Origin of the sequence: Chlorogloeopsis sp. ULAP02, assembly GCF_038404745.2 — a bacterium.
GTDB lineage: Bacteria > Cyanobacteriota > Cyanobacteriia > Cyanobacteriales > Nostocaceae > Chlorogloeopsis.
In genome coordinates this window covers 1-57,671 of record NZ_JAYKTT020000059.1, presented here as the reverse complement: position 1 = coordinate 57,671, position 57,671 = coordinate 1, and the positions used below count along the sequence as shown (strand labels likewise).

37 protein-coding genes (1 of these 37 running past the window's edge) are annotated in these 57,671 nt (G+C 40.8%); 15 read left to right on the top strand and 22 right to left on the bottom strand.

The window, feature by feature from the left end; all coding sequences use genetic code 11:
- The 10 genes from U2718_RS20190 to U2718_RS20145 form a co-directional block, all read right to left on the bottom strand.
- Window positions 1-2,319: the 5' portion of a type I polyketide synthase gene (locus U2718_RS20190; protein ID WP_342002160.1), read on the bottom strand. It extends 2,265 nt beyond the left edge of the window; 2,319 of the gene's 4,584 nt are visible here — the first part of the coding sequence; its start codon is at window positions 2,317-2,319; its stop codon lies off the left edge, out of view.
- Between the two features lie 33 nt (window positions 2,320-2,352).
- Window positions 2,353-5,829: an amino acid adenylation domain-containing protein gene (locus tag U2718_RS20185; RefSeq protein ID WP_342002162.1), complete on the bottom strand. Its 3,477-nt coding sequence runs from the start codon at window positions 5,827-5,829 to the stop codon at window positions 2,353-2,355.
- Between the two features lie 65 nt (window positions 5,830-5,894).
- Window positions 5,895-7,394, bottom strand: a complete 1,500-nt coding sequence (locus tag U2718_RS20180; protein ID WP_342002165.1) for a 3-oxoacyl-[acyl-carrier-protein] synthase III C-terminal domain-containing protein — start codon at window positions 7,392-7,394, stop codon at window positions 5,895-5,897.
- 74 nt (window positions 7,395-7,468) lie between these two features.
- Window positions 7,469-9,958, bottom strand: a complete 2,490-nt coding sequence (locus U2718_RS20175) for a type I polyketide synthase (protein WP_342002167.1) — start codon at window positions 9,956-9,958, stop codon at window positions 7,469-7,471.
- A gap of 14 nt (window positions 9,959-9,972) precedes the next feature.
- The gene (locus U2718_RS20170) at window positions 9,973-11,559 is read right to left on the bottom strand and encodes a non-ribosomal peptide synthetase (protein WP_342002169.1); all 1,587 of its coding nucleotides are present in this window, start codon (window positions 11,557-11,559) and stop codon (window positions 9,973-9,975) included.
- Window positions 11,534-12,628, bottom strand: coding sequence for a condensation domain-containing protein (locus tag U2718_RS20165; protein ID WP_342002170.1), 1,095 nt, complete (start codon window positions 12,626-12,628; stop codon window positions 11,534-11,536). Before U2718_RS20165 ends, U2718_RS20170 begins: the two co-directional genes overlap by 26 nt.
- A gap of 93 nt (window positions 12,629-12,721) precedes the next feature.
- Window positions 12,722-14,329 (bottom strand): MBL fold metallo-hydrolase, encoded by a 1,608-nt coding sequence (locus U2718_RS20160; RefSeq protein WP_342002172.1) that lies wholly within the window; start codon window positions 14,327-14,329, stop codon window positions 12,722-12,724.
- 125 nt (window positions 14,330-14,454) lie between these two features.
- Window positions 14,455-15,327 (bottom strand): anthranilate synthase component I family protein, encoded by an 873-nt coding sequence (locus tag U2718_RS20155; protein ID WP_342002175.1) that lies wholly within the window; start codon window positions 15,325-15,327, stop codon window positions 14,455-14,457.
- A 23-nt stretch (window positions 15,328-15,350) separates the two neighbouring features.
- Entirely contained in the window at window positions 15,351-16,913 is a 1,563-nt protein-coding gene (locus U2718_RS20150; protein ID WP_342002178.1) for a benzoate-CoA ligase family protein, read from the bottom strand.
- A 108-nt stretch (window positions 16,914-17,021) separates the two neighbouring features.
- Entirely contained in the window at window positions 17,022-17,270 is a 249-nt protein-coding gene (locus U2718_RS20145) for an acyl carrier protein (RefSeq protein WP_342002180.1), read from the bottom strand.
- A gap of 685 nt (window positions 17,271-17,955) precedes the next feature.
- Between U2718_RS20145 and U2718_RS20140 the strand changes: the two genes are divergently transcribed.
- Window positions 17,956-20,643, top strand: coding sequence for a TonB-dependent receptor (locus U2718_RS20140; protein WP_342002182.1), 2,688 nt, complete (start codon window positions 17,956-17,958; stop codon window positions 20,641-20,643).
- A 27-nt stretch (window positions 20,644-20,670) separates the two neighbouring features.
- Here the strand turns inward: U2718_RS20140 and U2718_RS20135 are convergent, their stop codons facing one another.
- Together U2718_RS20135 and U2718_RS20130 are read right to left on the bottom strand one after the other, a co-directional pair.
- Window positions 20,671-21,702, bottom strand: a complete 1,032-nt coding sequence (locus U2718_RS20135) for a sucrase ferredoxin (protein WP_342002184.1) — start codon at window positions 21,700-21,702, stop codon at window positions 20,671-20,673.
- Window positions 21,703-21,806: 104 nt separating this feature from the next.
- On the bottom strand, window positions 21,807-23,117 hold the full coding sequence (locus U2718_RS20130) for an MFS transporter (protein ID WP_342002186.1): 1,311 nt from the start codon (window positions 23,115-23,117) through the stop codon (window positions 21,807-21,809).
- 789 nt (window positions 23,118-23,906) lie between these two features.
- On the opposite strand from U2718_RS20130, the gene U2718_RS20125 reads away from it, so the two are divergent.
- Both U2718_RS20125 and U2718_RS20120 read left to right on the top strand, forming a co-directional pair.
- The gene (locus U2718_RS20125; RefSeq protein WP_342002188.1) at window positions 23,907-25,700 is read left to right on the top strand and encodes an ABC transporter ATP-binding protein; all 1,794 of its coding nucleotides are present in this window, start codon (window positions 23,907-23,909) and stop codon (window positions 25,698-25,700) included.
- A 77-nt stretch (window positions 25,701-25,777) separates the two neighbouring features.
- Window positions 25,778-28,318, top strand: coding sequence for a penicillin acylase family protein (locus U2718_RS20120; RefSeq protein ID WP_342002190.1), 2,541 nt, complete (start codon window positions 25,778-25,780; stop codon window positions 28,316-28,318).
- A 240-nt stretch (window positions 28,319-28,558) separates the two neighbouring features.
- On the opposite strand, the gene U2718_RS20115 is transcribed toward U2718_RS20120, so the two are convergent.
- The 4 genes from U2718_RS20115 to U2718_RS20100 all read right to left on the bottom strand — a co-directional run bounded on the left by U2718_RS20115 (window position 28,559) and on the right by U2718_RS20100 (window position 36,671).
- Complete coding sequence (locus tag U2718_RS20115; RefSeq protein WP_342002192.1) at window positions 28,559-29,365, bottom strand: dual OB domain-containing protein; 807 nt, start codon at window positions 29,363-29,365, stop codon at window positions 28,559-28,561.
- A 6-nt stretch (window positions 29,366-29,371) separates the two neighbouring features.
- The gene (locus U2718_RS20110; RefSeq protein WP_016872934.1) at window positions 29,372-29,818 is read right to left on the bottom strand and encodes a DUF488 family protein; all 447 of its coding nucleotides are present in this window, start codon (window positions 29,816-29,818) and stop codon (window positions 29,372-29,374) included.
- Window positions 29,802-30,464: a DUF488 family protein gene (locus tag U2718_RS20105; protein ID WP_016872933.1), complete on the bottom strand. Its 663-nt coding sequence runs from the start codon at window positions 30,462-30,464 to the stop codon at window positions 29,802-29,804. Before U2718_RS20105 ends, U2718_RS20110 begins: the two co-directional genes overlap by 17 nt.
- Before the next feature lie 435 nt (window positions 30,465-30,899).
- Entirely contained in the window at window positions 30,900-36,671 is a 5,772-nt protein-coding gene (locus tag U2718_RS20100; RefSeq protein ID WP_342002196.1) for an alpha-2-macroglobulin, read from the bottom strand.
- A 306-nt stretch (window positions 36,672-36,977) separates the two neighbouring features.
- Here U2718_RS20100 and pbpC point away from each other — a divergent pair, with 306 nt between their 5' ends.
- Entirely contained in the window at window positions 36,978-39,356 is a 2,379-nt protein-coding gene (gene pbpC, locus U2718_RS20095; protein ID WP_342002198.1) for a penicillin-binding protein 1C, read from the top strand.
- Window positions 39,357-39,363: 7 nt separating this feature from the next.
- On the opposite strand, the gene U2718_RS20090 is transcribed toward pbpC, so the two are convergent.
- Window positions 39,364-39,756 carry a type II toxin-antitoxin system VapC family toxin gene (locus tag U2718_RS20090; protein WP_342002200.1) on the bottom strand — a complete coding sequence of 131 codons (393 nt, stop codon included), beginning with the start codon at window positions 39,754-39,756 and terminating at the stop codon, window positions 39,364-39,366.
- Window positions 39,753-39,983: a type II toxin-antitoxin system prevent-host-death family antitoxin gene (locus tag U2718_RS20085; RefSeq protein ID WP_342002202.1), complete on the bottom strand. Its 231-nt coding sequence runs from the start codon at window positions 39,981-39,983 to the stop codon at window positions 39,753-39,755. Before U2718_RS20085 ends, U2718_RS20090 begins: the two co-directional genes overlap by 4 nt.
- Window positions 39,984-40,223: 240 nt before the next feature.
- Between U2718_RS20085 and U2718_RS20080 the strand changes: the two genes are divergently transcribed.
- Complete coding sequence (locus tag U2718_RS20080; protein ID WP_342002203.1) at window positions 40,224-41,528, top strand: MFS transporter; 1,305 nt, start codon at window positions 40,224-40,226, stop codon at window positions 41,526-41,528.
- Window positions 41,529-41,658: 130 nt separating this feature from the next.
- Here U2718_RS20080 and U2718_RS20075 read toward each other — a convergent pair whose 3' ends face one another.
- Complete coding sequence (locus U2718_RS20075) at window positions 41,659-42,369, bottom strand: glycerophosphodiester phosphodiesterase (RefSeq protein WP_342002204.1); 711 nt, start codon at window positions 42,367-42,369, stop codon at window positions 41,659-41,661.
- A gap of 306 nt (window positions 42,370-42,675) precedes the next feature.
- Between U2718_RS20075 and U2718_RS20070 the strand changes: the two genes are divergently transcribed.
- From U2718_RS20070 to U2718_RS20030, 9 genes are all read left to right on the top strand, one after another.
- Window positions 42,676-43,464, top strand: a complete 789-nt coding sequence (locus U2718_RS20070; protein WP_342002205.1) for a phosphocholine cytidylyltransferase family protein — start codon at window positions 42,676-42,678, stop codon at window positions 43,462-43,464.
- Window positions 43,461-44,840, top strand: coding sequence for an aminoglycoside phosphotransferase family protein (locus U2718_RS20065; protein WP_342002206.1), 1,380 nt, complete (start codon window positions 43,461-43,463; stop codon window positions 44,838-44,840). The genes U2718_RS20070 and U2718_RS20065 overlap by 4 nt, the downstream gene beginning before the upstream one ends.
- Window positions 44,841-44,842: 2 nt before the next feature.
- Window positions 44,843-45,922: a CDP-glycerol glycerophosphotransferase family protein gene (locus U2718_RS20060; protein WP_342002207.1), complete on the top strand. Its 1,080-nt coding sequence runs from the start codon at window positions 44,843-44,845 to the stop codon at window positions 45,920-45,922.
- A gap of 11 nt (window positions 45,923-45,933) precedes the next feature.
- On the top strand, window positions 45,934-47,025 hold the full coding sequence (locus tag U2718_RS20055; RefSeq protein WP_342002208.1) for a CDP-glycerol glycerophosphotransferase family protein: 1,092 nt from the start codon (window positions 45,934-45,936) through the stop codon (window positions 47,023-47,025).
- Between the two features lie 64 nt (window positions 47,026-47,089).
- Entirely contained in the window at window positions 47,090-47,446 is a 357-nt protein-coding gene (locus U2718_RS20050) for a response regulator transcription factor (RefSeq protein ID WP_342002209.1), read from the top strand.
- A gap of 188 nt (window positions 47,447-47,634) precedes the next feature.
- On the top strand, window positions 47,635-48,468 hold the full coding sequence (pstB, locus tag U2718_RS20045) for a phosphate ABC transporter ATP-binding protein PstB (protein ID WP_342002210.1): 834 nt from the start codon (window positions 47,635-47,637) through the stop codon (window positions 48,466-48,468).
- Window positions 48,469-49,001: 533 nt separating this feature from the next.
- On the top strand, window positions 49,002-49,163 hold the full coding sequence (locus tag U2718_RS20040; protein WP_342002211.1) for a hypothetical protein: 162 nt from the start codon (window positions 49,002-49,004) through the stop codon (window positions 49,161-49,163).
- Between the two features lie 579 nt (window positions 49,164-49,742).
- Window positions 49,743-51,788 carry an elongation factor G gene (gene fusA, locus U2718_RS20035; protein ID WP_342002212.1) on the top strand — a complete coding sequence of 682 codons (2,046 nt, stop codon included), beginning with the start codon at window positions 49,743-49,745 and terminating at the stop codon, window positions 51,786-51,788.
- Between the two features lie 55 nt (window positions 51,789-51,843).
- Entirely contained in the window at window positions 51,844-52,548 is a 705-nt protein-coding gene (locus tag U2718_RS20030) for a Uma2 family endonuclease (protein ID WP_342002213.1), read from the top strand.
- 58 nt (window positions 52,549-52,606) lie between these two features.
- Here the strand turns inward: U2718_RS20030 and U2718_RS20025 are convergent, their stop codons facing one another.
- Together U2718_RS20025 and U2718_RS20020 are read right to left on the bottom strand one after the other, a co-directional pair.
- Complete coding sequence (locus U2718_RS20025) at window positions 52,607-52,888, bottom strand: hypothetical protein (RefSeq protein WP_342002214.1); 282 nt, start codon at window positions 52,886-52,888, stop codon at window positions 52,607-52,609.
- A gap of 181 nt (window positions 52,889-53,069) precedes the next feature.
- Entirely contained in the window at window positions 53,070-53,963 is an 894-nt protein-coding gene (locus U2718_RS20020; RefSeq protein WP_342002215.1) for an alpha/beta hydrolase, read from the bottom strand.
- Between the two features lie 161 nt (window positions 53,964-54,124).
- Between U2718_RS20020 and U2718_RS20015 the strand changes: the two genes are divergently transcribed.
- Window positions 54,125-54,607, top strand: coding sequence for a hypothetical protein (locus tag U2718_RS20015; RefSeq protein WP_342002216.1), 483 nt, complete (start codon window positions 54,125-54,127; stop codon window positions 54,605-54,607).
- A gap of 99 nt (window positions 54,608-54,706) precedes the next feature.
- Here U2718_RS20015 and U2718_RS20010 read toward each other — a convergent pair whose 3' ends face one another.
- Complete coding sequence (locus tag U2718_RS20010) at window positions 54,707-57,292, bottom strand: GAF domain-containing protein (RefSeq protein WP_342002217.1); 2,586 nt, start codon at window positions 57,290-57,292, stop codon at window positions 54,707-54,709.
- Between the last annotated feature and the right edge of the window lie 379 nt (window positions 57,293-57,671).

The following is a 57,671-nucleotide window of genomic DNA, read 5'->3' as shown; positions in this document are numbered from 1 at the left end:
TTGTCGTGCCCAGTAAGTTGGATCTGTGGCATCTTCTGCTGTCATCCACGTGCCAGTAACGTTAGAAATTAACTTAATTTGGGGCGGTTTCAGGTTGAGGCGTTGCAGTTGTGCGATGAATGGTTCAATTATCGCATCCATCATCTGGGAATGAAAAGCGTGGGATGTATGCAAACGCCGATAATCGACTTTTTGAACTGCCAATTGTTTTTCTAGTGCTTCTACAGCCTCTATCGACCCGGAAATGACACTTAGAGATGGGCTGTTACTGGCGGCTAAGGAGAGCTTTTCTCCTAAGAAGGATTGCACAGCATCCCTAGATAAACCAACAGCCAGCATGGTTCCGGGGGGTTGTTTCTGCATCAATTGTCCACGAGTGGCTACCAGTGCTAAAGCATCTTCTAGAGAGAAAACACCCGCAAGAGTTGCTGCTACATATTCTCCAATGCTATGACCGATCGCGGCATGGGGAACTATTCCCCATGACATCCACAGTTTTGCTAAAGCATACTCAATGACAAATAATGCTGGCTGAGTGATGGCTGTTTGTTGTAGCTGTTGGGTTGCTGTTTGCGTGTCTGCTGCTGTGGGATATAGCACCTGGCGCAAGTCGATATTTAAGTGAGGTTTGAGCAAGGCAAAACAGCGATCGCACTCTTGTTGGAAAATTATCTCATGCTGGTAAAGTTCTCGCGCCATGTTTACGTATTGCGCTCCTTGCCCAGGAAACATAAAAACAATTGGGCGTTCTGATGGTTCTTGGTAGTGAGTAAAAACTCGTTGAGATGCTCTGTTGTGCAAGGTATTGATTGCATCTTGAATATCCTGACACACCAAGATGCGACGATGATTAAACTCTCTACGCCCAACTTGCAAGGTATAAGCAACATCCGCCAGATTGAGGTTTGGATGCTGCACCAGATGTTGAGCTAGATTATCGGTAGCAGTTTCTAATGCAGATTCAGTTTTGGCAGAAATGACTAACAGATGATATTTTCTCCCCTGCTCCCCTGCTCCCCTGCTTCCCTGCTTCTCTACAGCCGGGGCTTCTTCCAGTATTACGTGAGCATTTGTGCCACCAAAACCAAAGGAACTAACCCCAGCACGCCGGGGGATACCATTGGTTTGCCATTCACGAAGTTGAGTGTTGACGTAAAACGGGCTATGCTCAAAATCTATTTGAGGATTGGGTATCTCAAAATTGAGACTGGGAGGAAGTACCTTGTGGTGAAGGGCGAGAACAGTTTTAATTAAACCTGCAATCCCTGCGGCTGCATCTAAATGTCCAATGTTGGTTTTGACTGAACCAATCGCACAATAGCCTTGTTTATTAGTTCTGGCGCGAAAAGCTTGTGTGAGTGCAGCTATCTCAATCGGATCTCCTAAAGAAGTTCCAGTTTCATGAGCTTCTATATAGGTAATTGTGTCAGGTTCCACTTCTGCCATCATTTGAGCAGCGCGAATAACTCTGGCTTGCCCTTCTTGAGAAGGTGCGGTGTAACCTATTTTGGTATCACCATCATTATTAATTGCTGACCCTTTAATGACGGCATAGATATAATCTCGATCAGCGATCGCATCTTCCAACCGCTTGAGAACCACAACTCCAATTCCGTTACCGCCAATTGTACCGTTTGCTTGGGCATCAAAAGCCCGACAGTGTCCGCTGGGTGAAACTAGTTCCATTGGAGATAAAGTTAATTCATTTTGGGGAACTTTCACTGCCACACCAGAAGCCAAAGCCATATCACATTCCCCATTGAGTAACCCCTGACAAGCTAGGTGAACCGCAACTAAGGAACTTGAACAAGCTGTTTGCACGCTTAAACTCGGCCCCTTGAGGTTTAATTTGTAGGAAACGCGGGTAGGAACATGATCTTTTTCTGTTCCCGTCATGGTTTGTAGTAATCCCCTTGATGCCATTAATTCTTGATCGGGATAAAGGTTATAGAGCAAGTAGGTACTCATTCCTATCCCTACATAAACTCCTATTGGTCTGTTTTCTCTTTGAGAATTATAACCAGCATGTTCCAAAGCTGACCACGCACACTCTAAAAAAAGACGGTGCTGGGGGTCTATCGTTTCCGCATCTCTGGGATTAATGTCAAAGAATGAAGCATCAAATAGTTCAACATCATCAAGTATGCCGCCTACTTTGATAGTTTGATGGTTTTGTTTAATATCTGTTTCTGGGAAAACTGAAGTTAACTCTAATCCTGCAATCAAATTCTGCCAAAAACTATCAACTGTATTGCTACCAGGAAACCGACAGGCAAGACCAATAATTGCTACTTCTAAACCGTTCTGTTTAATTTCCATAGTTTAAATTCTTCTCCAACGAGGAAGTCTCAATCAACCATTATTAGTTAACATTTGAGATTTTTTCAGACGCTGCTTAATCCGACTTTTTCCTAATTTCATTTCTTTTTCTTGTTGTCCAGTTTGGATTAAATTCGGTGTCTCTTGATGATTTTTTAAATATTTTGCTAAGGAATGAACTGTTGAATACTTGAATAATTCAACCAAGGAAATAGGCTTTTCGGTTTCATTTGGTAAAACTTGCTGAAGTTTTTGATAAACCTGGGTAATTAATAAAGAATTACCACCTATTTCAAAGAACTTGTGATGTATTCCTACTGATTCTAATTGCAAAACCTCTTGCCAAATAGTAGCAATAATTTGTTCAAGCTCAGTTTGGGGCGCTACATAAGGAACATCAGTATCCAAGTGCAATTCTGGATGAGGAAGGGTATTTCTATCCGCTTTGTTATTCGATAATAAAGGTAAAGCATCTAAAAATACAAAAGCTGATGGTAACATATACTCTGGCAATTTCTGCTGAAGGAACTGAGTGAGTTCTTGTATTGCTGGTGCAGATTTCTGTGCAGAAACTAGGTAGGCGACTAAAATTTGTTTATTTTGTTGATGCTCTATTGCTGTGACTAATGCTGAACGTACTGCTGGGTGCTGTTGTAAAGTTAATTCAATTTCTTCAGGTTGAATATTGTATTTACCGATGCGAATTTGGTGGTTCACCCGTCCTAATAATTCTAGATTACCATCAGGTAAATAACGGCCGATGTCTCTTGTGCGATATAAACGCTCACCTGTGCGAGGATGGATCGTAAAACTGGCGCGGGTTTGGCAATCGTTGCGCCAATAACCTTTAGCTAATCCAAGTCCAGAACAGTAAAGTTCTCCAGGAACCCAGGTAGGACAATCTACCAAGGCTTGATTAAAAACATAGTATTGCACATTAGCGATCGCCTGACCGTAAGGAATACTTTTCGCTGTTGGATCAATATCTTTAACTTCATACCAAATATTCCAAATAGTAGTTTCAGTTGCACCACCTACAGCTACCACCCGCACATTTTTGTCTATCAAAGCTTGCAGTCTTCTAAGTAAGCTTGGTGCAATCCAATCTCTGCCCAAAAATATTTTATCTAGCGATCGCCCAAACAATTCTGTCTGATTACCAACATAGTTCAACAACACTTCCATCTGAGCGGGTAGGGAGTTCCAAATGGTAATGTTTTCTTGGCGGATCAGATTAACCCAATGAGCGGGGTTATTTTTGTCAGCAGCATCAGGTATTACTATTGTGCCGCCAGCTGTCAAAGTGCCAAAAATGTCATAAACAGACAGATCGCGATCAAGTGCAGTTAAAGCTAGCAGACGATCGCTTGCTTTGATGTTAAAAGTTTGATTAGTTTGGGTGATGGCATTGACAACCCCGCGATGAGCAATCATTACCCCTTGAGGAGCATCAGTCCCGCCGCAAGTGTAGATTGTATAAGCTAAATCATCAGGTGTCTGTAGAGGCTGTAACGGTTTTGAACTCTCATTTGCTAAATCTTCGCTATCTATGCATAGACTCACCAGGTGCTTGGGCAAATTCAATTGTTCATGCAACCATGACTGAGTGAGAACAATTTCAGCTGCACTGTTTTCTAAAATATACTGGAGGCGTTCTGGAGAGCGATCGCAAGCAATGGGAACATAAGCAGCTCCAGAAGCCAAAATCCCTAGAACAGCTACAATCTCCTCCCATCCCTTCTCCATCACTACTGCGACTAATTGGTTAGTTCTCACCCCCAAACGACGCAATCGATGACCCAACTGATTTGATAAAGTGTATAGCTGTTGATATGTTAAAGTCCTGCGAGATGAAACAATTGCCTGTGCATCTCTTCTTGCGGGTGCTTGCGTTGCAAACAGAGTGTGTAGCAATTCATCAGCAACAGCTGCTACACTGGCGTTATTTGTAGGAGACACCAATTTTTGAGTCGTCGCTACCCATGGGCTTTCAGAAATAGCTAGTTGTTCAATGAAAGTGCAGTAAGCCCCAAACATTTCGTCTATCATGCCTTCGGGAAAGAGTTCTGCCAGCACATCCCAAGTAAAAGTTAATGCTCCCTTCTCTTCCCAGACTTGAATATCCATCCACACCTGAGATGCTTGACTGATACCATAGACTAACTCTCCAAAATGGCTAAATGTTGAGGTGTGTTGACCTAGTGAACTAAAGCGAGAACTGAAGCCTAAAGTGCTGGTAAAGACTACAGGCATGGCACTGGGCGCTGTTCCTTGTCTGCGAGCTAGTTCTCGCATCACAGCCACACCACTGACACAGCGATGTTCTAAATCTTGCCACAGTTGTTGTTGTATCCGAATTGCGCGATCGCCAAATGAGTCTGAGGTGGAGTTATCCACTGCCAGCAAAGTCACAGAAGACAAATCGCCCAAAATATAATTGACTTGAGGATGCAGGGGTAAACGATTAAACAAAGCTAAATTAATCGTAAATTGCGCTCTTTTGCTCCAAATAGTCAAAATTTCGGCAAAAGCGACAATCAATACGCCAGAAGGTGTAAGACCTGCTTGAGTAGCTCTGTGCTTTAATTGCTGCCAAACGGCTTTCTCTAATCTCCCATTGTAACGCTGACACTGTTGTTGTTTAATCTCGCTAGGATGTTTGGCTAGTGGTAAATCGGGAGATGGGGGAAGAGAGTCTAGGCGATTAAACCAATAATTCTGGGCCCGCTTGTATAAATCAGTGTTTTGCAAAGCTTTTTCTGCCAGCACATAATCCCGAAACGAAAGTTCCAATGGTGGCAATTCCACTCCAGGATTTTGATAAATTTGGTACCATTCTTCAAAAAGAATTAACAAACTCCAAGCATCAAATATTTGCAAGTCGTAGCTAATATGCAATCGGACTCGTTCCCCATTCAAATAAGTTGCTCTAATTTCAAATAAAGGCCATTGGTCAGTTGGTAGTACCTGATGAGACATGCGCTGACGAATCAACTCAATTTGTTCTATGACAGTATTTTGTGTTTGTTTCCTCAAATCCAAAACTGCAATTTTATAAGCAGGGACTTCTTCTAAGACTTGTTGCTGACCGTTTGGCAATACCACCGCCCGCAGCATATCGTGACGCACAATTAATTTTTGTAATGCCCAGTTCAACCCTTCTATATCTAAGCCATCACTCTCTATTTCGTAATAGCCATGATTGGCAACATTGCCTAATTCTATGACTCCACTGCGACCTACCCAGAAAGCGTGCTGCATATCGGTCAAAGGAAAAGGTTGGTAGCGTTGCTCTGGTGCAGGCACAATTGTTGGTAAAGTATTTTCTTGAGTATTAATACTGCTATTGTGGCGTAATAATGAGAGCAGATCTGTTTTATGTTTTGCTAGTGACTCACGCAGTTCTGGACTCAGTACTCCTTTAGGTGCATCAATGAGCAGTGAATCATTATTAATAGATAGTTTTACACCTCGATCGGCAAGAGTTGTGAGCAGCGAATGTAGGTTCATATTTACAGAAAAATCCTATTTTTGATTACTTTTGATGACAGAGAATATATTATTTTGAATTGTATTTATAGACTCAATTTTTCTCTTTCTTCGACTTCATTGGGCAATGATGCTGATGATGTTAAATTGACTAATGCCAAATGACTAAGTAACAATTCTGCTAGCTGCACTATATTGTTTTCACCAAAAAACTGATTGATGGGTACTCTAATTGCTAAATCAGTTTCAATTCGACTTTTGAAAGTCAAAGCCATGAGAGAGTCGAGGTATGAAGTGAGGCGTGCTTGAGGATTCAGATCTGTAAATGAAAGTTCCATCGCAGCAGCCAGCCATTGCAGCAAACTCTTTTCTAGTAGTTGCTGTCGTTCTTCTGGTGGAACTGCTAGCAGTTTTTCTGTTGAGAGGCTGCTAGTTTCTACACAGAAGCTAGTTGTATCGATGTGCTGACTCTTTTCATCGTGCGAAGTCACCTTGATTGGAGGTGTAGGGGCACAACCGAGTGTTACATCACCCCAACGCATAACTGTGGCGGCTGCTGTGGCGGCAGCACCGTTAGTGTAGACCAAAACTAAGTCATTTTCCCGAATTTTACCGACTTTGGCAGCATGGTAAAGGTTGGCGATCACAGATACAGGGCCAATGTTGGCATAATAGGGATAAAGATTAATTGTGCGTTCCCAATCAATACCCAATGCTCGTGTACAGACACGGTTATACCATGCTGTCGGGGTGTTAAAAGCAAAAAAGTCTATTTGTTCCAAACTTACTCCAGCAGCAGCTACAGCCCCCTCACAGCATGTACGCACAAAATCTACGGCAGTTTCGGCAAGTGAGCTAGCATTTTCACCTGTTCGGGTGAAGATTTGTGGTTTTCCTTGACTATTTATTATGAGTTCATAACAATATGCACCACATGTGGCCGTAGTAGGAACTATTTTAGTCCCTAAAATTCCTTGGTTTGGTTTAAGTGTATCCACAATAAAAGCGCCGGCACCATCGCCCATCGACCAAGAAAGTGTATCCTCTTCATCTACATTTTGTGAGCCAACATGTGAAACAACAACGAGTACATTTTGGTATGCTGTTGTTTGCAACAGAGCATGGGCATTTTGTAGTGCAATTAAGGCACTAGAGCAAGTTGATTCTAGATTCCATGCTGGACAGCACAATCCTAGTTGATGGGCAAGGTAACAAGCATTACCAGGCCCAATCTGCCCTGGATAAAAAGAGGTAACAATCATTAATTCCACATCTTTTGGAGTTAGCTCTGCTGTTTGGATAGCTTCTTGAGCTGCTCGATACTCCAGCGTCAGTGGTGACTCTTGTAAATTCAAAACTCGCCGTTCAATATTGCCTCGGAAAGGATCTGATAAATATGGTGCTACTTCTTGTGACCAGATGTTAATCTCTAGCTCTTCAGCGGTTGAGATAGACCTAGATAGTCTAGTTTTTCTAGAATTAATTTTATCCATCAAATCGGGAAAATTATGCTCTGAATCTTCTGGTTTCCGAATCATTTCCGGAAAGCAAACTGATAGTGAACGAATACCTATTGGACAATTCATTAACAGAGAATTCCTTTAATTTTATATCTGGGTATCTGGACGTGGAAAATTATCCGAAAAATATGCAATACCAATTATTTATCCAGACTATCAATTGAGTAATATTGGCGATCAAAAGGATAAGTTGGTAAAGAAAGCCGATGACGTTTTTCGTGATAATAATAGCTATTCCAATCTATTTGTACGTCTCTTAACCAGAGTTTTCCCAAGGTGTTGAGCAAGAAAGCAGTTTCTGATTGGGCTGTTTGAGCATCAGGTATTGAGGTTAATAATAATGATTGTATTTGTTCTTGTTGCTGCAACCAGCTATTTAATATTTTGCCAGTACCAATTTCTAAAAAAATCCGCTTTGGCTCTTGCATTAATTTTTGCATTTCTGGGGACAAGGATATTGATTTGTATTGCATTTGTTGAACCCAATAAGTCGGATTTGTAACTTCAGTTTCTGCAATCCAAGTACCTGTGCTAGCCGAAATCAAGGGAATCCGAGGCGGCTTGAGTTTGACTTGTTGAATGTATTTGGTGAACTGTTGATGGCTTTTTTTACTTTCTGCCCTAAATTGTTGCATGAGTCTTCCTCGTAAAGTTACTAATGCTAGAGCATCTTCTAGGGTAAATACTTCGGCTAAGTAAGCAGCTACATACTCTCCTATATCGCTACCAATCATGGCTTCAATGCTTACTCCCCAAGCTCTCCACAATTTAGCTAGAGCAGATAAAACTACAAATAGTGCTGGTTGTGTTATTTCTGTTTGTTGCTGTTGCTGTTGAGCTATCTCTAGATGTTCAGCATTTGGATATAGAATGTGACGTAAGTCTAACTTCAAGTGCGGCTGGAGTTGTTCGCAACAGCGATCGATATGCTCTTGAAATAGGGGTTCTGTAATGTACAGTTCCTTACCAATTTTCAGATACTGGTTGTCTTCACCAGGAAAAACCAACACTATAGAATGATTGCAAGGTTCTTGATAGGAAGTGACAACGGGGCTTGAATCTGGAGACTCTAAGGCTGATATTGCTGTCTCAATATCTTGACAGACTAGCATTCTGCGATGCTCAAAAGACCGCCGACCAATTTGCAGAGTATAGGCTACGTCAGCGAGATGTAAATCTGGATGTTGTTTGAGATGATTGACTAGATTTTTTGTCGCAGTTTGCAGTGCGGAATTGGTTTTAGCAGAGAGCAGCAATAGATACCAAGGATGCGATCGCTCAAAGGCGGGATCGTGTCTTCGATCGTCCGGGATCTCTTCTAGAATTACATGAGCATTAGTACCACCAATGCCAAAGGAACTCACTCCAGCACGGCGAGGGATAAAATTTGTCTGCCATTCTGACAACTGGGTGTTGACATAGAAGGGAGTTTGAGCAAAATCAATCTGGGGATTTGCTTGTTGAAAGTGCAGGCTGGGTGGAATTAACTTGTGTTTGAGAGCTAAGACAGTCTTGATGAAGGCTGCAATACCCCCTGCTATTTTGAGATGTCCTATATTTGTCTTGACAGAGCCAATCGCACAGAAGCCTGTTTTTTCCGTACTGCTACGAAAGGCTTGATGCATAGCACTGATTTCAATCATATCCCCTAGTAAAGTTCCCGTGCCATGGGCTTCTATATATGTAATAGAATCAGGAAGAATTTCAGCCAGAAAATGGGCATTTTTAATGACTTTTGCCTGAGTATCTACGCGGGGTGCGCTGTAGCTAGCTTTTGCCGCGCCATCGTTATTGATTGCTGAAGCTTTAATCGCAGCATAGATGTTGTCACCATCTGCAAGCGCATCTTCTAATCGCTTTAAAACCACAATACCCACACCACTGCCGTAAACTGTTCCTTGGGCATTGGCATCAAAAGCGCGGCAGTGTCCATCAGGAGATAAAATCGCCGATTTTCGGTAGAAATAGCCCGTTTTCTGCGGTAAATCTATGGAGACACCTCCAGCTAACGCCAAATCACAGTTACCACTGAGTAAGTCTAGGCAAGCTAAATGAACCGCCACTAAAGAGGTTGAGCAAGCAGCCTGGACTGTACAACTTGGCCCCTCCAGGTCTAATTTGTAAGATACCCATGTACTCAAGAAGTCTTTGTCATTGCTCATCAAAACTTGCGATTCATCAATCGAGCCTCTGAACTGGGGATTGGATAATAGCTTGACCAAGTAACTACTAAGATTAGCACCAGCATAAACTGCGATCGCACCTTGATATTGATGGGAATCGTAGCCAGCATCTTCTAGCGCTTGCCATGCACATTCTAGAATGACTCGTAATTGGGGATCGGTAATTGTTGCTTGTTGAGGACTAAAGCCGAAAAATGCTGCGTCAAATAATTCTGCGTCTTCTAGAACTGCTCCGGCTTTGACATAATCAGGATTTTTTAAGCTAGCGGGATCTATTCCTCTAGATAACAATTGATCATCAGTGAAAACCGAAATCGATTCGACACCATTCTTGAGGTTGTGCCAAAACTCGTCTATATTGCGAGCGCCAGGAAAACGACCAGACATTCCCACAATTGCTATCTCTAATCCATTTTGTGCCTCAAGTGCTGTAGAAGAGTTATTCATAATGCGATCGGATTTTACATCTCAGACTGAAGTGCATTTTTTTGCAAACGTTGTTTGAGCTTGGCTTTACCAGATGTCAGTTTTTCCGGACGACGATCAATTTTGCGCTCCATCGCTGCATCCTCTGACTGATGCAGATATTGTGCTAGGGAATTAATAGTTGTGTATTTTAACAAGTCCAGCATTGATAATTCTTTGGGAAATGTTTGACTCAATTGGCTATGAACTTTCAGCATAAGTAGGGAATCTCCACCGATGTCAAAGAAGTTATCGTGAATGCCTACTTTCTCAATGTTGAGTGTCTGTTGCCAAATGGTAGCGATGGTGCGTTCTAGCTCAGTTTGTGGCATTACATAACTATCTGCTAATTCTGGACACAAAATATCTGGTGGAGGTAGCACTTGGCGGTTAATTTTACCGTTTGGTGTCAATGGTAAGCTATCTAAAATGACGAAAGCAGAAGGCATCATGTAACCAGGGAATCTTTCTTTGAGAAAATTACGTAACTCGCTGGTTGTCGGTACTGAAGCAGGGATAGGAACAACATAAGCCACTATTTGCTTTTCATCAGGTGTGTCTTCACGGGCTATGACTGCAGTTTGCTGTAATTTAGGGTGCTGGCTAAGAACTGCCTCAATTTCCCCTAATTCAATCCGAAAACCCCGAATCTTGACTTGGAAGTCTATCCGCCCCACGTATTCAATCATGCCATCGCTACCATAGCGAGCCAAGTCTCCTGTTTTGTATAACCTTGCTTTCGGTTGCTGACTAAATGGGTTGGGAATGAATCTTTCTGCTGTCAAATCCGGGCGATTCAAGTAACCCCGCGCCAGTCCAATACCACCGATATACAATTCACCGATGACTCCGATGGGTAACGGTCGTAGATGACGGTCGAGAATGTAAGTTTGCGTGTTAGCGATCGCTCGACCTATCGGAGGTTGACCATTATTATTAAGCTGACATTCCACTACTGTGGCACAAACAGTTGATTCTGTCGGCCCGTAGGCATTGAAGAACTTTTTATCTATAGCCCATTTTGCTACCAAGTCTTGGGTACAAGCTTCTCCGGCGACGATTACTACTTGCAAGTCTGGTAATTCTTCGTTGGGTAAGGTGGCTAAGACTGAAGGTGGGAGCGTAATATGTGTAATTGCTTGCTCACGCAACAGTTTGATGAAATCTGGGCCTGGCAATAAGGAAATTGATGTTCCTAAACAAAGTTTGGCTCCAGAACCAAGAGCCATGACTATTTCCCAAATAGAGGCATCAAAGCTTGAAGAAGCAAATTGGAGAATGCAGCTATCGCCTTGGACATCGAAAATGTCAATTTGGGCTTGCACTAGGTTACACAACCCTTGGTGTTCGAGCAGCACGCCTTTGGGAGTACCTGTTGAGCCTGATGTATGGATAATATAAGCTAGATTATTGGCTGTAACTCTACTATCGGGGTTTTCTGTGCTTGAGTGGGCGATCGCTTCCCAATCGGAGTCTAGACAAACTACTTGCGCCCAGTGTGAGGGTAAATTCTCTAACAAATGCTCCTGAGTCAAAATTACTGGTGGCTGGACATCTTCATAGTACAAAAGACAGTCGTTCAAATGGATAAGTCGGATCTATTGGTACATAAACACCACCAGCTTTCAAAATACCTAGTAATCCCACAATCATCTCTAATGAGCGTTCTACGCAAACAACTACCGGTATTTCTGCCCCAACACCTAGTGCTTGTAGATAGTGCGCTAATTGGTTGGCTTTGGCGTTCAACTCTCGATAGGTGAGCAGTTTTTCTGCAAAAATTAATGCAGTGGCGTTGGGCGATCGCTCTACTTGGGCTGCAAATAGCTGATGAAAGCATTGATCCTGGGGATATTTTGCGTTTGTATTGTTCCACTCGACTAGTATCTGTTGCTGTTCTGAATCGGTTAACAATGGCAATGCGGATAGTTTCTGCTCTGGTTGTGTCACTACACCTATTAGTAAGGTTTGCAGATGTTCTAGCATTCGGATAATAGAAATGCGATCAAACTGGGAGCGATCGTAGTTAATTTGTAGTATTAATTCAGGATTTAACTTTGCTTTGACTGTAACTGGGAAGTTAATTGGCTCCCAAGTCTGAACGTTTTGCGCTGGTAAGAAATTTGCAAATAAAGTATCTTCTAAAACAACGCAGCTTTCAAACAGCAGTACTCCACTTGGTAAATTACTTAATTTTTGGAGTTGTGCTAGTGAGATGTAATTGTGTTGACGTAGATTAGCTAACTCGGTTTGCAGTTCTTGTAACCAAGATAAAACTGTTTCCTCAGGTTTTATTAATACTGCTATTGGTAAAATATTTGTCAAAAAATTCACTACAGATTCAGTGTTTGGAAGTTCTGAATTTCGACCAGAAAATGCAGTTCCAAACAGCACTTTTTCATCACCACTGTAGTAACTCAACAGCAAAGCCCAAACACCTTGCAAGATAGTATCCACATTTATCTGATACTGACTTACAAAAGATTGTAGTTCTGCTGTTATGGTTGCAGATATAGTCAATTGCTCATCAGCATACTGCTTTTTCCCTGCAAACGAACTACTAGAAATCTGCCCTACTCCTAATGAAGTTGGTGCAGTGAAATCCTTGAGCATCTGCTGCCAAAATACTTTTGTTGTATTGTTAATGTCCATAATAAATACAAACCACTACTGTTATTCAAGAGTTTTACCTTTAAATTAAATCGGTTCGCATTATATATAAAATTATCGTGACAATCTCCAGAGCTATTTCAAAAAAATCTCCTTGTGACCAAATAATAATTCTGCTGTAATTCCTCGCTGCTTACATTCCTCAATTAACTTCTGAGCTTCAACAATTGGGCGAGATTGTTGAGTATATTGAATAGAAGTAAGAAACGTTAACCAAGGTTCTTGTCCCATCGCATATACATAAACAGATTGAGGATTAAATATACTAACTAAATCGATAACTTTGTTAGCGTCTGAACCATCTAATCTTCTGGACTGATCTAACTTTCTATTTAAAGGCTGAGTTAATAATGGCCCATATAGCCAACTTAAGGGGCCACCATCACATTCCATACCTACAAATATGACTTTAATTTCGCCCAAATAATCATAAATATGCTTGTATAACTTTGTCTCAATATTGTTTGAGTCAGCAGCTAATAATATTGAATTAGATTGTAAGTTAACTAGATAAGCTATTTTAGATCTAATATTTAAATCGGCGTGTTCACCTAAAAAGGGTAATCCCATAATTATACCATCTTCAATAGAAATGGTTTCCATTTCATCAATTTCTTGCACTTGATGAAATCCTATATTTTGCAGCATTAATTTTAAAGAAGGATCGGCTAATCCTCCACCATTATTTTTAGGTACAATTAAGTTAATAATTTTGTGCCGCAATTGTAACAAAGTTTCGAGCATACAGTGGTCTTGGTGATTATGAGTAATTAATACATAATCAATACGTTCTGGTAAATCTTCGTATGTATAACGAGGAACTAAATTTTCACGAGCATTATCATATTTATAGTTAATAATAGGGTCACATAAAATACTATTGTTTTTATATTCAATTAAAATACAAGCATGACCAAAATAACGAATTCTTACAACATCTTGATGATATTGAACATAATGAGAAGGTGACTTTTCCGTAAAAAGTGATGTAAGTTTATCCTGTTCTTTTTTTGGAACTCCTAAAAGTTCTTGAATGTATTCTACAGGTTGAGGAATATTTTTTATTTTAAATAATTCATCTATGATTTTAGAGTTAAATGGTATGTTTAAATGCAAACATTTATCAGCTTTCAAAATGGGAGTACTAAAAGCAAAAGAACGACCACCATCTTGATTTATTAATGATAGTGCTATGCTTTGTGCTGAGGTGTTGTAGTATTTGCTTTTATAAAGCAATCCTTCTATAAAGCGAATAGAAGGTTGATTGTTTAAATCATAAACAAGCTCAACATAACCTTTTAAAATATCTGGTACTTTTTGATATATAGCTTCTAGAGAATATCCCTTTGCATCACTTCTTAGTATGAGTTCAAGTTCTTTTATGGCTGCGGCAAAATCTATAAGATGGGATTGAAATTTTGTGATTTTGTCCAGCAGGTTTTTAATGTCATCGACTCTACTAGCATCATAATTTATAAATGCGCCGCCAATCATTTTAGGATTTTTGAGCGCTGTTATATGGACATGGGGCGCTGATATAAACGAATGCATGATTTTTAAATGTGAATTCGTTGTATACATGGCAGCAGTTGCTGGTGATATTAAATATGACCAGGCATACCACTGATTAAATAAAGGTTCTGCAACTACATTTTGTTTCAGATAAAGTTTATTGCTCGACATAATTTGAACTTCTCTTATTCAAGAATCTGAATATTATTTGGAAAAGAGTGATAGATAAGTAGATGCATTCAATTTCAACTCTATCACTCTATTGCTGTTGCTAGTTTACCGCTGAAAAATCTTGGTTAAGATTGCAACACAATGTTAGTCAACATAGTATTCATTTTGTTGACAGATTCGATATACTCTTTTTCTGGAACTGATTCGGCGACGATGCCAGCCCCAGCATTTAAGTAGATTGAGCCACCATATTGGTAAACTGAACGAATAGCGATTGCTAAATCTGCTGCTCCATGACAATTTATCCAACCGATTCCACCAGCGTAAATTCCTCTTGGTTCGTCTTCTAAAAGATCAATCCAATTTAGGGCTTTTTCTTTATTAATTCCAGAGACAGTAATCCCTGGAAACAATACCTTGAGAGCATCCCACAAAGTATTGTCTGGCTTGAGTTGACCGCCGACACGAGATGATAAATGTTGCACACACCGATATTTTTTAACTTCCATAAAATCAAAAACTCTAATGGTTTCTGGTAAACACAGTGAAGTAATTTCATTTTGTGCTAACCAAATCGATAGAGAGTGTTCTTTTACTTCTTTCGCATCTGTAAATAGTTCACCGCTTAAGCGAATATCTTCTGCCAAACTTTCTCCACGAGGTCGAGTTGCTGCTAGGGGGTTTGTAATCACAAACCCATTTTCACTAACTTGCATAAGAATTTCAGGACTAAAGCCAACTGCACTAACATCTCCGACATTGAGACAGTAAGAACGTGCTGAATTATTAACTCTAGCTCCCACTACATAAGTTCCTAAAACATCCAAATTACCAACTAATTTAACTGAGCGAGAAATAATTGCTTTGTGCAACTCACCTCTTTGAATGCTCGTAAAAATACCAGCTTGAATAAGATTCTGCAAAACAGCGATCGCATCTTTTTTACCTGGTATAAATGTTTCATGATATTTGATTTCTGTCTTTAATTTTGTACTCATCAATTTGACCTTTGGATAATTTATTAGTGAATTGTTTGGACAGTGAAATTTTGTGCTTTAGCTAGTAACTGGCGATGGATTTTACCTGTAGAGGTACGAGGTAAGTTGGGGACAAAGCGAATTATTTTGGGAGCTTTAAAGTGGGGTAATTGTTGTTTGGCAAATTTACAAATACTATCTTTTAGTTCTGAAGATGGCTCTTGTCCTGGTTTGAGACTGACATAAGCAACAATCTGAGATAAATGTTGGCTATCAATAAACTCTTGTGTTATCGCTACCTCTAACACCTGTGGATGTTGATGTAAGACATCTTCAATTTCCATAGGCGATATCCACTGACCGTTGACTTTGAACAGGTCATCATTGCGTCCCATAAACCAGAAATAGCCTTCTTGATCTTGCAAATATTTATCTCCAGTGCGCATGGAATTGCCATAAATTACCTTCCTTGTCTCCGGAAGCCGATTCCAGTACCCCAGCATTAAACTTTCTCCCTGTACTTGCAGGTTGCCAATTTCTCCAGGCAGACAGGGAGAGCCATTTTCATCTACTACTTGGACATCATATCCAGCGATCGGACGACCAGAACTTCCAGGTTTGGAATCTTCTACACTATTGGAGAGAAAAATGTGTAAAAACTCTGTAGTTCCTATCCCTTCACAAATTTTGTGGTTGTAAATTTCAAACCATTGTTGCCAAATACTCTTAGGTAATTGTTCTGCTGCTGATACACACAAACGCAAAGAGGAAACGTCTAAAACGCAGATTTCTTTTACCACTAACACAGAAGCATAGACGCTGGGTATGCCAAATAGTACTGTGGGTCGATAATGGTGAATGTCACTAATGATATCAAAAGCATTGCTAGCATCCGACAGCACTGCACTTGCACCAACTGCCATTGGCATATAAAGGGTGTTCCCTAAGCCATAGGCAAAAGGCATCTTAGCGACTGAATAGATAATGTCGTCTGAATTTAAGCCAAGGGTTGCTTTGCCATAATATTCTGCACATACCACCATACTCTGATGGAGGTGAATTACACCCTTGGGACGACCTGTGCTACCGGAAGTGTAGAGCCAAAAAGCTGGTTCGTAAGGAGAGGTATCTGCACATGGCAGAAGTTCATCTTGTTCAGTCAGTAAGGACATGAATGAGTTTTCTCCATCCATCAGCAGTAGATGACGCAAAAACTGAGATGGAATTGGTGTTAGTTTCTGCTGCCATTGTTTAGTTGTGAGTAAAATCTTGGCACGAGAATCCTGTAGAACATATCGGATATCATCTATACTACTGGCTGTGTTAATCGGAACTGGCACAGCACCCAACCAGATGGCACCCCAGAAGGCAAACACAAACTCTGGACTGTCTGGTAGCAAGATAGCTATGCGATTTTCCCGCTCTAGATGAAGGCTAGAAAGTAACCTAGCAGTACGCTGCACAAAGCTACTAACTTGTGCATAAGTGCATATCAGATCTTGATAATAAAAGGCTATTTTTTCACTACGCCGTTGTTTGAGGTTGCTCTCTATAAAGTGAGCTGCGACATTAAAGACTTGAGGCAACTGTTCAGAAATGCTATTCATCTTATTAGATTTCCTTTATCTTATTCGTTGCTCAAACTAGAACTTAATTTAGCGATCGCAATACCATTTATTAAATGTCGCTAAGTAGTTGAAGACATAACTGCTCTTTTACCTGGTGTTAGCAGCCATCGAAGCTGCAACTAAATTACAGAGTTCACTCAGTGTGATGTCATGTCGAGATTGGAGCTTGAGATTGACTCCCAGTTTACGTTTTAATCCCAAGGCAATTTCTACTATTTCCATAGAATCAATCTGCAAATTGCTTTGCAGGTAAGTGCTTTCATGAAGTAACTCTTCCGCAACCCCCAAATCAATCAATATTGCCTTGAGAGTATTCATTATGTTGAGAGTATCCATGCAGTAAAATTCCTTAATGTCACTATTTTTTAAATGGGGCAAATACTTTATAGGTCTAGCAGTCAAGACTGCATTCAAATAGTTCCCTGTTTTCTACTCTTGTGAGGGTTTTAGCCCAAAATTTTATTACTTCTCAAAATCAACCTTGTCTAAACAATATTCCAGTAGAACGTGATTGGGAAAAGTCTGGGGTATAGTTCAATGCTGCTTTGTGAGAAATACTATGCGATCGCTAGCCACCAGGCTAAAATTTTTGTTGTTTACTTATTGCAACTAATTTCCAACACTTTGCTTAGTCTAGTGGAATTTTATTTTATTTGTAACTATATAGCTATAGACAATTCTTATCAAAAAAATTGTTTGCAGTGAGGGTAACTATCTCAGTTAAGAATATATCTTATGATAGATGCTAAATATTCTACGTTTCAACTTAAGGATTATATATAGTCTATTTCTTTGACCTTTGGGAAGTCGATTCTTATGACTATTAAAATCAGCTGGCGGCTGCTCCGTGAGAGTTAGGTTAGATTATTGCAAAGTCTATATATGATAATTATTTGCAGTTAACTATGACTTTAATGTAATATTATTCTCAAATAAGAGGTTAATTATATTAGCAAATTGTAGTAATTATCTGTATCAAATTTGTATTGTATATAACTACATTATCAAGAGTACTTAGGGTATGGGACAGCAAATGATATTAAAGCAGTTGTTGAAAGTTGGGTCAGTGACGGCTTGTTTCTGGCTGTGCATGACAAATCTAGCAATGTCTCAGGTAATACCCAATCAACAGCTACAAGGCAAATCTGCACTTACTAAGATGCTACGCAATTCTAGTTTAATTAGAGACCTTCCTCTCACTAGCACACAAGTACTTGTACAGTCACCAACTAACCCCCCTGCTTCCCCCCTTGGGGGGCTGAAGGGGAGTGTTGTGCAAGTGACGGGAGTCAAAGCCAACTCTACTGACAAAGGCATGGAGTTGATTTTACAGACATCCAAAGGGGAAGAGTTGCAAATCACAAATCGCAGTACTGGTAATAGCTTTATTGTTGATATTCTCAATACTCAACTGCGTTTGCCTAGTGGCGAGACATTCACATTCCGCTCTGAAAAACCAATTGCAGGCATTACCGAAATCACGGTTACTAACTTTGATGCTAGTACTATCCGAGTAACAGTGACGGGTGAAGCAGATGCACCAATTGTTGAGTTGTTTGACAGTCCAGATGAGGGTTTGATTTTTAGTGTTGCGAGTGCAGTCGCTTCTACGCCTTCACCACAATCTCAACCAAGCCAGCTGGAGAGTGAAACCCAACAGGAAGAAACATCAGCGCAGGATGATGAACCAATTGAATTGCTAGTCACGGGTGAGCAAGATGGTTATTTTGTACCTAATGCCACAAGTGCAACTAGAACTGATACACCACTACGTGATATTCCGGCATCAATTCAGGTAGTTCCTCGACAGATTATTGAAGAACAACAAACCACCCAACTAGATGAAGCACTTCGGAACGTGAGTGGTGTAACCTCAGATAATACTTTTGGAGTTTTTACTGAATTTACTGTTCGTGGCTTTGACAGTGCGCCGTTTTTGCGAGATGGTTTCAGACAATATGGCGCTTTCCAAGTGATTCCAGAAACAGCAAATATTGAAACCATCGAAGTCCTTAAAGGGCCAGCTTCTATTTTATATGGTGATATTGAACCGGGCGGATTGATTAATGTGGTGAATAAAAAGCCTCTACCTGACCCTTTTTATGCAGCAGAAGTTCAGGTAGGAAGCGATGGTTTCTTTGCACCTCGCATTGATATTTCTGAATCCTTAACCGATGATCGCAACCTACTTGCTCGGCTGAATGCATTGTATAGACGAGATGACGGGTTTCGGGGCTATACTCAGCCCAACGAACGATTATTTGTAGCGCCAACTTTAACCTGGAAAATTAGCGATCGCACCGATCTAACAGTCGGATTGGAGTATACCGAAGACCGAAGACCGTTTGATGCGGGTTTGGTAGCCATTGGCAATGGTGTTATCAATGTTCCTCGCGATCGCATCACTAACGAACCAGACGATAAAAGTGAACAGAGTCTTTTCAATGTTGGCTACACTCTAGAGCATCGTTTCAGCGACAATTGGAAAATCAACAACGCATTTCGATATTTCAATCAAGATTATCTGGCGGATTTTTATTTTCCAGGCCCATTTAATCAGTCTACTGGCATTCTTCAACGTTCCTTCAATACACGCGACATAAATATTCAAACTTATACTTTACAAACTAATATTGTAGGGGAGTTTGCTACAGGTTCAATCAAGCATAAACTTTTATTGGGAGTTGACATAAATCGCCAAAATCAAGATTTCTTTGGACAGTTTGCTCCTGGGTTTTCTTCGCCTCTAAATATTTTTAATCCTGTTTACAGAGCTACTCCTAGACCTAATCTAGCCAACTTACCAGTGCTAGTTAATTTTACACAAGAATCAGACAGACTGGGTATCTATCTACAAGATCAGATTTCACTTTTTGACAATTTAAAACTACTGGCAGGTTTGCGCTACGACAATGTAGAACAAAAAACAATAAACAATCCAACAACTGTTAACCCCCGTAGTTCTGAAACAACCCAAAGCGATAATGCTGTTACTCCACGTTTGGGAATTGTTTATCAACCGATTCAAGAACTTTCTCTCTACGCCAGCTACTCACAATCTTTCACTCCCAATTCCGGTACCGCAGTTACTGGTAGTACTCTTGAACCCGAAAGGGGAGAAGGATATGAAGTGGGTGCAAAAGCTGAACTATTTGAAGGTAAGCTCTCTGCTACTTTGGCGTATTTCGATATTACCAAACAGAATGTTGCCAAGCCCGATCCCAACTTTCCTAACTTTTCGATTGCTAGTGGTGAAGAACGCAGTCGGGGTATTGAAATTGATGTAGTAGGACAAATCTTACCTGGATGGAATATCATTGCGGCTTACGCTTATACTGATGCTAAAGTGACAGAAGATACGAATCGCAATCTGATTGGTAATAGACTGTTTAACGTTCCTCAACACAACGCCAGTTTATGGACAACCTATACTATCCAAAAAGGTAGTTTGGAGGGATTAGGCTTTGGGATTGGATTTAACTACGTTAGCGATCGCGAAGGCGATTTAGCAAACACTTTCAAATTAGGTAGTTACTTTCTGACTAATGCTGCTGTTTTTTATCAACAAGAAAACTACCGATTTGCTATCAACGTCAAGAACCTTTTCGATGTCGAATATTTTGGCGCTTCCAATTCTGGTAGTAGAACCAGTGGTATTGAACCTGGTGCGCCTTTGACTGTCCTTGGCTCAATTTCAGTGCAGTTTTAATTGCAAATTAGCAAACAGTTCAAACAATTACTGAATCTTGACTAGATGGCTAACATGATACTGTTTGACAGGCTTTAGTTGCATTGGCTTGCCTGAGTTTAATGCACTCATGACCTCACCTATAGCTTCTATTCTAGCTTCATAGATACCAGATGTACTACCATCGGTAGCTGCGAAATGAATGCGCACTTCAGCCCAATTAGCTTCATGCTTGTCATCAACTTGTTCTTGTGCAACTATTTCTCCAGCTTTTAAGTAATCAAACCAAGACCATCCCAACTGCATCCAGATTTCGCGTTCAGCTATTTGCTCAAATTTGGTCAAACCCGACCATCCTCGGTAGTACTGGCGCAAGTCAGAGTGAGAACCATTTTGCTGAATCAGTAAATCCAGCACTTGTGGTTCTAAATGTCCCCATAACCGTCCTTGAGGAAAGTCAGCTAGAGTTGGAGCAAACTGATGACCTCCAAAGTGACTGGTTTGCCATACTCTTAATTTTCCGTTGGCGACTGGAGCATATTCTTTGCGTAATCGTCGATACAAAGGTGTGCCAAAACGACCGCAAGCAAGGTCAATTTGTGCATGAGTACAAACCAAGATTTCACGAATATGGTTAGTTTGTTGCTGATATTGCTGAAACCTTGGTAAATCGTTGGGTTGGTTGACTGAGTGATTTAGGATTGCTGTAATTAAATCTATTGTTTCTCCCTCTGGAACAAGATATTCTTGTTTCTCAAATTTGGCAAACATTTTGGCAGGACGATAGTAATATAATACACGAGTAAAATTTGGGACAGAATACTCGCGGTCAGGGGCAATTAACATTGGTCTAAGATTGATTCCATGCTGTAAAACTACTTGTTGGAATCCAGTCATTAGTGCCTTAAGTATTGGGTTTTGTTGAAAAGATTCTAACGTCCAAGGTTGCCTAAATTCCATAATTACCCAGCGATCGCAAGTGACTGCTGTTCCAATTTGGTCTTCTGAGTTGGCTTTTGAAACTAGCGAGCAAAAACGACAATCTGTTAGAGAAATTTGTAGAGTATTTTGAGTTTGCATATTGATTATTATCTCAATATAATATTAAGAATTTGTGAGATGAATACAGCCAGTTATTTATGATTTATACTAAGAAAAAATTTGTGTGGTAATTGTTAAAGTGTTTACGCAGATATTTTCTTGAGACTTTGAAAATCAGTGGCAAGAGATAATTTTGTTGCTAAAATAACACTGACAAGTGCGATCGCCATACTAACTGTAAAAACTCCCTTGAATCCAATCACTGTAGCCAGTAGACCACCAATAGCAGCAGCTATAGTACCACCAAAGTAAGCTATTGAATTTTGAAAAGTATAATCAGAGCCAGCTGTTTCTTTCCGGCTTTTATCCATCATGATTGTGGATGTAGTAATTGCTATCATTCCACTAGTAATACTAGTAACCGTTATGACAAAATAAAGAATAGGTAAACTAGCTATATTAAACGCCGGAAGTAGAAAAGCAGCTCTGGCAACAACCCAGAATGAACCAAACAACAAAAGAGCACGTTTTCGACCTAACGAATTAATTAAAACACCTGCTAACAAACCGCCAATCATTGTAATACATACACTCACAATTCCCAGCAACCACCCGATTTCTTCTAACGACAAGCCAATATCTACTAACAGAGGACGAAACATGATCGGTGCCATAGCATTGCCTGCTATATACAGTAATAAAAACAGCAACCAATACCACATTCCAGGAAGATTACAGAAGTTGATAAATGTTTTGAAGTAAGAAATAGGAATTAAAAGAATATTTCCTAATTTGGCTGATAGTTTTTGATTGCGACTTGTAGCTTGTTCATCTGTGGTATTTACTGCTTTATCCTGTTTTACATACCTTGTTTGCTGTATTTTTTCTTGATGTAATAATATTGGAATTATTGCTATCATCACAGTTAGCGCTATTATCAGCAGAACATTTCTCCATCCCCACCTATTCAGCAGAATTAGCAATCCTCCGCCAGCAAGAATACCTCCCAAAGCATTACCTAAACCTTGTATAGCATTACCTAAACCTCGCTCTTGCGGTTCTAGTAGACTAATCGCCAGAGCATCTGTGGCAATGTCTTGACTAGCTCCAGCGAAAAATAATACACCCATACATATAAGCAAGATAGTTAAATTTTTTTGGAGATCTAAAAAAGCACAAATTACTGTAATTCCCACAATCAAAAATTGAAAGCAGATAATCCAGAATCGATAATGTCCCCAACGAGTAAAACTATAACGGTCAATCACAGGTGCCCAAAGAAATTTCAGCGCCATTGGAAGACTCAGAATAGGAAGCAAGCCAATAACCTCTAAAGAAAGACCCTGCTGACGTAGTAAAATAGGCAGAGATTGAGAGAGAAAAAATGCGGGCATATACTGTGATATGTATAAGCTGCCGATTAAAGTGAATTTCTTGAGGTTGTTGGTACTCATTACTAAAACAGAGCGCTAGGGTACTTGGATCAAATAATTTTGGTAGGCAGAAGTTACTCTAATCTTCATTTTTCCTTTTAACTCTGTTAGGCTGGGAATAATCACTACACCCTTAGGGGTGCCTGTGGAATCAGAGGTATATTGCAGACAAGCTAAGATATTTTGATATGTAGAAGTTTCTTGCTAGGTGTTTTCTATTACCTCTGCAAGATTATCAGTAGCTAGTTACGGTGATGATAAGTTAAACCAACTGCTGATAGCTCTGATGTTGTAAAACGCTAATGTTAGCGAGTTATTGGAGTTAGTTAGTGAAATTTATTGAGAGTTATTTTTATTTAACCCTAATTACTATAACAAAATTAGTGGCATTAGCAATAACCTAATTTATCAGGATTGTTATTAATATCTGGGGATCTATCAGTTAACCTGATACTAAATTATTTATTACTTTCGGTAGATGACAAAAAATTAGATGACACGGAGATGGCGCATACATGACTGAGCAACTGACTTCAAATCATCAGCGCTATAGTCAAAAATTCTGTCAAAAGTGATCGCGCTTTTTCATTATCTTAACTTTGAAGTGATTCTAAGCACTAGAGTAAATCAGCCAAACTGATACATTTTTTGTATATATACCGCTAATTCACTCATAATTACCTAATTAGGATAATATTTTGCCGTTTTTGGATAGACTTACATACCAAAAAATAGTAGAATTTACGTATTTTGGTAACTGCAATTTCAATGGCTAGGTAAAACAGAAGACTAAAATTTCTAGTTATTATAATGACATCAAAACCATATCAAACAACAAATAAACGTTCTCCCCTTCAACGCTTACTTAACTACGGACAAAATTATCGCTCACAAATTTATCAGGCCTCAACCTATTCTATTATTAATACAATCTTAGATTTAGCACCACCTTGGTTAATCGGTGTTGCTGTAGATATATTAGTACAGCAACAAAATTCCTTCATAGGTAAATTAGGAATTAGAGATGTATTATGGCAATTTGTTTTACTTTCACTAATCACTGTTATTGTTTGGATATTTGAATCGCTTTCTCAGTATGCCTATGACAGGCTTTGGCGGAATTTAGCCCAAAATATCCAACATAATTTACGCCTAGATGCCTACAATCATTTACAACATTTAGAGTCAGCTTATTTTGAAGACAGTAGTACAGGTGGCTTGATGTCTATTTTGAGTGATGATATCAACCAACTGGAAGATTTTTTAAATGGGGGAGCAAATGAAATTATTCAAGTTACTACTTCATTCATAATTTTAATTGGTGGTGCGCTCTTTATTTTACCTCCTAGCATCACCATAGCAGCAATGTTGCCAATGCCATTTATTCTCTGGGGTTCTCTGGTATATCAAAGACGTCTCGAACCTCGTTATGCTGATGTCAGAGAAAAAGTCAGTTTTCTGAACTCTCGTTTAGCAAATAATATCAGTGGAATTAGTACAATTAAAAGTTATACTGCTGAAAATTATGAGAGTGCAAGATTAGCAAATGAAAGTGAGGCTTATAAAAAAAGTAACGCCAAAGCAATTAAACTTTCTGCCGCTTTTATCCCCGTAATTAGAATGTTGGTTTTAGTCGGATTCACGGCTTTATTATTTTTGGGAGGGATGGCAGCATATGCAGGAAGAATATCTATAGGTAATTATAGTGTTTTATTGGTTTTAGTACAAAGGTTATTGTGGCCGTTGGTATTTTTAGGAGAAACTTTTGATAGATATCAACGAGCAATGGCTTCTACGAAGCGCGTTATGGATTTGTTAGATACTCCCATCCAAATTACGACAGGAGATATACCTTTATTTGTTGAAAAAGTACGGGGTGAAGTTGAATTTAAAAATGTTACTTTTGCCTATCAAAATCGTGAAACAATAATTAAGAATTTATCTTTGCATATTCCTGCCGGAAAAACTATTGCTATTGTTGGTTCAACTGGTTCGGGTAAAAGCACATTAGTTAAATTATTACTGCGTTTTTATGATACTTCTAATGGTGTAATTACTATTGATGGAATTGATATTCAAAAATTGAATTTATCTGATTTACGTCGTAGCATTGGTTTAGTGAGTCAAGATGTATTTTTATTTCATGGTACAGTGGCAGAAAATATTGCCTACGGTACTTTTGATGCTACAGATGAAGCGATCGCCAATGCTGCAAAAATAGCTGAAGCACATGATTTTATTATGCGGCTTCCTCAAGGTTATGAAACAATAGTCGGGGAACGAGGACAAAAGTTATCTGGGGGACAACGCCAACGTATTGCTATAGCCAGAGCAATTGTGAAAGATCCACCGATTTTGATTTTAGATGAGGCGACATCTGCGGTGGATAACGAGACAGAAGCAGCAATTCAGCGCTCTTTAGACAAGATTACTGTGAATAGAACTACGATTGCGATCGCTCACCGTCTTTCCACGATTCGCAACAGTCATTGCATATGTGTGATGGATCATGGTCAAATTGTTGAGCAAGGTACGCATGAGGAATTACTAGCGCTTGATGGCATCTATGCAGGATTCTGGCGCGTGCAAACCGGGGTTCATTAATGCTTACTTTTTTACTAAAACCCAAAATTGGTATGAGCAGTATAATAGCCGTAATTTTTATGCCACAGTAGGCTGACATGAAAAGCTTTGGTAAACTTTGGTTGCCTAAAAAACTAAAAATCATCGTGATTTTACTGTTAGTTTTGTGGCTTTCGCTCGCGGGATTTGCCACCTATACTATCCGTCAATCTTTTCCTAGAGAAAGTGGCACAATTCAACTACCTAGAATTAAAGCAGAAGTTACAGTTCGGCGCGATCGATGGGGAATACCCCACATTTTCGCTACCAATTCCTACGATCTATTCTTAGCACAGGGCTACATACACGCTCAAGACCGCTTTTGGCAAATGGACTTTTGGCGACACATCGGTTCTGGGCGGTTGGCAGAAATGTTTGGTTCTTCCCAGGTTGAGACTGATAGATATCTGCGGACTATGGGTTGGGCAAGGGTGGTACAACAAGAAATCCAGCAAATGGATGCAGAGATGAAAGCGAATCTGCAAGCTTATGCTGATGGTGTCAATGCCTATCTCAAACAGCGTCAAGGCAGCGCCTTAAGTTTAGAATACGCAGTCCTCAAGCTTCTCAATCCTGGGTATAAACCGGAACCTTGGCAACCGCTACACTCCCTAACTTGGGGTAAAGTAATGGCTTACGATTTGGGTAGAAATTTGGATCGCGAAATAGAACGCGCTATCTTGCTTAAAACCCTCACTCCTGCTCAGGTAGAAGAACTTTTTCCGCCTTACCCTGAAAATCTGCCAACGATTTTGCCTGGATTTAGACATGAAAGAGGAGCACAGAAACAAGCCCAACAAAAGTTGGAAATCACTAGCCACTATTCTGTAGATGTTGTGACAAAAGCTTTAGAGCCAATTAGCAAACCAATGTTGGCTTTAGAGAAACTAATCGGCTCAACAGGAGTAGGAATTGGCTCGAATAGTTGGGTTATATCTGGGAAGCGCACGACTACAGGCAAACCTATATTGGCAAACGATCCTCACCTAGCTGCGCAAATGCCCTCTATTTGGTATGAGGTTGGTTTGCACTGTACACCCAAAAGTAAAGAGTGTCCTTATGACGTGACTGGCTTCTCCTTCGCGGGAATGCTAGGGGTAATTATCGGTCATAATGATCGCATTGCTTGGGGTGTCACGAATGTTCAATCTGATGTCATGGATTTGTACATCGAAAAAGTCAACCCAAACAACCCCAATCAGTATGAGGTGAATGGTAAATGGGTGGATATGCAACTTGTGAAACAAACAATTCAAGTTGCAGGTAGTGAGCCGATTGTACAAACGGTGCGCTATACCAGGCATGGGCCGATTCTTTCGGATGTTGCACCTAATTTGAAACAATTTAATTCAACTCAGTACTCCAATCTACCACAAAACTATGTCGTTGCTTTGCGGTGGACAGCTCTAGAACCATCCAGACTTGCCTATGCAATTGCCCAACTGAATCGCGCTCAAAATTGGCAGGAGTTTCGCACTGCCGCTAGCAATTTTGATGTTCCTGCTCAAAATCTAGTTTATGCTGATGTAGAAGGCAATATTGGCTACCAGATGCCAGGTAAATACCCTATACGCGCTCAGGGAGATGGACGCTATCCTGTTCCTGGTTGGACAGATAAATATGATTGGCAAGGCTACATTGATTTTGAGAATTTACCGCAAAGTTTCAATCCGCCTCAAGGTTACATTGCTACCGCAAACAATTCAGTAGCTAGTGAATATCCTTACGTGATTACTAAAGACTGGGTTTATGGCTACCGGGCAAAACGCATTGTGGAGATGATTGAACAGCAAACTCAGCCTTTATCTGTCAACGACATACAGCAGATGCAAGGTGACAATCGCAATTTGAATGCTCAGACGTTAGTACCGTTGCTGCAAGCTATCTCTTTCAATACTCCCCAACTGCAAGCAGCTCAAAAATTGTTACAAGATTGGGATTTGCAGTTAGGAATGACATCGCCTGCTGCGGCTTTATTTGAGACTTTCTGGAAACATTTGCTAGCCGATACTTTCCACGATCAACTACCTCAAAAGTACTTTCCTGATGGAGGCGATCGCTGGTATGCTGTGGTGGAAAATTTAGTGAAGCAGCCTAATAGTAACTGGTGGGATAACAGCAAAACTCCTGCCATTGAAAATCGCGACTACATTCTGCGGCAAGCTTTCACAGAAGCAGTGGCAGAGCTAGAACAAATTCAAGGGAAAAACTTTAAAAACTGGAACTGGGGTAAGCTGCATACTATCACTTTTGTTAATGCTACTTTGGGCAAATCTGGGGTGGCACCGATTGAGGCTTTGTTTAATCGTGGTTCTTTTACCACGGCAGGCAATGGGGAAACTGTCAATGCTAACCGCTGGAGAGCAAATAAATCTTCTTTTCAGGTGACTGATATTCCTTCGATGCGGATGATAGTAGATATGGCAAATTTGGACAACTCATTAGCCATTCACGCTCCTGGGCAGTCAGGGCACGCTTTCCACAAGCACTACACTGATATGATTACTCCTTGGAGCAAAATTGAATATCATCCCATGTTGTGGGAGAACAAGAGTATTGCAGCAAAGACTACAGCTACACTCAAGCTAGTTCCGAAATAGTTGCTCAATGTTCGGCGTTGCTGATTTAAAGTATGAATGTGTCTCACGCAGAGGAGCCAGTGCGTTGCGCGGGTTCCCCGCGTTGTAGCAACTGGCGTCACGCAGAGTCGCAGAGAGTAAGAGTTTTAAATGCCTGGTTTTTAAATTTCATACCTCAATTCAGCAACGCTCAATGTTCACTTTACACCACCTGTAAAGACAACAATGCGATCGCTCGTTTAAAAAGGGAGACGATCGCAACTAGACTGTTATGTTTGAAGGAGTAGGAAGGGATTTGAGGTAATTCAAAAACTCAGTAATTTCAGTGCTAGTCAATTCCTGACGCGATCGCTTGTTGTAGGTTTCGTGTAAGTAGGAGCGCCCTTGTGCTAGACTCCAACCCAGTCGTTGCATTTCCATCCAAATCAAGTCTGATTTAGATAATTCAATCACGCCTGCAATCAGTTTCCAACAAGCAAATTCATCTAAGTCTGTTTTCCGCCAAGGCTGTCCTAAACTAATAGTAACTAAACATTCATTTCCTATTGTTGTACCTTGGTTGAGTTTATCAATCAAAGCTAAATCTGTGATTTTAGCTCTGATTGTTTGTGCGTTGGCTGTAAGTATAGAAGCTTCCCACTTTCTTGTGCCTTCACAGTAATCAACCTGAAATTTAGTTGTTCTCATCAGTTGCAATGTACGTCTTTGGTGCTCAAGCAGTGATTCTAAAAAGGAAATAGGAACAGAGGTTTGCCATTGGCTGTGAAGAATTTCTCCTTCGCAGTACTGAAGTATATCAGCAATGGAAGCTTGCCCCACACGCTGCCATTTACCATGCACAATTAGGCGATTTTCGTATTCATAGCCAGGACAGGTATCGAGAAGTGGAATTTCTAAAATGTCTAACAATCTTGGCTCTTCATTATCCACCAAACACATTTCTTTGGGAACTTGTCCGTGTTCTAGATTAGTGACGGGGCGAATCCATTTACCTGTAGAGTTTTCAATGCCAGCAATGCAGCGATCGCCATATTTTTTAGAATTAGCTAAACAGATGATTTGAACCATAAATTATTAAAGGTGACATATGGTTATATTTCCCCATTTGTCACGCAAATATTCAGCCACTAGGCGACGATGGCAATGGTGTGGTTTAGCTTCACTACAGAGCAAACAGCTACCATCTAAAAGCTCAGGTGAAACTTTATTTTCCAGTTGGCGTTCTTTCATTAATTGCAAAAACTTATTTTCATAGATTTCCCAATCGCCGTTATTTTTTTTATAGGCATCTAAAATATCCTTCGTTGGTGCCATGTCTAGAATATGAGTATATTCAATGTTGCCAATTTTGAGTAAGAAATATTCTAAATCTGCACGTTTGGTAAAACCGGCTAACTGAGAAACATTATTTAGTCGTGTATCAATAACTCGCTTAACTCCAGCATTAACTAGAGTATCAAAGAATTTTTGAGCGGTTTTTTGAGTAAAGCCAATTGTAAATAAACTAATTGATTGATGCATTTGTATTCTCCGTTTTTTCTGTATAAGCAATCTGCTCACCTTGGCGCTTGTAAGCTTCTTGCAAAGATTTTTCTCTGGAATAATGACTCTTTATTTCTTCAGAAATTAATACATCATCGAACAAAGATAATTGAACTTGTTTAGGAATTTCTGGTAGCTGAAGCCCATGTAATGCTAAAAGTCTTTCTTCAAGTAAAGAATGTGATTCTAAATCTCCATTTTTCAGAATGTGTTTAATGTCTAAGGGAAATTGGCGCAGGTGCTGACAGATTAGAATTGAGCGATGGCAAGTAATCGGATCTTGTTCAGCACACATGAGAGCAATTCTGTGATTTTCTGCTCCATTTAATATTCGCTGAATACCCTCTGCAAATTGTTGGGAAGATGCTATTTTTTCAAACACCGCTTTGCCATCAACATAGTAACTCAGATCGTTTGGTCTTGCTCCCAGTTCACGTCCTAAAAATACGTAGTGAATATCTGCATTGATTAAAGTTGGCTTGAGTTCTGCATAATTAAAGTGAGGTAAATAGCGGCTGTAGGGATGCGATCGCACATCAGCCAAGGCTGTTACTTTGTAATTTTGCAGTAGTGTTATGAATTCTTCAATACTGTGATTGGAATGTCCAATTGTAAAAAGTTCCATATGAAAAAGTGGTTTGGTTGCTGCAATTATGGCATTACTATCTATTTGATGCCATCATTATTTTTGGGTATATATTTTGAGTGATAACTGGTAAGCGATCGCTCTGTTTGTATCTAGCATCAAATTTTTGGCTTGCAATATACGGTTAATTTAAAGTGAGGCTGTTTTTAACTAATACATCGGCTTAAGCTTGAGTATGAAATCATTATTTGATTAGTTGAAATGGGTTCGTTTCAATGATTATCCAGCCTCAACATACTCACATAAGGTTGTGGCTTCAGGAATAGGCAAACCCTCTTCTCGTAACCCTTCCACATGAAATGCGATCGCTTCTATTCTACAGGTATGATATATTGCACCATTCGAGAGAGCCAGAGGCTCTAGTTCTTGTTACCAGGTTGAACCTGGTAACGAGGGTACGCCACACATTAAGAATTATCCACGCTCCTCTAGCACTAGTGTAGACTCGGCTGCTCGTCCAAATTCTTCCGGTGCATATTGCAGGTGTACTTCAGAGCCGGGATATGTAAAAGTACCAGGAGTAACAGAACGCACTAAATAATGTAAGTTATAGACTCCTGGTTCCAAATGATCTGCATAGGCGACAATGCGATCACGATGGATAGTCTTGTAACCCAGTTGCCAGCTGTCGGCTGGTGCTTGCAATGCAGATGTCGCTGTTTGGAAACTTTCATCTATCGCTTCCAAGCCTGCTGGCAGGGGATCTGTTATCACCATATGCTCTACGGGGCGATCGGCAATTATTTCTAAATTAATGTCAAAAACTTGACCTGTTTTTAAAGTTAAAGGTTTGTCAAAAGCGTAAAGCCCTGTCTTTTGAAGCACTTTTTCTTCGTTGATGTTGCGAATTTCCCGCGTTACTCGTAAACCGTTATACCTACCTGGCTGATTTCCCTGCAAGCGGTAACGATAGGCAACTAAATAATGTAATGTACCTTTTCCAGATTTTTGCAATTGTAAATCATGACGCCCACGGGGTAATTTATCCATAGGCACTTTTATTTCTAAACTAGGATTGCGATCGCCTGCAAATTTAGCTTCTCCCAGTTTTCTATTCGCTAATTGTGCTGTGGCAACAAAATTCGGTGGTGTGGGTTGCAGTTGACTGTATTCTACTAAAGCTGTTAGCGCTTGGGCATTATCATAGCTAGTTTGCCATGTTCCATCTCGTCGCAGTGCTAAAAGACTTTGCAACAACCTATCGACAACTTCTGGTTTACTTTGCTGAGTCACAAACAAGCGTAAAGCTTGCGCTTGTGCTGTGGTTGGTGAACTCATCCATCCCCAACTGCGGGGTAAACTTACAACAGCGCTGCGACCAGTTTCATATATATTTTGTTGTAGTTGGCTCAAAAGTTGTTGCGATTCATCCTGCCATTCTGGAAATTGAGATAAATATCGCGCTAATCTCATCTGCATGACTGGATCAAAAGCGTTGCGCTGTTGGTATATATCTGCCAGGAAAGTATTGCGTTTGTCTCCCAATTCTGCCAAAGCCATTAAGGCGTTGAGTTGCATCTGGCTTTTACACAGTTGCTGCTTGCAAAATTCGTATTGTCCGGGGTTTGCTAGAATTTTTTGCAAGTATCCTTTAAGTTGGGAGAGCATTCTAGTATTAACTAAGGCAGGAAACACCTGATTTGTTTTAGCTAAAGACTTGGCTGCGTAAGTAGAAACCCAAGGATCGGATTTTTCTTGCCCTGGGAAAGCGGCAAAACCACCATCGGCAAGTTGGAGTTTTTGCAATCTTTCAATACTTTGGCTGGCTTGTTTGGTAGGATTAAATTCAGCAAAGGTCTGACTATATTTTTCTGATAGAGTTTGCAGATTTGCAGCAATCAACAACTGGCTCGCCGCTGGTTCTGCAAAAGGCAAGTCATCATCCTGCCAAACTTGTTGTGCTGGTGCTTTAATCTCTGGTATGAGAGTACTCGCTAACTGAATATCTAAACCACCTGCTTCTGAGACAGTATTTTTCTCGACATTGAGAGGAATCTTCGTTTGATCCCCCCTCAATCCCCCCTTTTTAAGGGGGGTTGGGGGGATCGTACCAGTTTCCACAACTTGTTCTGTAATTTCCAGTGGCTTAATTTCCAGAGGTACTTCAAAAGCATCTGCCGCCACACCATTTAGCTGAGTAGTAAAGCGAATTTTGCCTTCTCCAAAACTACTCGCCGCCATTGGGAAGCGATAAGCACCAGTAGCTAATTCAGTTTTGGTTTGCAAAGCTTTCGTTTGAGGATTAATTCCAGCAAACTGCACTGCCCCGCTAACTTCACCATTAATATTGAGAGTTCCCGTTTTGCCAGTGTTGTTAGTTACAGATAAGCCAGCTTGGAAGTTATCACCAGGGCGGGCAAATTGTGGCAGTATGGCGTTAGTTAATAAGGGCTTTGTTGTGAGAAAAGTTCCTTCGCCGTTGCCAAAACGCAGATTTCCATCGGTGGCAACAGCCATGACTCGCCATGTGGTTAAGTCATCTGGTAGTTTGAATGTAATCTGTGCCTTACCATTATCATCTGTGAGGATTGAGCCGTTGTAGTAAGCAAGAGCTTGGAAGTCTTTGCGGATGCGGGTATTTGCTGCACCCGATGAAAAACCACCGCCATATCCCCAACCTTTGGGTTTAGCAACAGATTCTTGCTCTACTATTACCTGTGGACGATTATCGCTGAAGCGGGTAGCGATCGCTTGTTCTGCATAAACTGTATTTACCAAATCCGGTGGACGATAGCCAGAAAGTTGTAACACTGCTTCATTTACCACCATCACCGTAAATTGTCCTTTGCTGGGATTCCCCTGATTATCCTTGAGTTCTAGCTGTATTGTTTCCTCTGCACCCGGCTCAAGTGATGCTTGTAATGGGGTGACTTGCACTTTTAAATATTTATCTTCTAAGTTGACATTAAAAGGTGCAAAACCTATTTTCACCAACTTATCCAAACTTCCGGCTTCTACCTGGTTGAGAGGAACACCCTGTCTAACTAACACAGCTTGCACAGCTGCATTGGGCAACATTTCTGGTGTGACTTGAAATTGAATTTGTGGTGCGCCTCCCCTAACTTTAATTATTTGTTGATAGAGGGGTTTGTCTTTAATCACAGCAAAATATAACTCTGCTTCTGGGTAGGGAGATTGAATTAAAGCTGTAGCAGTTTCACCTGGCTTGAATTCATTTTTATCAAGTTTAACTTCTAAGTGATCGCGCTCTTGCGAACCCCAATATACGGGATTTTCACCTGTTGCCCAAATTTGTAAATCAGTAGCAGTGATGTCATTTCTGGCATCGCTAAAATTAGCTCTAATCCGGTATGAACCTGATTCGGTTGGTGTGAGTGTTACCGCTTGAGGATGATTTGCAGATGTAATTTCTGTTTGTCCTATCGTTTTATATTCAACTTGATTTTTTGGTGTCTGACTACCTTCTACTATCTGCGTTACACTGCTGTATTTCATCTGTTGCAGTTCCAAACGTACCCGTTGACCTGTGAGTACTTTGCCTGTAGGATCGGTGACGATAACTTCAATGGGGAAAGCCTTGCCAGCTTCAGCAACAAAATTACTTTTTAAACCAATCAGGCGATCGCTCGGCAGGGCTGTAAAAGTTTTAGAATTAGCTACAGATAAATTAGAAACATCTGCAACTTGTACATCTACACGATATGTCATTGGATAAGGTAAATCTTTCGCCACCGTTACCGTTTGATTACTTTTTCCATTAACATCTAATTGGGTATTAGTTTGCAACACATCGCTAGGTACAGAAGGTGCTTCCTCCGGCCAAAACCACTGTTTACCAAAAGCAAATTCCTCCCAATCTTTGGGAATAAAATTAGTCTGCTGGCGAGTTATAAAATATTGAGCTTTACCTCCTTCTACAGGAGAGCCAAATAAATAGTTACTTGTAGCTTTCGCTTCAATTTTGTCATTAATTAAAGCAAATTTTTTATCTAAAGAGAGTTCGACTTTAAAATTAGGTGGCTTAAACTCTGCCACGCGAAACTCTCCAGAAATTTCTTGCCCGTTTTTACCCTTCCCCTGAATTGTATAGTAGCCTAATGGCTGAGTCTTTTTGATGGGTAATTCTAGAGAAAACGTGCCAAATTCATTAGTTTTTTTTGTGCCTAAATTTGTCTTTCGTCCATCCGAACTTACCAGAGTTAATTGGTAATCAGCATCCTTATCCTGCTGAATTGTGCCATTTTGCAAATAATCAGCAAAACCAGTTAACCAAGCTTTCTCTCCTGGTTGATAAAGTTGGCGATCGGAAAATATTACCCCGCGTGATATCGGTTTACCATCATCCCAATCTGCATAAATTCCATAGCCATAGGCACCACTATATTCTTCAGTACGAGCAAATGCCCAATCTTGATTTTCACGAGCAATGACTAATAACTGTGGTGCTTTCTCAAAGCTTTTTTTACCAGTAAAACATTGTTCTAAATCTTCACGTTTTAGCCTGAGAGTACCATTTTCATCTGTTTTACCTGATGTGCAAGGTACAGGTTGAGGACGTGATTTTGCCTCTAATTTTGATTCATAAATTTCGATATTAGCTGCTTTGACTGGTGAACCATCCGCAAGATGATGTACTCTAATCAAACCCGAATTAGGAAACCACTGTGCAAATACACCTAAATTTGTCAACTGCACTATGCCATAGGTTATGGGTTCTCTCCATAACTCCTTACCGTTCTCTTGATATTTATTAGTACGTGCTTGCACTCCATAGGCTAACATTCCGATCGGAGAATTGAGTTTTTCTCGTAAAGGAACAGTTACCTCAACAGACTGATTTTTCTTAGCCGCTACTTTAAAGCTTTGCCATTCTGAGGATTTAGGTAGTAAATCATTTCCATTCCCTTTGGGATAAGCAGAATTGAAATAAACTAAATCTGTTGGTTGTACCACTCGATAAGCAGCTTTATACTTTCCTTCTGGAAGATTGACTGTAGAAATATTCAACTGCAAATCTTTTCCGGCAGGGAAAATATTTAAACCTTCAGGAACCCAAATATCACCCGCCAAATCTCCAGTGTTGTATCTAACTGTGACTGGTTTACCTAAAGTCTGTCCAAATTGGTCTTTCAGATTACCATCTATAGTAAATGTATAATTAGTAGTCGGCTCTAAAGCGTAAGGATTAATACTAATAATATTTTCTTTGTCGTTGACTTGGATAACTTTAGAAATAGATTTGGGTGCAGGATTAACTTTAATACTTGCAATTGCAGAATCTGCAACCAAGCCATTATTAAATTCTAACTGAGGGCTACCTTTCACAAATCTTCCATAAGCACCTCCCGCATTTGGTTGCCCATAAAACTTAATACCTTTAAATGCCAAAAGCGAATAAGTACTTATCTTACTAACAAAATTTTTATCACTAGCTAAATTACCATAAGCTGGACGTAAACCAGGAGAAAACTCTAAGCGATAATTAGTAGCTTTTTCTAAACTTTGCTGTGGAGTAAGATTATAAATCCAATCACGGGCAGAAGAGTCAAATTTTTCCAACGGATCTTGTGTTTCTGTCGGTTTTTCTGCTTTTGCTAATTCAACTTTAAAGCCTATACCCTTATTTTTACCTTCTGAAATTAATTTTAAATGCTCTCGAACTGATGTTATATCCAATTCAACGTTAGAAGTGACTTGAAATTTTGACTGCAAGTCTATTGGTTCAACTTCAGATTTTTCAATTGGGTTTTTACCAGGTAAATTAGTTAGCTTGATAGGTTCTGTATTAAAAGTCCAAGCTAAATCTTTGTCAAGTTGATGATTTTTTAAATCAGCTAAACCAGCCTTTAGCGTAACTTTCAACCGTGTTGCTTTTGGCAGTACTTTATCAGCTTGAAATCCTACCATGCGCGGTGTCAAAAATCGAAATTGACCGGGTAAAGGTGGATCAAGTGCAAATTTTTGTAATAAATTCTGCTGTTCTAGACTATCAAGACTTTCAACAGGAATTAAAGCTTCTTGAAACCGGATACGAATTTGATTGAGAGGTGCTGCTTCTCCAATCGGACTAATTTGTTCTATCCAATCAGGTAACTGGGGTAAAGATAACGCCAAAACCTCTGGCAATCTTTCTTTACCTGGGGCAATACCAACTAAATTACATCCTGCTATTCCTATCAAAAGTGCAATAACAAGCAGGAACTTGAGTAGAATTTTTATGAGCATATTTAATAATTACAATTTAAAAATTATAAATGACAAGCAAAAATAGAGTGGGCAATGCCCACCCTACCAAACTATCAAGGTTTATTGTATTGATACCAACTTTAGTCTAATTGTTCCGAAAATTCACTATATGTTTTAAACATTAAATACTATGTATTTTTATTAAAAAAAGACAAGAACTCTGGCTTCTTTTAAAAGTCGGGGATCTGTGTCCGAATTGTTGTTACAAGTTTGAAAACTTTCCCGATCAAGCTGTAATTACCGCGCAACAATTAAGGTAATTTTTCTTTGGCAAAGGATTCGCTGATGAAACAAGCGAAAAAATGGCTTCTCCCAATCAAGCAGAAAGTTTGGCATCAGCCCAATCGCAGAACTAGCAAAATAATTCTGGCTTTACTGCTCATCTGCCTTTTGGTGCGCTTACTACCGTATTTTGCTCCCATTCATGCCGCAGATATTGCCCAAGAACAACTCGCACTCGAATTTAGCGATCGCAATGGGATACCGTTAGGAACAATTCTTACTAGCGATCGAGAACACACATCTGTTATTCCCCTCAATCAAGTTTCTCCCCACTTCATCCATGCAATTTTAGCCGCCGAAGACGGAGACTTTTATCATCATGGCGCGTTAGATCTAAAAGCAGCTGCTCGCGCCCTCAAAGATTCAATTCAAGCTAAAAGAGTAGTTTCCGGTGCTTCCACAATTACCATGCAGCTAGCACGAATGTTAGATTCTGCACCCCGCAACCTGTCAGGTAAAGTACGTGAAGTTTGGCTATCTTGGCGATTAGCAGCGGGAATGAACAAAGATGAAATTCTATCTGCTTATATTAATCGTCTGCCGATGGGCGGAAACATATATGGTGTAGAAGCAGCTGCTCGCACCTATTTTTCCATACCTGCCAGCGATCTAAATCTAGCCCAAGCCAGCCTTCTTGCTGCTATTCCCAATAATCCCACTTACTTTGATCCGCTTCAGCATTGGGAACGCCTCAAACAACGGCAGAAATATGTCCTCAATCGTATGGCAAAAGATGGATATATCACTAACCCAATAGCAGAACGTGCATATGCTGAAAAAGTTTCGTTTCAGTCTCGCCAACGAGGAATTATTGCTGCACCACACTTTTTGTTTTGGTTAACGAGTACCCCTCCCCCAACCCCTCCCCGCTTGCGGGGAGGGGTGGCGAAGCCGGGGTGGGGTTCTCCCATCCGCACCACAATAGATCGTCCTTTGCAACAATTTGTAGAAGCACAGTTACAGCAAGTACTTTCCTCTCTCGCTGCCAACAATGTTCATCACGCGGCTGCTTTAGTAGTTGAAAACCACACAGGAGAAGTTTTGGCTTACGTCGGTTCGCCTGATTACTTTAATGAAGCAAAATTGGGGCGCAATGATGGAGTACAGGCGCTGCGTCAACCTGGATCTACCCTCAAGTCATTTTTGTATGAACTGGCTTTAGAAAAAGGTGTGATTCGCCCAAATACAATTCTGGCAGATGTGCCTGCAAACTATGCTATTCCTGGAGCAAAACTTTATAGTCCTACAGATTACAATAAAAGTTTTTTAGGGCCAGTACGAGTGCGGATAGCATTGGCGAATTCTTTGAATATACCAGCAGTAAGAGTATTAGAAAAATTAGGCGTACAAACTTTTTTAGCTCGTTTGCGTGAGTTGGGTTTTGAAGATCTCAATCAATCAGCAGAATACTATGGGTTGGGATTAACTCTAGGTAGTGGCGAAGTTAGTTTGTGGGAACTCGCCCGCGCTTACGTCACAATGGCACGACAAGGACAAGTCACGCCCTTAGTTACTGTATTAAGCGATCAAAAAGGACACGGAGAGTTCTTTCACCGCGTCACCGCGTCTCTCCCTCCCCGCGTCTCTTCTCCTAGCACATGGCAATTAATCACCGATATACTTAGTGACAATCATGCCCGTGCCACAGCCTTTGGTGTAGACTCTGTTCTCAACCTACCTTTTCCCGCAGCTGTTAAAACTGGCACCTCTTCTAATTTCCGCGATACTTGGACTGTTGGCTTTACTACCGATTACACAGTTGCTACTTGGGTAGGTAATTTTGATGGCAATCCGATGCGTCAAGTATCTGGAGTTACAGGAGCAGCACCGTTGTGGAATCGGATTATGCTACACCTGCACGAGCATAAGGAACCTGCTACTTTTTCGCTCCCAGAAGGAATGGTGCAATTACCTATATGTGCATTTTCTGGGTTAAAACCAACACAAGATTGTGCTTCTGTAGTACAAGAATATTTTTACCCAAAAGACATTAGCGCCTACGCAAATCAAAATAATTTTAATTTGTCCTCAGAGTATGATGAGTGGTTGGCAAGGCAGAATCAATCTAGTTTTACTTCTGACAGATTTAAAATATTATCTCCTCACAATGGCGATTTATTTGTGCTTTATCCCAGTGAAGAAGCACAGCAAAAATTAGAGTTTAAGTTAGCAGGAATAACCACACAACCTGTTGAGTGGTGGTTGAATGGCGAAAAGATAGCAACCCAGTCCACTAATTCTTTATTTTGGCAACTGCATCCCGGTAACTGGACATTAGAAGCCAGAAGCGGAGAAATGAGCGACAAGGTTACTTTTCAAGTTGAATTAGCTAGTAAAAAACCTACACGTCGGGGTTTTTCGACTGGTAGTTCCAAGGTTTGAACTTAATCTACCAAATCACATTTGAGTAAAAATCTCTGATTTCTTTATCTGCTGTGATAATTGAAGCTTGATTACTGGTGGCTAATGCTACAACAACTCGATCAACTGGATCTCGATGACTCCATTCTAGTTTGACACTTTCTAACCACACATCTTCATCAATAGGGACAATACGGACAACACTAGACTGTTTCAGAGAAGCAACGTACTCGTTTAGATCAACTCCTAAATCTAGTTTTTTATTTTTGATTTTGATAGCGATTTCCCAGATAGCGATCAATGGAACAATACCGTTTTTCTCCCTTTCCATCTGATTGCAGACTTTTTTTGCAGATTCAGAAAGTCTCTCTGGATCTAGACTCCACCAAATTAGAGCGCAAGTATCAAGGACTATCTTCACACTTGTGTCCATTCCTCAGTTGTAGGAGTTGTTAAATCCTCAAAATACTTTACTTTGCCGCGCATTTGTCCAAATAACTGCTCTGTTGATGGTGAATTACCGTATTTAGTAATTTTCACCACTGGTTTTCCCCGATCAGTTACTACAATTTCTTCTCCTTCTGACTCTACAAGCCGCAAGAATTCCAGCAGTTTGCTTTTAAGTTTACTTTTGGAAATAGTTTTCATAATGCCCCTAGTCATGACCAGGCTCATAATCAAAGGATATCACATTTCCTATTTAATTCTTGACGTCATCATCAGGTTATTTTGATAACTGCAATATTTACTTAAGTTAATTTACTGAAGCTAACTATCTACAATAAGATTAACTAAAGGTTAAGTTGAGATTAATAACACAACTATCTGCTCGCCACCGATGGTATTGAGCAAACTTTTTCCTAGTTACAGCCAACCATTAAACAACGGATGCAGTCAAAGCTTCGCCAAATTAACTTACCGCTGTTTGCGATCGTTGCAGAAGGTTTCCTCTCGCGCCTCAGTTTCGGTTTAATTAGCTTTGCGTTACCGCTCTATGCCACTCGCCTAGAGTTGAGTCTGACCGAAATTGGTTTTTTGATCGCGCTTAACGAAGCCGCGGCAATGGGTTTTAAACCAATTATGGGTTGGGTAGCCGATCGCTTTGGATTGAAGCGTAGTTTCACTGCTGCTATTGGTATACGTAGCCTTGTCGCCCTACTTTTAGCTTTTGCTACTTCTGGGTGGCAACTTTATTCGATCAGAGTTTTACACGGGATGTCTAAAGCTCTACGCGATCCCGCAGCTAGCGCTTTAATTGCCGAACAAGGCGGTAAAAAAGCTATTGCTTCAGCCTTCGCCTGGTATCACACAGCTAAGATGGTGGCTGGTTCGCTAGGAAAAGCACTTGCTGGCATTCTACTGACGCTAACAGCCTCTAATTTTTCCTTAGTCTTTGCCTTTTCCTTCCTCATCTCCGTGTTGCCACTTTATACAGTCGCTCGCTACGTTCGGGGAGAGGAATCGCCGCAGACAGAAACACACAAGACTAGTAAAGTAGCTGAAGCAGCACCTACCAACCAAGAAGAGCAACTTTCAACTCATGTTACTCCCAATAAACCAATCCTGCTTCCGTTCACCATCTTGAATTTTTTAATTAGCGGCACAGCAGAAATGCTCAAAGGTTTGTTTCCCATCATCGCTACGAAATACGCTGGTTTAAACGAGGCTCAAACAGGACTGATCTACACAGTCTCAACACTTGTGGTTATGTTCTCCGGGCCTTTATTTGGTTGGTTGTCCGATCGCGGCTATCGGAAGTTGGTACTCATGATCCGCAGTGTTGCCAATACAATCTCTTCGATTATTTACATTTTTGCCCCCAACTTAGCAGGCATCGCCATTGGCAAGTTAATCGATGACACTGGTAAAGCTGCTTTCCGCCCGGCTTGGGGATCGCTAATGGCTCACATTTCTAGCTTTGACAAGAAACGTCGAGCGCAAACAATGAGTTGGATGATTCTTGGGGAGGATGCTGGTACAGTTGCTGGCCCCATTTTTGCTGGCTTTTTATGGAGTACTTGGGGACTGCCAGTTATGCTTGGTGGGCGTGTTTTACTGGCTGTAGTGACTGAAATTTACGCGACGTTCTTAACAAAATCGTTAGAAAAGCCAAGTAGAGGAAGGCGAACTCGCAGGCGTCGTCGCAGTCTAATCCGTCGTGTTACCAGATGGTTCAGGCGAAAAAGGGTGTAGGGTGTTTTCCTCTTTCCCAGACTGGAGCCTGGGAAAGCATTGATTGAGGCGGAGCCTCAAAGTTTTCATCACTATGCAGAGCATGGTAATGAGAAAAACTAGACTTGTGTGTACATCGTAGCTGGCTTCATCATTTACCTTGTCTACCAAGCTCCGCCAATAACAGGTGAGGAAAATCCACTGTCATCCCATCTACGCCCGCTTTCAGTGCTGAGATCATTACTTCAGTGTCTTTTACTTTCCATGCCCTAACCTCTAATCCAAGCTGTTTACACCTGGAAACTAACTCTTGAGATACAGCATTAGCTGGCAAGCAGATTTGGTTCATACCTGCCTCAACAGCTTGCATAATATTCTCTTCGCTAATGTCAGAGGTTAAGAAGCCAACTTTAGCGGCGCTTAATTGTGTCTTGATGTTTTGAACAACTGGAAAATCGAAGGAAGTGAAAGTAACTGCACCTATCAGCCCGAATTCTTGCACCATTTCCAGAACGCGAAGTTCAATCCCTGGTTGCTTGATTTCTAAAACTAAGTGAGTGCTATTTCCGTAGCGGGCTAATGTATCGCGCAGCAATGGAATTTTGGCATCACGATACTCTTCGCTAAACCAAGAACCAGCATCTAACTCACCAATTATCGACCAAGGAGTTGACTGAACTAACCCTTCGCCGTTAGTGGTTCTATCCAAGTGTTTGTCGTGTATGAGGATTAACTCACCATCGCTAGTGGCACGAACGTCTGTTTCAATTGCATCTGCTCCCACTGATAATGCTATGTCAAATCCCTCCCAGGTGTTTTCAGGTGCAAGAGATGCAGCACCACGATGTCCAATAATCTGCATAATTTGTATCTGGCACTTCTGGTATAAATTCGTTTACTGCTCCTGTCAGGCAAGCTAATGCTAAACCCACTATGCCTCTAATTTTACCTTTGAAGGTATATGTAGAAGGTGTGAAATCTCATAGTAAAACCTGCAAAAGGATGAATTACTGAGCAATAAATATAAGAGTTTTCTCATCAAATTTTCATGATTCATTCATTTGGTTAAGCAATTATTGTATCTAAGTTAAGTAAAGGTTAAAAAAAGTTTAACTTCATAAGCTTTGTCCTATGCAGAGCAGTAAACGATTTGCAAAGGAGGAACAAGATGCAAGGGGTTATTCTTGCCGCTGGTTGTGGTTCGCGACTAGCATCAGTACTCCAAGGAAAGCCTAAGTGTTTAGCGCAGTTAGAAGGAGTGAGTCTTATAGAGTATCAACTGGCAGTACTGCGCAGCTTTGGTATTAATGATGTCTGCGTTGTGCTTGGTTATCGGGCTGATGAAATTCGGGAGGTAGTTGGCGATCGCTGCCACTGGATCATCAACAACCGATATGCAGAGACTAACAGCCTTTACTCTCTGTGGTTAGCTCGTAACTGGGTGCGTGATTCCTTTGTACTGATGAATAGCGACGTTCTGGCACATCCTCAAGTTTATGAGCGTCTTCTGGAAACTCCAGGTAACGTTCTAGCTTATGATTCTTGGTCGGGTAACGAAGCAGAACACATGAAGGTTGCCTTTAACAAGGGAAAGTTACAACAAATTAGTAAAACTCTGGATATAAAAAAAGCACAGGGCGAGAGTTTAGGTGTTTTGAAATTTACTAAACGAGCTATCAAGTCTCTATTTAAGGAAGCCGAGGCATCTCTGGCTGTTGGTGGAGCAAACCAGTGGGCTCCAGCAGCTATTCAACGCCTAGCTCGCAAGCGAACAATTGCTGGCATAGATGTTGCTGGTTTGCCGTGGGTTGAAATTGACTTTCCTCAAGATTTGCAATACGCCTGTAACAAAGTCTGGCCTGCAATCTGCAAGACTCTACCATCCTGGCAACGCAAACAGAAGGCGGCATCACCAGCTGCCAAGCAATTAGTTAAACTCGGCTCAAGGGTAGCATGATGAGTTATACCCAAGATCCAGTCTTCCAAACCATCCAACAGATTCGCACTCCTCAGATAGTTGAGGAAGTCCTCTCTCAAGTTTGGAGTCGTTGGTCTAGCCATCACCTTTATTCAGTCAAGGTTACTCCAAGTCTGACCAACTATAAACCTTATGAGCGGGCGCGAGTCATGGCTGAAGCGACTATAGTCTTCGCAGATGACAACAACTCATCTGTGACGCTTAACCTCTTCTTTCATGTCTTTGCCAAAGCAGAGATAGCTCGTCAAGAATTTGAGAACAGCTACACGCATAACTTCCTACCTTGCCAAGGGCCACCAGTATTTCTCATCCCCCATTGGCAGACTGTTGTGTGGACATTACCCAATGCTCCAAACTTGCGAGAATTAGAGCAGCTATTGCAGCCAAAAAAATTTTGCCATTTCCTAGTGCCACCAGATCAAATCCCATCTGGCATTGAGGATTACCCCACACCTAAACTCTTACGTTATGTGCCACTGAAGCGAGCTATCCTTGCTTGGGAAAATCCCAATACTCATCGTCGCTATTTTGCCAAGCTACTCAATGCCACTGATGCTCCCCATGTTGTCCGTAATTTTCAGCAAGTTGATGCAGCTTTTGCTAGTGGCGAGTTAGGTTTTAGTGTTCCCAAATTTGTTTCATACAATCCAGCAGTTCGCACGCTACTGATGACGGAAGTTTCCGGCACTCAGTTCACAGAACTCATGCATCGCGTCATACCTGAATCCTTTTCTCTGGTAGGACGAAACTTGGCACGACTCCATGACTGTAACCTTCATCCTGAAACGGTTTGGACTCCTAGTAAAGAACTTGCCGTACTCCACCGCCACATGAAGGGTTTAAAGCTAGTTCTCCCTCACCTCACAGCCCAGCTTGAGGGAGTAATAAGCAGACTCGAAGATTTATCTGAACAGTTGCCTTTCCTCGAAAATTATCCGATACATGGCAATCTCTTTGGCGACCAAATACTCTATAGTCCAAATGGGATTGGTATTGTTGACTGGGATGCTTTGTCCCTCGGCGATCCGCTTTATGATCTCGGTCGTCTGATTGCTCATCTAATTTATATTGCTGGACGACAAAAAATATCTCCACCAGATGTAAACGCTTGTGTTGAAGCTCTGCTAAAAGCTTACGAACAGGAAACTAATCGGCCAATCGATCGCTCATGCCTTGTCTGGCACATTGCTACACAGCTACTTCTACGCGGTAAAATTTCATCGCTGAGAAAGCTAGTAAAGGGATGGCAGACACACCTTGATTTTGTGGTTAATGAGTCCGAACGAGTGTTAGATGGTGGGAGTCTTTACCTTTGTCTACCAATACTTAATCATTCAGTTTTATCAGAAGTTTAGCAATGAACCTTACTAAGCCTGTCACCGTACTTTTCACTGGTTATGCTCACGTTCACTTCCTCTGTTTTCGACCAATTTACGAGCAGTTAGTGCAGCTGTCTGGAGTTGAGGTTTACTTATCTGGAGGAGTGCGGACAGAAACAGAGCAAGGATTCACCTATGATGGTGCAGCTATGTATGCTCCGTTTCACATTCAGCCAGAGCGGATCTTATCTGTTGAGGAAATTCAGAATCGTCACTTCGATGTGCTATTTTCTGCCAACAAGCGCATTCTTGCACCGTTAGAAAATTTCGAGACGCGCGTCCAGATATTTCACGGGGTTTCCTTCCGCAATCGCGGGGTGCGTCCTGAAAACTTGGCTTATAACGTTTTTTTCTTGATTGGCCCTTATATGCGACGGAAGTTTGTAGAAGCCGGACTGTTGGCGGAAGACGATCCGCGTGGAGTGCCAATTGGTTTTCCCAAAACCGATCCTTTGGTTACAGGTGAACTCGATCGCGGGGAGTTACTCCAAAGATACGGCTTTGATGGTAAGCGACCAATTCTACTCTATGCTCCAACAGGACAAGCTGATAACTCCCTGGAAACTATGGGCGAAGAAGTAATTTCTCGTCTAGCAGCAACTGGCAAGTACGATTTGCTAATTAAACCTCACGATCATCCAAAAAATGAGATTGACTGGTTCCAAAAACTCGCATACTTGGAAGATGAGCATACCCGGCTCGTGCGTGCTCTTGATATTGTTCCTTTGCTGTATCTCTCAGATCTACTAATTACTGATGCTTCGTCAGTTGCCAACGAGTACGCTCTGCTAAATCGACCGCTTGTTTTTCTTGACGTGCCACAGCTGATTGAGCAATCAAAAGCACAGGGGGCGATAGTCGATCTGGACACTTGGGGTAGGCGTGGTGGTTTAGTAGTTAAGCATCCCGAACAGGTAGAGAAAATTGTGGCAAGTAGCCTGAGTGAGTGCGATCGCTTTTCGGAAATTCGCACTGGTATCGCTTTTGACCTATTTTACAACCATGGTCATGCTACCGACGCTGCTGTATCGTGGTTTAAACAAAAATTTTTGAATTAAATTTAGGAGTAATGATGGTGGGAGTTTTATCGCAGAATACCTTAGCTCATAACATCAACGCAGAAAGCATTGCTGCTAAACGCATCGCCTACTATCTGAGATATTGTGGTAATCTGCACTACTTTGCAGCCATTAAGCCCTATCTAGATTACATGCTTGAGCAGGGTATTCACGAAAATTTCTTGGTTGTTCGCCAACTAAGTGCTGAATGCAACCAATTTCAGGAGTATGCAGACTACAGCCACTTGTTTAATGATAATTGCAACCTAGACTCCTACGATTTAGTATTGACTCCCACGTTTCTGCGAACCGAAGAGCGCACAAATAAGACTCGCGCAGTCCAAATTTTTCACGGGATGTCTGACAAACCTTTCACTTACGACCGAGATTTCAGCAATTACTTACTTTGTCTTTGCGTCGGGCAACGACAGGTAGATCGCCTACTCCAAAATGAGTGCAATCACAGTATGCGATGGTCGTTGATTGGTTATCCCAAGTTCGATCACCCGCCTACTCAACCACCACTGTTTGATAATGACAGAAAAACCATTATCTATTGTCCTACCTGGCGCAAGCAAAATATTAGCTCAATTGAGCAATTTCTGAATAACTTGGATGTAATTGCTGAAATTACTAGAGATTACAATTTGATAGTTAAACCGCACCCGAATATTTTTAACCCTAATCGAGAGTTTTACGACCAGGAAATTGTCGATCAATTGCATCGCATTCCTGGTATCAAGCTGATTCGTTCGGGAAACGTCATGCCTTGGTTTGCTCAGTCTGATTTATTCATTGGCGACATTTCAGCTTCGGGTTACGAATGGCTGTATTACAATAAACCAGCTGTTTTTCTCAATCCTCAACCTGGTGTTTTGCAACCTAGCACTGATGTCTCATCAATAACTTACCTTTGGCAGTGCGGGGATGTATGCAATGAGATCCGCCAACTCAAATGCCTAATCGACGAAAATTTACAGCGCGATCGCTATCAAAGTATCCGCGAATCTCTCCTTCACTACAGTGTATTCAACCCTAGAGATCGGGGTGCGACTAAGCGCGGCGTACATCAAATTGAGCTACTTTTACATTCTAGTCAGTAGGATTACTGTCTCTCGCTGGTTGTCTATAGTGATTTCACTACAACCTCTACAGGAGATTCTAGTTATGAGCAGAATTCTTATTGCCGAAGATGAACCTCGCATTGCTAGCTTTTTAGAAAAAGGTTTGCGAGCTAATGGATATAGCACTGCCGTTGCAAAAGATGGTTGCGAAGCTGTGCTGCTAATCCAACAAAATAATTTTGACTTACTAATTTTAGATTTAAATCTTCCTGGCAAGGATGGTTTGACTGTAGTGCAAGAGTTGCGAGAACGAGGCGAACAACTACCCATTATCATTCTCAGTGCCTGTAGTGACTTGAGTCACAAAATAACTGGCTTGCAGAGTAGGTTTAATGACTATCTCACAAAGCCTTTTCGATTTGAAGAACTGCTGGCGCGAATCAAAACTCAGTTGCAATAAGCATATGTTTGACTTATTAATCGCAATGTAAAAACAGCTTGTTGTCATCCTATAGATGTATTCATACTAAGTTGCAATTTGGAGGTAGTATTTCTCCCTCTGCTCCTGAAGCTCCCCTGCCTGCCAAAACTAATATGTTTGAACGCAACTCTTTTGTCTCAACAGAAGGTAAAACGTGAGAAACGCTCATGCAAACACAATATCCACAACCAAAATCTTCTTCTACAACTCATTCATCTCATCTGCCAAGAGAGATTATTTTGCAAGCACAAATCAAAGCTTTTCACTATGGCTCTGTTACTGTTTTGCAAGATGTGAATCTCCCCATCTATAAAAACTCCGTTACTGCTTTTATCGGTTCCTCCGGATGTGGCAAGAGTACTCTATTGCGCTGTTTTAATCGCCTTAACGATCTAGAGCCAAGAGCTCGTCTAGAAGGAGCTATCTTCTTTGGCGGTTGCAATATTTATCACCCTAAAGTAGACGCAGTCGCAGTCAGGCGGCACATTGGCATGGTGTTTCAAAAACCGAACCCTTTTCCCAAGTCTATCTATGAAAATATTGCTTTTGGCCCTCGGCTTAATGGCTTCAAGGGTAATATAGATGAAATAGTTGAGCAGTCATTACGTCAGGCAGATCTGTGGGATGAAGTCAAAGATCGAATGAAAAAAAGTGCCTTGGTTCTTTCAGGCGGACAACAGCAACGTTTATGTATCGCTAGGGCTTTGGCGGTGCAGCCAGAGGTGATTTTGATGGACGAACCTTGCTCGGCTCTAGATCCAATGTCTACCCAACGAATTGAAGAATTATTGCTGGAATTGAAGAAGAATTACACAGTGATCATTGTGACTCACAATCTGCAGCAGGCTACTCGGATTTCTGATTTTACTGCCTTTTTTAACGTTGAACTGCAAAATGGAGTCCCTATTGGCACACTTGTAGAGTATAAAAATACTACTACACTTTTCCAAAATCCAACGAAAGAAAGTACGCGAAGATACGTACTTGGCCACTTTGGTTAAGCTAAATTTACCACGCGAGCACGTAAGATTTATATATCATTACAGCTTCAAGTATCGAGAATAGGGCTAGGGAAGATGAGTTTTCAAATTCGTTGTGTGATAAATTACGTGGGTGCCTAGCTTGAAAATAGGTGACAGGGTATAGGGAAAGAGAATTTCATCGCCTTGTTGTGGGATTTTCCCGTGACTGACTTGAGTTGTTGATTATAAACAAAACATTAAATAAGCTATTGATGATTTTGCTACATGACGTGAAATCAACAAAGTAAAAATCTCTACAAATTAAAAGTTTTTTCATTGTTGTTCCGGAAATCAGTATTTTTTGCGTGATGGAATAAATAAAGGGCTAAGATGACTTACCGAGCTCATCTCTACTTTTATGCGTAATACTACGGTAATAATTCCCTGGTATCTTGCCCTTTCTACTATCCATAGTTAATATAGACGCGGTAATAACGACCTAGTTTTTACCAAGAGTAATTATACGGCATAGCTATAAAGTTTTTCTAAAGTATGAAATTGAGGTAAGTACAATGACTGCTACACAAATTGACCTAAACAAACAAGAACGCAAAACCACCAAGAAGAAGCAAGCTTATCGTCATGTGGATATTGGCACTCCTTTACGACCAGTACGTCAACGTCCGAAACAGCAAGAGCATGAGGTTCTTAACGACTGGTCACATGCCAGTTAATCTGCTTTTAACTTTAGTAAACAGGTGCTGCACTAAGTGCCATCCACATACATAGCACCAAAATTAACACGCAGATTTTAACAATTAAATAAATATTACCATCAAATATAGGAAGGTCATGCATATTGGACACCTCCAGTCAAAGTTCTTCAGGGTTTTTGAGGTGTTTTTGGATTTGAGGAAGAGAAGGTTAAATTCCGGCTTTGACCTTACTCCTTTCTATATCTATTTTCCTATAAAAATTATTCGTTAAAATTAAGGTAACATATTTTAGTATTTTCTCAATCTTGACTGTCATGAAAATAGGTTTGGGAAAACGGTAAACTTTAACAGAGAAATAATTTCATGACGAGCGTTGTGGGCAAACAGTTCGTGAAGTTCTAGTTAAAGATTAAAGTTTTACGTTTAATGTACGGTCAATGGGAAATAAAGCTAAAATTGGTGAAGCATCACACAAATAAAGATGATAATGCTGATAAAAAAGAACAAGTCATTGTCATAGTGACTGAAACAGAAATTTTGTTTCAATCCTGAGATTTTAAACTTTGATTGCTCTTTGATTTAATAGGAGCAAGTGCTATGATTTCCCGCAGCAATATTCGTAATATCGGAATTTCTGCTCACATTGATGCCGGAAAAACTACTCTTTCAGAGCGGATTTTGTTCTATACAGGTAAAATCCACAAAATGGAAGAAGTAGGTGGTGATGGTGATGGTGCCACGATGGATTATATGGAACTAGAGCGCGAAAAGGGTATCACCATTACCTCAGCTGCTATCACCTGTTTTTGGAACGATACGCAAATTAACTTAATTGATACTCCGGGGCATGTAGACTTTACGATCGAAGTTGAGCGATCGCTCTCGGTGTTGGATGGGGCAATCATGGTACTGGATGGGGTTGCAGGGGTTCAGTCTCAAACCTATACGGTAGATCGGCAGATGAAGCGTTATCGCGTGCCTCGTCTTGCTTTTATTAATAAATTGGATCGAGTTGGTGCCAATCCCTTCCGAGTGCTCGAAGCCCTGCAAGAAAAACTATTACTCAACACGGTAGTGCTTGAGTATCCCATCGGTTCGGAAGATAAATTTGCGGGAGTCATCGATTTAATCGATATGACTGCCAACTACTTTGAGGGAGAAAACGGAGAAAAACTAGTTAAAAAGCCAATTCCAGAAAATTTACAGAAAGAAGCACAACTAGCACGAGAAAAACTACTTGATCGCATATCTATCCATTCAGAAGAGATGATGACAAAGTTACTTGCAGGTGAAGAAGTACCAAAACAAATGATTTGGGATACTATTCGCCAAGGAACTTTGAGCTTAGAGTTCACACCAGTGTTGATGGGTTCGGCGTTTAAAAATAAGGGCGTACAAAATTTACTTGATGCGATCGCCTTATATTTACCCTCTCCCATTGAAAGACGAGTTGTGAGCGCTACAGATGTCTCAATAGAAAAAGAAGTTCAGGTTTATCCCGATCCTAACGCTCCGGTGGTAGCGTTTGCTTTCAAATTAATTGATAGCGAATTTGGGCAGTTAACTTACACTCGCCTTTACTCAGGAACTCTCAAGAGTGGCGATCGCCTTTACAATAGCCGCACTAAAAAACAGGTGCGCGTCAATCGACTGGTGAGAATTGAGGTTGATAAGCGTCAAGAATTAGAATCAGCAACGGCTGGGGAGATTGTCGGCTTCATTGGAGTTGACTGTGCTTCTGGCGATACCCTTTGTTCTTTAGGAACGAACCTTTCCTTGGAAGGGATATTTGTGCCAGAACCCGTAATGACTATTGCCATTACCCCGAAAAGCCAGGAAGATATTGAGCGTATTTCCAGAGCATTGCATCGTTTTGTTCGAGAAGATCCGACTTTGCATATCAGCACCGATCCAGAATCGCACAAAACCCTAATCTCAGGGATGGGTGAGTTGCATCTGGAAATTTACTTAGAACGGATGAAAAGAGAATACCACGCCGAAGTTTATGTTAGTGCGCCAGCCGTTGCCTATCGCGAAACGATCGCCAAACCTGCAACTTTCGACTATACTTTCAAAAAACAAACCGGGGGTGCGGGACAATACGCTCATGTTAGCGGTAGGATAGTACCCTGTGAAGAAGCATTTATATTTGAAAATCGAGTAGTTGGGGGTGTTATTCCCAACCAGTTTATTGCCGCTTGCGAACAAGGCTGCCGTGATGCATTGAAAACTGGATGGCTTAAAGGCTATCCGATTATTGGAGTGAAAGTAATTTTAGAAGGTGGTTCTCACCATCCGATCGATTCTTCGGAATTAGCGTTTCGAGTTGCAGCCAGATTTGAGTTTGAAGAAGCATTTGCTAAAGCCCAACCAACGCTTTTAGAACCGATGATGTTGTTGGAAGTGGAAACACCAAGTCAATTTTTGGGACGCATACAAGGAAAGTTGTTATCGCGTCGTGCTTTACTGCTAGGTTCGCAAACCAGAGATAATGACGTGGTGATTCGAGCCGAAGTACCTTTAGCAGAGATGTTTGGTTACTCTACAGAACTGCGATCGCTTTCTCAAGGAATGGCAACTTTCTCAATGGAGTTTGCCGAATATCGACCTGTACCGGAAAATCTTATTAATGCGGTGCAATAACCTCTAGGAGCCGAGCCGACATCTCATAATCTTAAAAGAGAGTGTAAACTTCACCATGTATCAAACTGATCCACCTCGTCCGCCTAAAGAAGTACTCCCCACGATGTATGATCTTCCTAGTGAAGATCCAAAGGAACCTGGTTTGCCCGACGACTTTCATTTGTTGCAACCCCAATTACTTCGAGAAACATTCCGCCCACCTGGCTATCCTACAGACAAAGTTTATGTTGCTAGCGACTTAAATCTTTACTACGATCCGCGCCATACACTATGGTACAAGCGCCCAGATTGGTTTGCAGTTTTGGGAGTTCCTCGTCTGTATGAACAGCGAGATTTGCGCTTAAGTTATGTCGTCTGGCAAGAGGGTGTGAATCCTTTTATTGTGGTTGAGTTGCTTTCTCCCGGTACTGAAAAAGAAGACTTAGGACAGACTTTACGAGATATTGAACAACCGCCAACAAAATGGGAAGTATACGAACGAATTCTGCGTATACCCTATTACGCTGTATTTGATCGCTACACCTCTCAATTCAGAATGTTTAAATTGGATGGTAGCCGTTATGCAGAGGTAGCCCTACAAGAGCCGCGCTTTTGGATGCCAGAGCTAGAATTGGGATTAGGTGTTTGGCAGGGAAAATATCAAGATATTGAGATGTCTTGGTTGCGCTGGTATGATGCAGCAGGCAATTGGATACTGACTCCTACAGAACGATTGGCAGCACAATTGCGAGCGATGGGCGTTGAACCCGATCTCGGTTAGCTATGCTTGAGGCGATCGCAAGTTTCCAGAATTGAGAATCATGGTTAAAAGCTAATCATCACCATGATGAGTGCTGATAATTGCGAATACGGTAATAGTTTGGGTAAATTACTCGATAACCTGGGTGATTTCTGGAACGATATCTAACACGATATCTTGGATAATGCCTTGGATAATAGACTTGGTAACGATGTTGTCTATAATGGGGTCTATATACTCTGTGGTGTGGGTTGCCACCACCAAAATGAATAATAATGTCAGCTTGAGCGCTCTGCCCAAAAGGTAAAGTTGCAACCGCAGCTAAAAAAGTTGCTACAAGTACTGAAGTAAAAGGTTTCATAACCTCACCTCAAGAAAGCTTTCTTAAGTTGATTATGACAATTGTGAGAAGAATTGGTTGGTATCAGTAAAAACTCGTAATATAGCTATAGCAACCTATGATATTTTCAAATTTTGAACTGCACAACTTAATTTAATCTCTGTTGACGATCGCGATCGCATTCTATTCCCCAAAGTAAAACTTAAAAAACCCCATATGCTTGCCTGATATCTTCTAAGGCTTGGCGTAAATCTTGAGCGTGCATCCAACCCACGAAGCCTGCATACAAACATTTTCCTTGTGGGGATGCCACAAAGACATGATCGACGCCAATCAGGTTGCGCCAAGTCCGGATCGTACCACCATTGTTCAGCTTCATCACCACCTTAGCTTGATAAAAATCACGCCAATGCCCATCAGTCATTCCTGGCACTGCGTGTAAGCGTTGAACAATGTCATCAAATATGATGGATTCACCAATTGTAAAATCCAACCAAAAGTCGCGAATTGTTGATGCAACCAATGGATGATTTCGCAGAACAGCATGAGACAATCCACTTAAGCAGATAAACTTTGCATTTGCAAACTTGGTAGCTCCTACCGGAATAGTACCGTCACTGCCATCGTCAATATCTCCGGCGATCGCTAACGTTGGAATCACAGCGGCAATTTGTTGGGCGATCGCTTTGCGGTTTGTTCCTAAATCGCGAGCAACTCCGATGCCGAGATTCAAGGGATCAACGATCCGCCCTAAGTCTGCTCCACCTACCGGAGATGCAACCAAAACCAGCGAATGTACTTTAGCCCACCACTGCGGATGACGATTCAGTAATTCTAACCAAATTAAACCACCCATCGAATGACCAATTATCCTGATCGGAGCATCCGGATACTTAGCAATTTGCTCGATGGCGATATTTTCTACAAGTTTAATTAGAGGAGTAATTCTAATCCAGGTTTGGATGTACCCCAAGTTAGGAGCAATTACTGGAGTCGTATCCGTGACGAGACGTCGCCCCAAATCCATCATCGCTCGATTATCATCTGCCCACCCATGCTGCACAAATAAGATAAATTCTGGTGGATTAGACAACATAGGTTTACCTTTAAGATTCAAAAGCTTTTCTGGATGGAGTTTCAAACTTTCAGAGTTTTGTCTCTATTGACAATAATAAAATAGTACGTACAATTATACGTAAAACATTCTTTATCTTATTCAATATTATCGAGTCAGCGTTTCTTGAAAACGTTTAACCTATGTCTTTCGGGACTTTAAGTAATGTTTACTCAGATGAGCTAATTACAGCAACTGAATTGAATCGTCAACCTGGGCGAATTCTAGACAAAGCTTTAGAACATCCAGTCACAATTACGCGCAACGATCAATCTTTTGCTTTGTTACGTCGTGAGGAAGTAACTTTTCTTGTTAAGGCAGCAACACAGAGTAAAACGGTTTTTGAGGTATTAACCGTTGCTTTTTGTTTGTTAATGGGGAAAGAAATTGGTTTTGAACATCCTTATGGATGGTTGAGAGTATTTGACGCCGAAGAGCTTCAAGAATTTATTAAAGAGGTTAGTGAGGCTTTTCGGTTGATTGATTGCTCAAGTACTGCATGGGATATGCTTGACGCGATTATCCATGAATGGCACGAGAATGCAATAGCAATTTCCAGCCCGGATTTGGCAGCAGCTTTTAGTGCCGAGACTGATGAGGTACCGTTAACTAAGCCACCTGGTTAAAGTGATATGTAAATTTTCGTATGTCAGCAAATCAGCCTGAAAATACACCAACAGAGAATGTAGAGCCGCCACAAGTTACACTGACGGCTCCTACATTATTTATTTTTCTTGATACGTCCATACGCCATCATCCCAATCTGCATCTGATGGAGGTTTTTGCAACCAGTATTGACAACGCTTCATATGCATGAGTGTGGCTTGATCATTTTTGTCAATTTCCAAAACTTTGTTAAATTCAGCTTGCGCAAAGGTAAATTGGTGCTGAAGGTAATGAGTACGTCCTTGATGATAATACTCAAGCAACTTTAATTTTTCACTACTTATAAAGTCAGATTGCAAACCGATTAATTGATATACTGCCACTGGTTCATTTCTACCTTTGACGCGAATATAATCTAGTTCTCTAGCCCAAACAAAATCTTTGCAAGGATAGTATGTTTTGTCACTAATTATAATGTCACAGCCATATTGCTTGCTCACACTTTCTAATCGTGAACTGAGGTTAACTCCATCACCAATGGCAGTAAATTCCATCCGTTTGCTAGAGCCAATATTGCCACTAATTACTACATCAGAATTAATTCCAATACCAATATTGATACACGGTTTATTACTTGCATGACGACGGGCATTAAATTCTTGCAGTCGGTGACGCATTTCTAGAGATGTTTGCACTGCCATCCAAGCGTGTTCTTGTAAAGGTAAAGGAGAACCATACACAGCCATGATGGCATCTCCAATATATTTATCGAGAGTACCTTTATATTTGAATACAGCTTCTACCATTGACTCGAAATATTCGTTGAGCATACTTACCACTTCTTCTGCATCTAGGTTTTCTGTCAAAGTGGTATAGCCACGAATATCAGAGAATAAAATCGAAACTTCTTTGCGATCGCCTCCTAATTTAGCATCATCTAATTTCAGTAATTCTTCTGCTAATTCCTGAGTCATGTAGCGATACATCGTACTTTTGAGGCGCTTTTCGTCGCTGATGTCATCCATAACTACGAGTGCGCCACAGATTTGATTGCGATCGCTGGCATCGGCAATTGTGTTAATCGATAAATTTACACTGTGCTGCTCATCTCCACCCGTCAATAGCGTGCGATCGGGATAGTACTGCTGGCGGTATTTTGACTCGGCTGCACTCAAAGCACCCTGACACCACTTTTGAAAATCACCTTCTTTAATACGAATAATCTCAGTAATTAATTTTCCTTCTAGGCGATCTTGTGCTTCTAAACCTAACAAGCGTTTGGCGCTTTCATTGGCAGCAATAATATGCCCGACTTTATCAGTAGAAATTACACCATTGGAAAGACTGCGGAGAATATCTCGCTGCATTTGCTCTTGTTGTTTAACTGTGGCAAACAATTTGGCGTTTTGTAGTGCTACTCCTGCTTGAATATTAAAGGCTTCCATAAACTCTTCATCATTGTGATCGAAACTCGCTTGGAAGCATTCGGGAGCTTTAGGCCAATCACTGGGATTATAAACAGAAAAATCACCAGATTTCTTTTTATTTACAAGTTGCGTCACACCAATTAATTCGCGATCAGCATTAAAAACTGGCATACACAGTAAACTACAAGTACGATAGCTTGTCTGCTGATCTATTTTTTTGGCAGTATCAGAATCAGGATGCTCGTATAAGTCAAAGGGAATGTTCAAAGTCTGCCCGGATGCTGCAACTTTACCAGCAAAACCTTTACCAATCGAAATGCGCAACTCCTGCTTAGAGCCGTCGGCTTGGGAAATTTTTGTCCATAATTCGTGGCGAGCGCTATCAATCAACCAGAGAGTGCTGCGATCGGCGTTCATTAATTCTTTGGCTTCATCCATCACCCGTTTGAGGGTGTCTTCTAAATCAAGACTGCTTTGACTCAAAGACTTAACCGCTTTCATCAGCGCCGCCGCAGCTCTTTGTTTTTGAGTAGCAACATAGAACGAACGTGATGACTCTAAAATCAGCCGAATCGAAGGAGCAAATTCCAGAAATAACTGTTCATCCTTACTGGTAAAGCCTCCAATATCAATTCTTTCTGATAAAGCCGCACATGGATTGATATGAGATTTTAATTTATTGAGCAATTGCACCACTGCCACTAATTGCTCACGCTCGTTCAACAGTGGTAGAGCCAACATTGTATAGGTACGGTAGCCTGTTCTTTTCTCTTGTGCTTGGGCAAAAAAAGAGCGAGGATCGTCGTAAAAATCAAAGGGAATATTAATAACCTTTTTGTCGGTAGCGACTTCACCAGCAATGCCCTTGTTAGCCGGAATGCGAATTTCTAAAGAGCGATTGCCTTCTCCTTCTGCAACAATTGACCATAGTTCTTGTTTTTCTTCATCTAGTAAAAATATAGTAGTTCGGTCTGCTCCCAGTAATTCACCAGTTTTTAGAGTTATAGACTGTAACATTTCTTGCAAAATGTTTTCAAACCCATGCGAATCCAACATTGACAGGGTTTGATTAACAATCTGTAATTTTTGTTCGACTTCTTTAACAACTAGTTTAAAAGTATCCTGAGTTAGAGGAGCAAGAAAGGAAGAAATTGTTCCTTGACTTCTAACAAGAGCACCCACAGGAGTAGTATCTTGCGGCAATTCGCGATCACTATGGCTGGGAACACCAATAATTAAATCGGCACCTTCACCGCTACTACGTTGTTGAACTGACATAATTGAATTTTTATATAGGATTGATCGGTTTTAGGAGTTTAATAATGCAATTAAATGATTATGTAAACTTTATATACAGCAATACTGAATTAGTATTATCCACAGTTTAATCGCTTATAGAGCAAGCGTCATCCCATCAAGGATTATCAAGTATTGCTCTCAAGAATTGCCTATATATTAATTGTTAATATATTTACAGTGCTATTTACAGTAGTACTGATATCAATGACAAAAAGGTAATATCAATATCCAGCTGCTTGCTGATAATTAAAATTTTCCGATGTCGGGTGTGTCTGGCATATATCCCCGTTAAACATCAATGACAAGTTTTGAACACTTCGGGGCAATCCCCTGGTTCAACGAAGTAACCAGAGGTAGT

Coding starts and splice junctions, on each gene's coding strand:
- U2718_RS20110 (WP_016872934.1), bottom strand. CDS start 29,818: ATGCATCAATCAATTAGTTTATTTACAATTGGCTTTACTCAAAAAACC.
- U2718_RS20105 (WP_016872933.1), bottom strand. CDS start 30,464: ATGGAACTTTTTACAATTGGACATTCCAATCACAGTATTGAAGAATTC.
- U2718_RS20025 (WP_342002214.1), bottom strand. CDS start 52,888: ATGAAACCTTTTACTTCAGTACTTGTAGCAACTTTTTTAGCTGCGGTT.
- U2718_RS20010 (WP_342002217.1), bottom strand. CDS start 57,292: ATGTCAGTTCAACAACGTAGTAGCGGTGAAGGTGCCGATTTAATTATT.
- U2718_RS20060 (WP_342002207.1), top strand. CDS start 44,843: ATGAACCTTACTAAGCCTGTCACCGTACTTTTCACTGGTTATGCTCAC.
- pbpC (WP_342002198.1), top strand. CDS start 36,978: ATGAAACAAGCGAAAAAATGGCTTCTCCCAATCAAGCAGAAAGTTTGG.
- fusA (WP_342002212.1), top strand. CDS start 49,743: ATGATTTCCCGCAGCAATATTCGTAATATCGGAATTTCTGCTCACATT.
- U2718_RS20160 (WP_342002172.1), bottom strand. CDS start 14,329: ATGTCGAGCAATAAACTTTATCTGAAACAAAATGTAGTTGCAGAACCT.
- U2718_RS20040 (WP_342002211.1), top strand. CDS start 49,002: ATGACTGCTACACAAATTGACCTAAACAAACAAGAACGCAAAACCACC.
- U2718_RS20085 (WP_342002202.1), bottom strand. CDS start 39,983: ATGAAAACTATTTCCAAAAGTAAACTTAAAAGCAAACTGCTGGAATTC.
- U2718_RS20145 (WP_342002180.1), bottom strand. CDS start 17,270: ATGGATACTCTCAACATAATGAATACTCTCAAGGCAATATTGATTGAT.
- U2718_RS20180 (WP_342002165.1), bottom strand. CDS start 7,394: ATGAATTGTCCAATAGGTATTCGTTCACTATCAGTTTGCTTTCCGGAA.
- U2718_RS20130 (WP_342002186.1), bottom strand. CDS start 23,117: ATGAGTACCAACAACCTCAAGAAATTCACTTTAATCGGCAGCTTATAC.
- U2718_RS20020 (WP_342002215.1), bottom strand. CDS start 53,963: ATGTTGTCTAATCCACCAGAATTTATCTTATTTGTGCAGCATGGGTGG.
- U2718_RS20175 (WP_342002167.1), bottom strand. CDS start 9,958: ATGAATAACTCTTCTACAGCACTTGAGGCACAAAATGGATTAGAGATA.
- U2718_RS20050 (WP_342002209.1), top strand. CDS start 47,090: ATGAGCAGAATTCTTATTGCCGAAGATGAACCTCGCATTGCTAGCTTT.
- U2718_RS20150 (WP_342002178.1), bottom strand. CDS start 16,913: ATGAATAGCATTTCTGAACAGTTGCCTCAAGTCTTTAATGTCGCAGCT.
- U2718_RS20070 (WP_342002205.1), top strand. CDS start 42,676: ATGCAAGGGGTTATTCTTGCCGCTGGTTGTGGTTCGCGACTAGCATCA.
- U2718_RS20165 (WP_342002170.1), bottom strand. CDS start 12,628: ATGGACATTAACAATACAACAAAAGTATTTTGGCAGCAGATGCTCAAG.
- U2718_RS20185 (WP_342002162.1), bottom strand. CDS start 5,829: ATGAACCTACATTCGCTGCTCACAACTCTTGCCGATCGAGGTGTAAAA.
- U2718_RS20140 (WP_342002182.1), top strand. CDS start 17,956: ATGGGACAGCAAATGATATTAAAGCAGTTGTTGAAAGTTGGGTCAGTG.
- U2718_RS20115 (WP_342002192.1), bottom strand. CDS start 29,365: ATGGTTCAAATCATCTGTTTAGCTAATTCTAAAAAATATGGCGATCGC.
- U2718_RS20120 (WP_342002190.1), top strand. CDS start 25,778: ATGAAAAGCTTTGGTAAACTTTGGTTGCCTAAAAAACTAAAAATCATC.
- pstB (WP_342002210.1), top strand. CDS start 47,635: ATGCAAACACAATATCCACAACCAAAATCTTCTTCTACAACTCATTCA.
- U2718_RS20015 (WP_342002216.1), top strand. CDS start 54,125: ATGTCTTTCGGGACTTTAAGTAATGTTTACTCAGATGAGCTAATTACA.
- U2718_RS20075 (WP_342002204.1), bottom strand. CDS start 42,369: ATGCAGATTATTGGACATCGTGGTGCTGCATCTCTTGCACCTGAAAAC.
- U2718_RS20125 (WP_342002188.1), top strand. CDS start 23,907: ATGACATCAAAACCATATCAAACAACAAATAAACGTTCTCCCCTTCAA.
- U2718_RS20155 (WP_342002175.1), bottom strand. CDS start 15,327: ATGAGTACAAAATTAAAGACAGAAATCAAATATCATGAAACATTTATA.
- U2718_RS20055 (WP_342002208.1), top strand. CDS start 45,934: ATGATGGTGGGAGTTTTATCGCAGAATACCTTAGCTCATAACATCAAC.
- U2718_RS20030 (WP_342002213.1), top strand. CDS start 51,844: ATGTATCAAACTGATCCACCTCGTCCGCCTAAAGAAGTACTCCCCACG.
- U2718_RS20080 (WP_342002203.1), top strand. CDS start 40,224: ATGCAGTCAAAGCTTCGCCAAATTAACTTACCGCTGTTTGCGATCGTT.
- U2718_RS20135 (WP_342002184.1), bottom strand. CDS start 21,702: ATGCAAACTCAAAATACTCTACAAATTTCTCTAACAGATTGTCGTTTT.
- U2718_RS20065 (WP_342002206.1), top strand. CDS start 43,461: ATGATGAGTTATACCCAAGATCCAGTCTTCCAAACCATCCAACAGATT.
- U2718_RS20100 (WP_342002196.1), bottom strand. CDS start 36,671: ATGCTCATAAAAATTCTACTCAAGTTCCTGCTTGTTATTGCACTTTTG.